The organism is Eubacterium ramulus, assembly GCF_045002895.1.
In the GTDB taxonomy this organism is placed as follows: Bacteria; Bacillota; Clostridia; order Lachnospirales; family Lachnospiraceae; genus Eubacterium_I; species Eubacterium_I ramulus.
Genome location: NZ_CP173382.1, coordinates 420,515 through 478,185, shown reverse-complemented (window position 1 = coordinate 478,185; position 57,671 = coordinate 420,515). Strand labels below are relative to the sequence as shown.

At 42.6% G+C, this 57,671-nt stretch carries 55 protein-coding genes and 2 pseudogenes (2 of these 57 running past the window's edge); 7 read left to right on the top strand and 50 right to left on the bottom strand.

Going from position 1 to position 57,671, the window contains the following annotated elements; genetic code table 11:
• From murI to ACIRUQ_RS02175, 9 genes are all read right to left on the bottom strand, one after another.
• A protein-coding gene (gene murI / locus ACIRUQ_RS02215; RefSeq protein ID WP_055291141.1) for a glutamate racemase crosses the window boundary here: on the bottom strand, positions 1–126 show its start. Its footprint begins 720 nt before the window's first position; the window shows 126 of its 846 coding nt (coding positions 1–126); the start codon lies at positions 124–126; the stop codon falls past the left edge of the window.
• The gene (locus ACIRUQ_RS02210) at positions 116–583 is read right to left on the bottom strand and encodes a DUF1934 domain-containing protein (protein WP_404856523.1); all 468 of its coding nucleotides are present in this window, start codon (positions 581–583) and stop codon (positions 116–118) included. The genes murI and ACIRUQ_RS02210 overlap by 11 nt, the downstream gene beginning before the upstream one ends.
• A 42-nt stretch (positions 584–625) precedes the next feature.
• Positions 626–1,234 (bottom strand): stage II sporulation protein R, encoded by a 609-nt coding sequence (gene spoIIR, locus ACIRUQ_RS02205; protein ID WP_070103996.1) that lies wholly within the window; start codon positions 1,232–1,234, stop codon positions 626–628.
• Between the two features lie 183 nt (positions 1,235–1,417).
• The gene (locus ACIRUQ_RS02200; protein WP_055291139.1) at positions 1,418–2,614 is read right to left on the bottom strand and encodes a Ger(x)C family spore germination C-terminal domain-containing protein; all 1,197 of its coding nucleotides are present in this window, start codon (positions 2,612–2,614) and stop codon (positions 1,418–1,420) included.
• A 16-nt stretch (positions 2,615–2,630) separates the two neighbouring features.
• On the bottom strand, positions 2,631–3,845 hold the full coding sequence (locus tag ACIRUQ_RS02195) for a GerAB/ArcD/ProY family transporter (protein WP_172679916.1): 1,215 nt from the start codon (positions 3,843–3,845) through the stop codon (positions 2,631–2,633).
• A gap of 133 nt (positions 3,846–3,978) precedes the next feature.
• The gene (locus ACIRUQ_RS02190; RefSeq protein ID WP_022035337.1) at positions 3,979–5,475 is read right to left on the bottom strand and encodes a spore germination protein; all 1,497 of its coding nucleotides are present in this window, start codon (positions 5,473–5,475) and stop codon (positions 3,979–3,981) included.
• Positions 5,476–5,565: 90 nt separating this feature from the next.
• The gene (locus ACIRUQ_RS02185) at positions 5,566–6,240 is read right to left on the bottom strand and encodes a GntR family transcriptional regulator (RefSeq protein ID WP_055291135.1); all 675 of its coding nucleotides are present in this window, start codon (positions 6,238–6,240) and stop codon (positions 5,566–5,568) included.
• Positions 6,241–6,266: 26 nt separating this feature from the next.
• Positions 6,267–7,139 (bottom strand): 4-(cytidine 5'-diphospho)-2-C-methyl-D-erythritol kinase, encoded by an 873-nt coding sequence (ispE, locus tag ACIRUQ_RS02180; RefSeq protein ID WP_022035339.1) that lies wholly within the window; start codon positions 7,137–7,139, stop codon positions 6,267–6,269.
• 243 nt (positions 7,140–7,382) lie between these two features.
• Positions 7,383–9,419, bottom strand: coding sequence for an FAD-dependent oxidoreductase (locus ACIRUQ_RS02175; RefSeq protein WP_055291133.1), 2,037 nt, complete (start codon positions 9,417–9,419; stop codon positions 7,383–7,385).
• A 332-nt stretch (positions 9,420–9,751) separates the two neighbouring features.
• On the opposite strand from ACIRUQ_RS02175, the gene ACIRUQ_RS02170 reads away from it, so the two are divergent.
• Positions 9,752–10,339, top strand: coding sequence for a TetR/AcrR family transcriptional regulator (locus tag ACIRUQ_RS02170; protein WP_022035341.1), 588 nt, complete (start codon positions 9,752–9,754; stop codon positions 10,337–10,339).
• Between the two features lie 35 nt (positions 10,340–10,374).
• On the opposite strand, the gene ACIRUQ_RS02165 is transcribed toward ACIRUQ_RS02170, so the two are convergent.
• Positions 10,375–11,277, bottom strand: coding sequence for a LysR family transcriptional regulator (locus ACIRUQ_RS02165; protein ID WP_021737814.1), 903 nt, complete (start codon positions 11,275–11,277; stop codon positions 10,375–10,377).
• 140 nt (positions 11,278–11,417) lie between these two features.
• On the opposite strand from ACIRUQ_RS02165, the gene ACIRUQ_RS02160 reads away from it, so the two are divergent.
• The 3 genes from ACIRUQ_RS02160 (at position 11,418) to ACIRUQ_RS02150 (ending at position 13,372) form a co-directional block, all read left to right on the top strand.
• Positions 11,418–11,666: a hypothetical protein gene (locus ACIRUQ_RS02160; protein WP_147597853.1), complete on the top strand. Its 249-nt coding sequence runs from the start codon at positions 11,418–11,420 to the stop codon at positions 11,664–11,666.
• 195 nt (positions 11,667–11,861) lie between these two features.
• Entirely contained in the window at positions 11,862–12,269 is a 408-nt protein-coding gene (gene tnpA, locus ACIRUQ_RS02155) for an IS200/IS605 family transposase (protein WP_055196676.1), read from the top strand.
• Positions 12,266–13,372 (top strand): RNA-guided endonuclease TnpB family protein, encoded by a 1,107-nt coding sequence (locus ACIRUQ_RS02150; RefSeq protein WP_055290930.1) that lies wholly within the window; start codon positions 12,266–12,268, stop codon positions 13,370–13,372. The genes tnpA and ACIRUQ_RS02150 overlap by 4 nt, the downstream gene beginning before the upstream one ends.
• Positions 13,373–13,761: 389 nt before the next feature.
• On the opposite strand, the gene ACIRUQ_RS02145 is transcribed toward ACIRUQ_RS02150, so the two are convergent.
• The 9 genes from ACIRUQ_RS02145 to ACIRUQ_RS02105 form a co-directional block, all read right to left on the bottom strand.
• A complete protein-coding gene (locus ACIRUQ_RS02145; RefSeq protein ID WP_044963940.1) occupies positions 13,762–14,151 on the bottom strand; it encodes a thioesterase family protein in 390 nt (129 codons plus the stop codon).
• A gap of 54 nt (positions 14,152–14,205) precedes the next feature.
• A complete protein-coding gene (locus tag ACIRUQ_RS02140) occupies positions 14,206–15,498 on the bottom strand; it encodes an aminotransferase class I/II-fold pyridoxal phosphate-dependent enzyme (protein ID WP_022035884.1) in 1,293 nt (430 codons plus the stop codon).
• 84 nt (positions 15,499–15,582) lie between these two features.
• A complete protein-coding gene (locus ACIRUQ_RS02135; protein WP_021739655.1) occupies positions 15,583–16,902 on the bottom strand; it encodes a replication-associated recombination protein A in 1,320 nt (439 codons plus the stop codon).
• A gap of 434 nt (positions 16,903–17,336) precedes the next feature.
• Positions 17,337–18,473: an aminotransferase class V-fold PLP-dependent enzyme gene (locus ACIRUQ_RS02130; RefSeq protein ID WP_082432891.1), complete on the bottom strand. Its 1,137-nt coding sequence runs from the start codon at positions 18,471–18,473 to the stop codon at positions 17,337–17,339.
• A gap of 307 nt (positions 18,474–18,780) precedes the next feature.
• On the bottom strand, positions 18,781–20,115 hold the full coding sequence (locus ACIRUQ_RS02125) for a uracil-xanthine permease family protein (protein WP_055290935.1): 1,335 nt from the start codon (positions 20,113–20,115) through the stop codon (positions 18,781–18,783).
• A 401-nt stretch (positions 20,116–20,516) separates the two neighbouring features.
• Positions 20,517–21,137, bottom strand: a complete 621-nt coding sequence (locus ACIRUQ_RS02120) for a TetR/AcrR family transcriptional regulator (RefSeq protein WP_055290937.1) — start codon at positions 21,135–21,137, stop codon at positions 20,517–20,519.
• 132 nt (positions 21,138–21,269) lie between these two features.
• The gene (locus tag ACIRUQ_RS02115) at positions 21,270–21,647 is read right to left on the bottom strand and encodes a RidA family protein (protein WP_044963945.1); all 378 of its coding nucleotides are present in this window, start codon (positions 21,645–21,647) and stop codon (positions 21,270–21,272) included.
• 158 nt (positions 21,648–21,805) lie between these two features.
• A complete protein-coding gene (locus tag ACIRUQ_RS02110) occupies positions 21,806–22,132 on the bottom strand; it encodes a hypothetical protein (RefSeq protein WP_055290939.1) in 327 nt (108 codons plus the stop codon).
• A 15-nt stretch (positions 22,133–22,147) separates the two neighbouring features.
• Positions 22,148–22,729 carry a hypothetical protein gene (locus tag ACIRUQ_RS02105; RefSeq protein ID WP_055290941.1) on the bottom strand — a complete coding sequence of 194 codons (582 nt, stop codon included), beginning with the start codon at positions 22,727–22,729 and terminating at the stop codon, positions 22,148–22,150.
• On the opposite strand from ACIRUQ_RS02105, the pseudogene arcC reads away from it, so the two are divergent.
• Positions 22,673–23,460: pseudogene (gene arcC, locus ACIRUQ_RS02100) on the top strand (carbamate kinase); the annotation flags it as partial. The gene ACIRUQ_RS02105 and the pseudogene arcC sit on opposite strands and share 57 nt — an antisense overlap.
• A 272-nt stretch (positions 23,461–23,732) precedes the next feature.
• Here arcC and fucO read toward each other — a convergent pair.
• From fucO to rhaB, 4 genes are all read right to left on the bottom strand, one after another.
• Positions 23,733–24,878 carry a lactaldehyde reductase gene (fucO, locus tag ACIRUQ_RS02095; RefSeq protein WP_022035877.1) on the bottom strand — a complete coding sequence of 382 codons (1,146 nt, stop codon included), beginning with the start codon at positions 24,876–24,878 and terminating at the stop codon, positions 23,733–23,735.
• 97 nt (positions 24,879–24,975) lie between these two features.
• Positions 24,976–25,797 carry a rhamnulose-1-phosphate aldolase gene (gene rhaD, locus ACIRUQ_RS02090; RefSeq protein ID WP_022035876.1) on the bottom strand — a complete coding sequence of 274 codons (822 nt, stop codon included), beginning with the start codon at positions 25,795–25,797 and terminating at the stop codon, positions 24,976–24,978.
• 143 nt (positions 25,798–25,940) lie between these two features.
• Positions 25,941–27,362, bottom strand: a complete 1,422-nt coding sequence (locus ACIRUQ_RS02085) for an L-arabinose isomerase (protein ID WP_022035875.1) — start codon at positions 27,360–27,362, stop codon at positions 25,941–25,943.
• A gap of 83 nt (positions 27,363–27,445) precedes the next feature.
• On the bottom strand, positions 27,446–28,843 hold the full coding sequence (gene rhaB, locus ACIRUQ_RS02080; RefSeq protein WP_021739667.1) for a rhamnulokinase: 1,398 nt from the start codon (positions 28,841–28,843) through the stop codon (positions 27,446–27,448).
• A gap of 281 nt (positions 28,844–29,124) precedes the next feature.
• Here rhaB and ACIRUQ_RS02075 point away from each other — a divergent pair, with 281 nt between their 5' ends.
• A complete protein-coding gene (locus tag ACIRUQ_RS02075) occupies positions 29,125–30,117 on the top strand; it encodes an AraC family transcriptional regulator (protein ID WP_044963949.1) in 993 nt (330 codons plus the stop codon).
• Positions 30,118–30,400: 283 nt separating this feature from the next.
• Here the strand turns inward: ACIRUQ_RS02075 and ACIRUQ_RS02070 are convergent, their stop codons facing one another.
• The 5 genes from ACIRUQ_RS02070 to ACIRUQ_RS02050 form a co-directional block, all read right to left on the bottom strand.
• Positions 30,401–31,087: an HNH endonuclease gene (locus tag ACIRUQ_RS02070; RefSeq protein WP_055290943.1), complete on the bottom strand. Its 687-nt coding sequence runs from the start codon at positions 31,085–31,087 to the stop codon at positions 30,401–30,403.
• Positions 31,074–32,324: an AAA family ATPase gene (locus tag ACIRUQ_RS02065; RefSeq protein WP_154314131.1), complete on the bottom strand. Its 1,251-nt coding sequence runs from the start codon at positions 32,322–32,324 to the stop codon at positions 31,074–31,076. The genes ACIRUQ_RS02070 and ACIRUQ_RS02065 overlap by 14 nt, the downstream gene beginning before the upstream one ends.
• Before the next feature lie 321 nt (positions 32,325–32,645).
• Positions 32,646–33,566: an alpha/beta hydrolase gene (locus ACIRUQ_RS02060; RefSeq protein ID WP_044963951.1), complete on the bottom strand. Its 921-nt coding sequence runs from the start codon at positions 33,564–33,566 to the stop codon at positions 32,646–32,648.
• A gap of 318 nt (positions 33,567–33,884) precedes the next feature.
• Positions 33,885–36,221 (bottom strand): family 78 glycoside hydrolase catalytic domain, encoded by a 2,337-nt coding sequence (locus ACIRUQ_RS02055; protein ID WP_044963966.1) that lies wholly within the window; start codon positions 36,219–36,221, stop codon positions 33,885–33,887.
• 143 nt (positions 36,222–36,364) lie between these two features.
• Entirely contained in the window at positions 36,365–37,717 is a 1,353-nt protein-coding gene (locus tag ACIRUQ_RS02050) for an MFS transporter (protein WP_021739673.1), read from the bottom strand.
• 258 nt (positions 37,718–37,975) lie between these two features.
• On the opposite strand from ACIRUQ_RS02050, the gene ACIRUQ_RS02045 reads away from it, so the two are divergent.
• Positions 37,976–40,450: a GH39 family glycosyl hydrolase gene (locus tag ACIRUQ_RS02045; protein WP_044963953.1), complete on the top strand. Its 2,475-nt coding sequence runs from the start codon at positions 37,976–37,978 to the stop codon at positions 40,448–40,450.
• Positions 40,451–40,637: 187 nt separating this feature from the next.
• Here the strand turns inward: ACIRUQ_RS02045 and clpB are convergent, their stop codons facing one another.
• The 22 genes and pseudogenes from clpB to ACIRUQ_RS01935 all read right to left on the bottom strand — a co-directional run.
• Complete coding sequence (gene clpB, locus ACIRUQ_RS02040) at positions 40,638–43,220, bottom strand: ATP-dependent chaperone ClpB (RefSeq protein ID WP_055290945.1); 2,583 nt, start codon at positions 43,218–43,220, stop codon at positions 40,638–40,640.
• A 318-nt stretch (positions 43,221–43,538) separates the two neighbouring features.
• Positions 43,539–45,278, bottom strand: coding sequence for an ABC transporter ATP-binding protein (locus ACIRUQ_RS02035; RefSeq protein WP_021739678.1), 1,740 nt, complete (start codon positions 45,276–45,278; stop codon positions 43,539–43,541).
• 1 nt (position 45,279) lies between these two features.
• Positions 45,280–47,034, bottom strand: coding sequence for an ABC transporter ATP-binding protein (locus tag ACIRUQ_RS02030; protein WP_021739679.1), 1,755 nt, complete (start codon positions 47,032–47,034; stop codon positions 45,280–45,282).
• 179 nt (positions 47,035–47,213) lie between these two features.
• On the bottom strand, positions 47,214–47,843 hold the full coding sequence (locus ACIRUQ_RS02025) for a TetR/AcrR family transcriptional regulator (protein WP_021739680.1): 630 nt from the start codon (positions 47,841–47,843) through the stop codon (positions 47,214–47,216).
• A 169-nt stretch (positions 47,844–48,012) separates the two neighbouring features.
• Positions 48,013–48,147, bottom strand: coding sequence for a hypothetical protein (locus ACIRUQ_RS02020; RefSeq protein WP_021739681.1), 135 nt, complete (start codon positions 48,145–48,147; stop codon positions 48,013–48,015).
• Positions 48,148–48,149: 2 nt separating this feature from the next.
• Entirely contained in the window at positions 48,150–48,935 is a 786-nt protein-coding gene (locus ACIRUQ_RS02015; RefSeq protein ID WP_021739682.1) for a hypothetical protein, read from the bottom strand.
• A gap of 25 nt (positions 48,936–48,960) precedes the next feature.
• Positions 48,961–49,359 carry an acyl-CoA thioester hydrolase/BAAT C-terminal domain-containing protein gene (locus ACIRUQ_RS02010; protein ID WP_021739683.1) on the bottom strand — a complete coding sequence of 133 codons (399 nt, stop codon included), beginning with the start codon at positions 49,357–49,359 and terminating at the stop codon, positions 48,961–48,963.
• A 25-nt stretch (positions 49,360–49,384) separates the two neighbouring features.
• Positions 49,385–49,678, bottom strand: coding sequence for a hypothetical protein (locus tag ACIRUQ_RS02005; protein ID WP_336302856.1), 294 nt, complete (start codon positions 49,676–49,678; stop codon positions 49,385–49,387).
• Between the two features lie 504 nt (positions 49,679–50,182).
• Positions 50,183–50,311 (bottom strand): annotated as a pseudogene (locus ACIRUQ_RS02000) (antirestriction protein ArdA); the annotation flags it as partial.
• A 60-nt stretch (positions 50,312–50,371) separates the two neighbouring features.
• Positions 50,372–50,572 carry an antirestriction protein ArdA gene (locus ACIRUQ_RS01995; protein WP_242831206.1) on the bottom strand — a complete coding sequence of 67 codons (201 nt, stop codon included), beginning with the start codon at positions 50,570–50,572 and terminating at the stop codon, positions 50,372–50,374.
• 35 nt (positions 50,573–50,607) lie between these two features.
• Complete coding sequence (locus ACIRUQ_RS01990) at positions 50,608–50,937, bottom strand: type II toxin-antitoxin system RelE/ParE family toxin (protein ID WP_055290947.1); 330 nt, start codon at positions 50,935–50,937, stop codon at positions 50,608–50,610.
• Complete coding sequence (locus ACIRUQ_RS01985; protein ID WP_044963956.1) at positions 50,934–51,242, bottom strand: type II toxin-antitoxin system RelB/DinJ family antitoxin; 309 nt, start codon at positions 51,240–51,242, stop codon at positions 50,934–50,936. Before ACIRUQ_RS01985 ends, ACIRUQ_RS01990 begins: the two co-directional genes overlap by 4 nt.
• A 79-nt stretch (positions 51,243–51,321) precedes the next feature.
• Entirely contained in the window at positions 51,322–51,483 is a 162-nt protein-coding gene (locus ACIRUQ_RS01980; protein WP_021739690.1) for a hypothetical protein, read from the bottom strand.
• A 147-nt stretch (positions 51,484–51,630) separates the two neighbouring features.
• Positions 51,631–51,804: a hypothetical protein gene (locus ACIRUQ_RS01975; protein ID WP_021739691.1), complete on the bottom strand. Its 174-nt coding sequence runs from the start codon at positions 51,802–51,804 to the stop codon at positions 51,631–51,633.
• Positions 51,773–52,072, bottom strand: a complete 300-nt coding sequence (locus tag ACIRUQ_RS01970) for a hypothetical protein (RefSeq protein ID WP_055290949.1) — start codon at positions 52,070–52,072, stop codon at positions 51,773–51,775. The genes ACIRUQ_RS01975 and ACIRUQ_RS01970 overlap by 32 nt, the downstream gene beginning before the upstream one ends.
• 64 nt (positions 52,073–52,136) lie before the next feature.
• Entirely contained in the window at positions 52,137–52,316 is a 180-nt protein-coding gene (locus ACIRUQ_RS01965; RefSeq protein WP_021739693.1) for a hypothetical protein, read from the bottom strand.
• Positions 52,317–52,420: 104 nt separating this feature from the next.
• Positions 52,421–53,395, bottom strand: coding sequence for a carbohydrate kinase (locus ACIRUQ_RS01960; protein ID WP_044963959.1), 975 nt, complete (start codon positions 53,393–53,395; stop codon positions 52,421–52,423).
• A gap of 51 nt (positions 53,396–53,446) precedes the next feature.
• A complete protein-coding gene (locus tag ACIRUQ_RS01955; protein WP_021739695.1) occupies positions 53,447–53,686 on the bottom strand; it encodes a hypothetical protein in 240 nt (79 codons plus the stop codon).
• Between the two features lie 263 nt (positions 53,687–53,949).
• Positions 53,950–55,434, bottom strand: coding sequence for a glycoside hydrolase family 32 protein (locus ACIRUQ_RS01950; RefSeq protein WP_044963961.1), 1,485 nt, complete (start codon positions 55,432–55,434; stop codon positions 53,950–53,952).
• Between the two features lie 25 nt (positions 55,435–55,459).
• Complete coding sequence (locus tag ACIRUQ_RS01945; protein WP_341438385.1) at positions 55,460–55,675, bottom strand: hypothetical protein; 216 nt, start codon at positions 55,673–55,675, stop codon at positions 55,460–55,462.
• A 109-nt stretch (positions 55,676–55,784) separates the two neighbouring features.
• Entirely contained in the window at positions 55,785–57,137 is a 1,353-nt protein-coding gene (locus ACIRUQ_RS01940) for a cell wall metabolism sensor histidine kinase WalK (protein WP_021739698.1), read from the bottom strand.
• A protein-coding gene (locus ACIRUQ_RS01935; protein ID WP_021739699.1) for a response regulator transcription factor crosses the window boundary here: on the bottom strand, positions 57,134–57,671 show its 3' portion. 137 nt of this gene lie beyond the right edge of the window; 538 of the gene's 675 nt are visible here — the last part of the coding sequence; its start codon lies off the right edge, out of view; it ends in the stop codon at positions 57,134–57,136. Before ACIRUQ_RS01935 ends, ACIRUQ_RS01940 begins: the two co-directional genes overlap by 4 nt.

The following is a 57,671-nucleotide window of genomic DNA, read 5'->3' as shown; positions in this document are numbered from 1 at the left end:
GATGATCCGTTCCTTTGGAATCTGACGCATGATCTCTCTTGCAACCGTCAGACCTCCCACGCCGGAATCAAATACACCAATAGGTGCATAACGAAACTCTTCTTTTTCTTTTAATTTATCTGTCATTCCCCTCTATTCCTTTCGTTCCTTTGGATCTGACTTTCATAGTCAGTGTGCATTCCGCCAGATGTTCCTCTTCTACTTCCATATCATACTCCAGTTTCAAATGCAGCATATCCTCGGTCTCCATCAGCCGGATTGTCCGGGAATCAAAACCAAGCATCATGCTTCCATACGGTGTCTGATAAGAAGTACGGGTCTTTTTATCTTTCTGAAAACTCATATGTACCCCGGCATTTCCCTTTTTGGAGAGATCTACCGCATCTTCTCCGATCTTGATCATACATTTGGTCACACCCGGCACACCTTCCTGTACTTCATCATATAAAATGTAATGCTTGCCGTTGCGGAAATAATATTCTCCCGGTGTGACAGTCTCAATCGGGTCATTCACTTCGCCGTCTATCGTCTGTATGCCGCTGATGGTGATCAACACATCTTTTGTCATATTAGGTCCTCTCATCTTCTTTTATAATACCCACACATTGTAAAGGTTTTTCCTCAATTATTCAAGCACCTGATTCAGCAAATCGAGTAATTTGAAACGCACCTGATAATTTCCCTTCTGCAAAACAGAAGCATACTCCTTCGGATCCAGCACTTCCCGCAGTTTTTCCCCGGATCCTGCATCCACCTCATACATACTGTTGGCAAAGCAGAGATTCGGATACATGACGCACCACCAGTTGTGTCCCTCGCCGGATCCGATCACCACACGCAAAGCCTCATATACTCCTCCCGGAAAGGTATAGGTCCCATAAGTTTTCTCCGGAAAGGTACAATTTTCCAGTGCCGCGGATACCGGATACGCATAACCTTCCGCAGAGATGACATCCGCAGCGCAGTTCTCGATAAGATTCAGATTTGCTTTTACGATCCGTTCACTCTCCTCCAGGGAATCTGCATCCTTTAACTTTTCTGCCATCAGCGTTCCCACCTGATCACGCACTTTCAGCTTCAATGCCTGATCTTCCCGGCTGTCACTGTTTGCCAGCACATGGAAACGCAATACTTTCTGTGCCATATTCCGCTGCATACTCTTTGTCTGTATTGTTGTGGAAAGCAGTACGCAGGCTGCCGCCGCCAGGCATACCGCCAAAATTTTCTTTTTCATCGCCATACTCCTCCTGTTTTCTCCCGGATGCCTGACCGTTCCCGTTCTTACCAGATTCTGTTCACACTTGGTCAAAATCCTGTTTTCTGTATTCAGAGTATTTCCTTTTTTTCCCACATTATACAGCGATATAGATCCCTGTCTTGTAAAGCGGACATTCGAAATGCCCTAATCCTTTCTTTTTTATCTTACCTGCACTTCATAAATCAGATCTTCCACATACTGTGTTTCATCATCCCGATATTGATGCCACAGCGCCCGGTCGCTTCCCGGAAGCAATGCATAAGAATCTGTCACATCGGTCCCGGCTTTCCGCCAATGTTCGGCAAACTCCTGCAGCCGTTCTTCCAGTTCCTGCTTTGCTGCGGCTTCCAGCTGTTGTCTCTCTGTGCTCCCTTCCAGACGATTTGTGATACCAACTCTTCCATTTACAATAATCTGTACCACCGGGCGCATCTCGCCTGCTGTTTCACCTTCGTTTATGCCTTCGGACAGCACAAAACACTCTACACCATCCGACAAATAGGAGGGTTCTGACCTATTCAATCGTTCCTTCCTCTGTTCTGGCACAATACCTCGCTGCACCCGAAGCTGTTCTAACGTAACTCCGGTTCCGTCTGCCATGGAAAACGCATATTTTTTCAGATTATTTTGCAGCAAAAGTGCCTCATATCCCTCTTCCAGTGACAGATTTCCTGCAAGATGCAGCTGTTCCAGTATCGCAAATCCTCCGATCGCCAGCTTTTCTTCCTGACGGACAACCTTTGGAATACACACGGTTCCCTTCCGCTCATAAAACTGCTGCATCAGTGTACCCACTGTCACAAAAGAATTGTGCTTCACATGTTCCCACTCTTCCAGCAGATCTTCCAGATAGATTCCCATACATTCCGGCAACTGCAGTTTCTCTGTGAAAATTTCCTGCATCGGCTCCTCCGTCAGCAATACATAAGTATTCCAGGCAGCATCCGTCTTTTTTTTAAAAAAAGAAAGCAGCGCTTCCATAGCCGCATCAGATGCAAACACCTGCGGATTCAGCAGCAACACTTTCAAATGATTGAGATCCGGATTTTTGCTGCTGTTTTCCGACATCTGACGCATTCCTTCAAAGAGATCCGTCACCGTTCCCTCCCAGTAGGCATCCGAAGCCAGTGCATGTTCCGAAGCTTTTTCATTCAGCAGATCCGGATAGGCCAGGTAGAGCTGGAAGCTTTCGTTTTCCCGTGCTTCCACACCCATCACCAGCGGAAATGCCTGATTTTCCAGTTCATTGACACCGCATCCACTCAGAAAACTCAGAAAAAACACGATACAGAACGTAATTCCAATCAGCATAATATTTCGCTTTCTCCGATATAAGTTTTCTTCTTTCTCCTCCATCACACATCCCTGCCTTTCAAAAATTTCTCTGCCTGCGGCTATGATCCATTTCCGCTATCGCCTCTGACTCGCTCCTATTTTGCTTTCTGCCTCCGCAAAAGACCGGAAGAATCAACAACAACGGCAGTACACCATACAAATAAGCGTGAAATATCCGCTGGGCAGCAGCTTCCCTGTGCAGCAGAAAACTTCCGATGCATCCCGCTGCACACACCAGTACTGCCGTGAGCACGATTTTTTTCGTATTGGTTTTATTTTCCGCTGTCATTTCTACCTGTTCCGTTCTCGGTCCGATCCCGCTTTCTGCCTTTTCTTCTTTTGCCTGTATCGATCGGTTACTCTGAAAACAAAGGATTCCCGCAAAAAAATCCACCGCATAATACAGCATGGAATCCAGGAATGCAAACAAACAGAAAAACCAGATTCCCACCATCAGTGCATCCTGCCGTTCCAGAAAGTTTCCCGGCAGTTTCACCACTGCCATGAGATCGATGACCGGCCATCTGCGGTGCGCCAGCAGTTCTGTGCGGAATACGCCGAGCAGGATCAGATAGATTACCAGATTCAGACCCAGTACCACAAGCAGTGCATGCCGTGTGCCAGCATATGCCTGTTCTTTTTTCTGACAGCTTTTCAGAAACAGCACATATAAGGATGCTCCGGAGAAAAACAAAAAACTCACATAACTGCTTTTTATAAAATTCGGAAGTGTTGATGCTGCCACTGGTGTCCATGCATTTGGTTCTATGCCGGCACAGGCAATCACTAGGATCACCAGCAATGGAATCAGCAGAAACCAGTACAGCACTTCATATACTCTCACCCGGTTTTCCAGTCCGCGCACCAGTCCGAAAAATGCCGCTGCCGCCAGCGTCAGCAGAATCATTGGCTCCCAGTCATTTCCCAATAGCTGCTGTTCCATCAGCGTAGCCATGACGTAAAACACAAAGCCCGCCAGTCCCAGAAATCCCATACCATAAATCACCTGTATACATACGCGTACACAACCTGACATCTGTTCTAATCGCTGTGAAAAATCCTGCTGTCTGAAATGCTTCTGCCAGAATTTCAGCAGCAGCCATGCACCGCCACCGCCCGCTGTCAGTGCAAAAAAGCCATCCACGCCACTGTCTGTCGCCACAAGCGAAGGAAGCAGCAACGTACTGATGCCAAGCAGTTCCAGCGTCAATGTCCGTTTTACCTGCCGGGCAGATATTTTCTGATTATTCATAAAATACGGTTCCTGCATCCGCCCATTCCTTTCTATCTATATCTTCATTTTTATTACTTCTGTGCATCTGTTCCAGTCAGACGGAAAAGGATATTCGTATCATATCCCTTCCCATGCTACACTTCTCAGTTTATCATCTGTTTTTATATTTCATCCGCAACCGTACACGATTCTTTGGATTCGCATAAAAGGGTCTGTGTGTCAGTGCCTGCAGCGGAGGTCGCACCAAAGAGTCCCGTTCATCCCGGTAATCATTCAGATCAGCCCCCACAAACGGCATCAGATACGGCATGCCAAAACTTTCCAGCTGTGCCAGATGAATCAGCAGAATGAGCAGCCCGAGCAGAAATCCGTAAAAACCAAGTGCTGCCGATAATCCGATAAAGACAAACTTCAACAGGCGGAATGCCGTAGCAAAATCCTCATTTGGGATAGCAAAAGAACACAGTGCTGTAAATGCCACCACGATCACTACCATAGGACTGACGATATTGGCATCTACCGCCGCCTGTCCGATGATCAGTCCGCCCACGATTCCAATGGTATTTCCCATGGCTCCGGGCAGCCGCACCCCGGCCTCCCGCAGCAGTTCAAACGACAGCTCCATCAGCAGCACCTCCACCACTCCCGGAAAAGGTACCCCCTGTCTGGCTGCAGCAAAGGAAAGAAGTAACTTGGTTGGCAGAAGCTGCGTATGAAAATTTGTCATCGCCAGATATAACCCAGGCAGGATCATAGACAGAAATGCTGCCACATACCGCAGCGTTCTGGTAAATGTTGCAATCTCCCATCTCGTATAATAGTCATCCGTCGTCTTAATAAAAGAATTGTAATCGGTTGGAAAAATCAGCACCTCGGGAGAGTTATCCGCCAGCAGTACGGCTCTTCCCTCCAGCAATGCCATCACGGCCCGATCCGGTCTCCGCGTGGTCTGATACTGCGGAAATGGTGAAAACCACTGCGTTTCCGTCAGCTGTTCGATGACACCGCTGTCCCCGATACCATCTATCTCAAATGCTGCCAGCCGCTGCTGCATCTGCGTCACAATTTCAGGCCGGACAATTCCGTCAAGATACATAATATCCACATTCGTACCGGTGCGTCTGCCACACTTGCACTCTGCCACTTTCAGATCCACAGAGCGCAGTCGTTTCCGGATCAGTGCTGTATTCTGCTTGATGGAATCGCCAAACCCTTCATTACTGCCACGGATGGCTTTTTCCGACTCGGTCTTCTGCAAAGACATGCCGGGGTACCCCTTGTCCGGAATCTTCAGTGCCCGGTCAAATCCATCCACAAACAGAATCGAATCACCGGTCAGCATCCCGCCTGCCGCTTCCGACATCTGTGCAAAAGGTGTGACATCCGAAACTCCCAGTCCGTTTTCCTGCAGTACTGCATACACCTGCTGCGGTTCCATAACATTCAGCCGGTTCAGCATTTTGCCAAGCACCGAATCTTCCATCATGTTTTTCCCGCCGGTAACTTCAATATAACTTAAAAATGCACGGATACTCATATCCCTGCCCAGACACATAGGACGCATCTTGATATCCGCACAATCGGAAAACTGCTGTTTCCACCATGCAATATTTTCATCTAACTGTTTTGAAACTGCCTGTTCCTGCATACCACTACCTCATTTATTTTATGGATTACAAAATCAAAAGGGCAGACCCTCGTCTGCCCTTTACTATACACATATTTTTGATTTTTATTCCTACTCCTGCTCACGGATGATTTTTTTCACCGCTTCTGCCTGATTATGCAAATGGCGCTCCACATAAGATTCCGCCAGCTTGGAATCCTTGGATTTCAACGCATCATACATTTTCTGATGCTCCTCGATCAATCTTGGATAAATAGAATCATCTTTCAGATATTCCACGCGATAACGATACATCTGCTCTCTCAGATTGTTCAGCAGCTGCTGCAATTTCGGATTATTGGATGCTTTATACAAAATCTCATGAAACTTCACATCAGCTTTTGCCATCTCTACGAACTGGCCACTTCTTGTTTTTGCTTCAAAATCTTCCATGGCTACTTTCAGTTCCTGCAATGCTGCCGGTGTGATCTTTTCACAGGAAAGACGGACTGCCAGTCCTTCCAGTGAAAGACGGATCTCCAGTACGTCTTCCATATCTTTTTCTGTCATCTTAGCCACTTCCGCACCTTTTCTCGGAATGGTAACAGCCAGGCCTTCCTGCTCCAGCATGCGGATAGCCTCACGGATCGGTGTTCGGCTTACGCCCAGTTTGGATGCAAGCTGTAATTCCATCAGACGCTCGCCCGGTTTGAGATCACCTTTCAAAATCGCTCCGCGCAATGTCTGGAACACGACATCACGAAGCGGCAGATAAGCATCCATCTGTAATTCCAAATTATCTGTCATAGTCTGTTTCCCCCTCTTTCCCGTGTTTATCTTCGGTTATTATGAATGTCTGATGTATATACATTTTTTGCCAGACCGGACTGCTTTAATGCATCATATGCCCGGCGGATTTCCTTCTCATTTGGGAATAAACCGAATACGGTCGGTCCGCTTCCGCTCATCATGGCATTCAGTGCACCGTTGTCCATCATCAGTTTCTTGATATCTTTGATCACCGGATACATCGGAATGGTCACGGTCTCAAGAATATTACCCATGTGGGAAGCTACGCCCTTTAAATCTTTCTGCTGAATGCTCTCCATAACACCGTCGATGTCCGGATGCTCCATACCGTCATACAATTTCAACCCCTCATAAACAGTCTTGGTAGATACAGAGATCGCCGGTTTTGCGATCAGTACCGGGCACTTTGGCATCGGCGGCAATGCGGTCAGTTTTTCACCGATTCCTTCTGCCAGTGCCGTGCCGCGCATGATACAGAACGGTACATCTGCTCCAATCTTCAGTCCGAGCTCCATCAGTTTATTCTGCTTCAATCCCAGATTAAAAATGCGGTTCATACCTACCAGTACAGCTGCCGCATCGGAACTTCCACCGGCCAGACCGGCTGCCACCGGAATAAACTTCTGCAGTACGATGCGGACACCTTCCTTGATTTGAAATTCGTCCTTCATCAGTTTTGCCGCACGGTATACCAGGTTGTCCTCATTTACCGGAAGATAATACAGATTTGTCTCCACATGGATATGCGGAGAACGTGTCTTTTTAATCTCTACACGGTCATACAGGTGAATGGTCTGCATGATCATACGCACATCATGATATCCATCCTCACGTTTTCCAAGCACATCCAGTCCCAGGTTAATTTTGGCAAGCGCTTTCAAACTTATTTCGTCCATTTTTTATCCCTCGTTTCTCTATATATTTATAATGAACTTTTTATACCTCATATATATCGTATTTTGTATACATTCTTATGTATTATTTTATATACAATTTGTTTTTCTGTCAATGGATTTTTCATATCAAGATTTTTTTAGGGGGTGACACCCTGGTCTTATCAAAAAAACTCCCGCATTGAAAAATCCAATGCGGGAGCATCATCCCATAAAAATCAGCGTATGATTTTTTTCTTTATGTATTTAGATAATTTCCATTGCTGCGGTCCAGCCTTCTCTTACCGCATCACCGATCTGACGCGCACGGACACAGTCACCGATCTTCCATACCGGAATACCAGCTTCTTTGATAGCTGTCTCAAGTGCTTCTGTCGCATGCGCACGGCGTCCCATTGCATTGACAACAGAATCTGCTTTGATGGTAATCTCTTTCCCATCTTGTTCCGCTACCACAAAATCTTTGCCAACTTTGACAACTTTTGCATTTACTTCGTATTTGCCGCCGTTTTTGTCGATGAAATCATGTACAGCTGTACGGTACAGACCGGTTGTCTCCGGCATCAGCGCACCTTTCATTTCAACAATCGTTGTCTCTACACCGTGATCAATATAATCTGCGGCTGCCTCACAGCCAACCAGACCGCCACCGAGTACGATGGTGCTCTTTCCAAGACCTGCAAAGTCATTGCTGTATACGTCCATTGCTGTTACCGCATTTTCAATTCCCTCGATTGGAAGGATCAGATCATCGGATCCGACGGCCAGTACAACTGCTTCCGGAGCAATTTCTCTGATGAGTTCCGGTGTTACTTCACAGTTTAATCTTACTTCGATCGGACGTTTCTCCACATCGCGGATCAGCAGATCTTTGAAGTTTCTGATATCTACTTTATGATCCGTATGATCCGTAAAATTGATCAGACCGCCTAATACTCCGGATTTTTCGCACAGGATTACCTGATGACCTCTGTCTGATGCTGTGATCGCTGTCTGCAGACCGCCACAGCCGCCGCCTACTACCAATACCTTACGGCTTGCTTCCGGTTTCGGCATGCGGTCCGGAAGGACTTTATGATGAGATGCCGGCCATACATCATATGGATTGATGGTACAGGAATCCAGTGGTGGGAATTTCACCGTCCAGATCTCTGTTTCATGCTCGCCGGACGGACCCGGATAGCATCTTCCGCAGCGCAGACAGCGACGGATCTCATCTGCATGCCCTTCTTTTGCCTTGTTTGGAAATGCCGGATCTGCAAAGAACTGACGTCCCATGGATACCATATCGATTTTTCCTGACGCGATTGCCTCTTCCGCCTGTTCCGGAGAATTGATGCCGCCGACTGCCGCAACCGGAATGGATACGTTCTGTTTGATAACAGCTGCCGGTTCAATATTCGGACCATGCGGTGCATAAGCAGTTGTGAACTCCCAACTTCTGGAAGAACTCAGGTAATGACCACAGGAGACATGGATCATATCAATGTATGGCTCACACAGTTTACAATAATTTACAGCATCTTCCAGCTCTAATCCGCCCGGTAAATGCTCAGAGCTGCTGACACGGATCTCGATCACGAAGTCCGGTCCCATAGCTTCACGAACAGTTTTTAACAGATCAACAGTAAATCTTGCTCTGTTTTCAAAAGATCCACCATACTCATCGGTACGTTTATTGTATTGCGGAGACAGGAACTGTGCCGGAAGCCAGCCATGTCCGCAGTGGATCATAATGCCTTCCCAGCCTGCTGCCTGAAACCATTTACATGCAGTTACATAATCCTGATAGCAGCTTAAAATCTCTTCTTTTGTAAACGCCTCCACATGAGAGCCATCCGGAAGATCTTTCTCAGATGGTCCCTTCGGATTGATACCATCTCCGATATTTGTCTTGATTTCACCGCAGGAAAGCAGCTCGCCCATCGGAAATGCCCCATAGCTTTTGATCATCTCCGCAGTTTCCTTCATAATTTCAAACTGCTTATCTGATCTGGATGTAAAATCAAGATACGGTTCAAACGGAAACCGTTTGTCATACTCATGATTCGGGCTTAACTCACCCAGACATACAATTCCTGCCCCTCCTTTTGCCTTTGCCTCCAGCATACGGAACGCACGCTCCGGAACCGGTGTGGTATAGCCAAACGGATCCGGATTCAGTTCGATATAATGCTCGAATGCAAATAAAGCCGGCGCTGCCTCAATACGGTTCTTAATTGTCTTTGAACCAACTTTTAACGGCTCAAACAAATGTGGAAAATACTGATTTTTTTCTGCCATAATCTCTTACCTTGTCCTTTCTCAAATATCTGATGTAAGTACCAAATAATATGTCCTGCCTGTGTTCATGCTCATAACAATCTTTTCTGAGTGATTTTTTCTATGAACAGGAAGCTCTTTCTGTTATCTAAACTGTATCAGAATCCGCCCATATTCTTCAAACACCAGCTTATTTTTCACTGTTTTATATTGCGATATTTAAAGCATTTTTGTCGCATTGCATCTGGATAAATACAAAAAATCATGCTATGATTCTATTATAGCAATGTACGCCCGGCATTTTTCAAGATAAAACACTGAACGTACATGAATAAAATAATGGGGGAAACATTATGGATCATCGCGCAGAACGAATGAAATCACTGATTATCCAGACTTTTTTTGAATGTCTGAAAACAGAGGACTTCTCTCAGCTAACCGTAGGGCAGATTGCGGAACATGCACGGATCAACCGTTCTACCTTTTATCGCTATTTTTCTGACAAATACACACTGAGAGATGAAATTGTGGACGATATTGTTCAGGATTTTGCGGAACATATGGAAGTGGATTTTCTCCACATGAATATTGAGGATGAGGTGCATACACGGTCCCTGCAGGATGGACTGATCCGCCTGTCCTCACAAAAGTGCCGACTGGAAATTCTGTGGAATCAAAACCTGCTTGGAAGAAATGTCTTTGATGAAATGATGAACGCCGGTGCCCGCAAAGTAGAAGCTGAAATTCTGAATCATCCGACCATCTCAGCAGAACGAAAGCAGCTTGCCGACTGGTATGCAAAATTGCTGGTAAATAATTTTCTCGTCACCGTCCGCTGGTGGTTTTCTCACAGTGACACTGTTTCAGCAAGTCAGATCACAACCATGATGAAACGCCATATGCTGTATGGAACGATTCCGACATTAAAAGAAAGCCGCTGAGACAGTGGTTTTTCTTTTAATATTTTTTCATCTGTTCAAGAATGCCTATCTTTCACTACACTGCAATAATAATCTACAAACTGGAGCGTTCCCAGATCCACTCTGTCTTTGCGCCAGAACAATCCACTGCAAAATACCGGTGCGTTGACCAGAGGCACTGTCACAAGTCCCGTCATATGATCCATTGGCGCCAGGTCGGATAAAATCGTAATACCAAATCCGCTTTTTACCATCATCAGCACCATCCCCACATGATCAAAACATTCAACGATATTCGGTTCAAATCCACAGCGCTGGCACCATTCCCGTGTATTGTTATATTCACTGGAAGAACTGTTTTTTCCCAAAAATACAAATTTTTCACCTGCCAATTCTGACATATGTAATTCTTTTCTCTCTGCAAATGGATGATTTTCATTCATGATCACAGCTAAATGTGATTCCTCCAAAATGCGATAGTCCAGTTCAGGAATCACATCCTCCAATGTAAATAATTTCAGACCAACATCAATCTTTCCTGCCATCAGATCTGCCGTCAGCGTTGTCCGTTCAATATATGATTTTGCTTTCAGATGTACATTTGGGTACTCTTTTTCAAATCCTGAAAACACTTCCTGCATCTCATAGATTTCTTTATAAATCATATACCCAAATCGCAGCGTTTTCTGCGTATCATCCTGAAACTGCCGCATCTGATGCAGCAGATGCTCTTCCCCGGAAAAAATCCGCACACATTCCCTGCGCAATGTTTCCCCGGCAGGCGTCAACATCAAATTCCGTTTCTCACGATCAAAAAGTGAGACCCCAAAAAATGCTTCCAGATCCTTGACTGACTTACTGAGCGCAGGCTGACTGATGTATAACTGCTGCGCTGCCTGATTCATGCTGCCACGCAATGTAATAATATAAAAATAGTACAATTTATTATAATTCACCATAACTGTCTCTCCCCTTTATAACTTTAAGTTATAGATTACTTTTATGATATTCTAATATTTTCATTTGTCAAGTTATGCTATAGTAAATTTATAATGATGTCAGGGTCAAAAGCCTGAAACCACGATGTGCTTGCATAGGAGTGGTTTTATGGCTTAATACCGCTATGTCCACTGCCATCATTCGAAACAATACAAATATGTGCTGTTTCCTGATTCTGGATGAAGATAATCTTCCGATCCAGGGACTTTATGGCGCCGGTGATATGGCTGTCGGAAGTCTGTACGGAGATCCATCCAATGCAGGCGGTAATGTACACGGTTCCATGCCATCCGGTCTCTTAGCCGGTGATTCTGCTGCCGCATACGTCAAAGGAGGTTGTAAAAATTGAAAATTGAAATTGCTGATTACTGTATCCGATGTGGAATCTGCGAAGACCTCTATCCGGATCTTTTTAACAAAAGTTAGCAAGGATTCTCCTCTACAGGTGGGAGATGAATTGCAGAAAAAGAAAGCAGAACACTTGTTCTACAGTGCGAAGTGTGGTATACTATAATCAGTCGAAATGATAGAAAGGACTGATTATATGGACAAAATGGATCATAATGCACATTCAGTATATTTGATGTATTATCATCTGATCATGGTTGTAAAATACCGAAGAAACGTAATAGATGATCCGATTTCGGAACGTGCAAAAGAGATCTGGGAACGTATTGCACCTGATTATGGAATCACACTGGAAGAATGGAATCATGATGTTGATCATGTGCATGTTATGTTTCGGGCACAGCCAAAATCAGAACTCAGCAAATTTATCAATGCGTATAAAAGTGCAAGCAGCCGGTTGTTAAAAAAGGAATATCCACAGATCAGGGAAAGACTTTGGAAGGAAGCATTCTGGAGCCAGAGTTTTTGCCTGTTGACAGCGGGTGGGGCACCGATTGATGTTATCCGTAATTATATCGAGACGCAGGGAGAGAAAAAAAGATGAATATAGCTTACCGTTTTCGGATATACCCAAACAGAGAACAGGAAGTTCTGCTCGCAAAAACATTTGGCTGCTGTCGTTTTTTATATAATCAGATGTTGAATGATAAGATACGGGAATATGAAGCATCGAAAAAAATGCTGCGAAATACACCGGCGATGTATAAAAAAGCATATCCGTTTTTGAAAGAAGTGGATTCCCTGGCACTTGCAAATGTACAGCTGCATCTGGAAAAGGCATATAAGAATTTTTTCAGGGATCCGAAGATTGGCTTTCCAAAATTCAAATCAAAGCACAAAAGCAGAAAGAGCTATACGACAAATGTGGTCAATGGAAATATTCAGGCAGAGGATCATCGGATAAAACTTCCAAAATTGAAATGGATCCGTATGAAAAAACATCGGGACATTCCGGCAGAATATTGCCTGAAATCCGTAACAATAAGTATGGAACCGTCCGGAAAGTATTATGCAAGCCTATTATATGAAAAATCTGACTGTGAAAACCAAGCAGAAGAATTTGATTATGAAAATGCAAAGATACTTGGGATTGACTATGCAATGCATGGGATGGCTGTGTTTTCTGAAGATATACAGAAGGAAAATGAAGGATACTTCAGAAAAAGTGAGGAGCGGCTGGCAAGGGAACAGAGAAAGTTATCCCATTGCGTGAAAGGAAGCAATAATTATTACCGACAGAAAAAACGTGTTGCATTATGTCATGAAAAAGTCCGAAGCCAGAGGAAAGATTTCCTGCATAAACTGAGTCATGAAATAGCAGAGGCATATGATGTTGTTGCAGTAGAAGATATTGATATGAAAGCAATGAGCCAGTGTATGCATTTTGGAAAAAGTGTCATGGATAACGGTTACGGAAAGTTTCGGGAATTGCTGGAATATAAGCTGACATGGAGAGGAAAGAAATTGGTACGTGTAGACCGTTTTTTTCCTTCCAGTAAAAAATGCTGTAAATGTGGCCATATAAAGAAAGAACTGAAACTTTCGGACAGAGTATATCTTTGTACATGTGGAAATCGGATAGATCGGGATCTGAATGCGGCAATCAATATACGTGAAGAAGCACGTCGTATGTTGTTAGCAGGATAAATGGGAAGTGTCTGTATCCAGACAATGAAAATATCCCATAACTGGGTAAAATGAATCGCGGGGCACGCGAGGATAGCTTGTAGATACTTGGCTCAGTAGAGCCATTGAGCAAGAAGCCCTCACTTCAAAATCTGTGATTTAAGTGGTGGGAGCATGTCACAAGAAATTACAAGGATCACTGCATCGATATCCTGATGGATGAAATTCCCGATACAATGGCTGACCGTATCCGTCAGGCTTCTGATGACTGTGCGGTAGCTGCGATCCGGATCAAAAAATAGAATGCCTGTTCTTATGTATCTTATTGTGACATTATGAAAGCGAAATCGAAAACTCCTTCTGTGAACACTAGTCGTGCACAGAAGGAGTTCTTGATTTCGCTATTTCAGTTATTTTGCAAGTTTGTTGTTTGCTTTTGTCTGGAATTTCTCGTTCTGTACGATGAACCGCTCATGTGTGCCTTCACCGATCAGACCAGCTTCATCATAAGCCGCTACTTTAAATACAAGACGGCGACCGTCTACTTCTGTAAGCTCTGTCTCGCAACGAACAGTCATTCCAATCGGAGTTGCCGCTACATGGCTGATAGTTACCTGTGTACCAACGCTGCCGCAGCCTTCTTCCAGATAGGGAGCTACGCTCTCGCTTGCTGTTTTTTCCATTAATGCAAGCATGCATGGTGTTCCGAATACTTCCAGTACGCCGCTTCCTACTGCTGTTGCGGTATTCTCATATACAACCTCTACGCTCTGTTCCCCTTTGATTCCTGCTTTTAACATTTTATGTCCTCCTCTAAAATTCATCATTACGGAGTAAGTATATCATAACTTTTCTTATGCTTCCAGAAGTTTCTCCACGCTTGCAAGTTTTGCACAAACGATAAATACCTCGCATGCCTCTTTCAGTTCTTCCATCGGCGGAAGTGTCGGAGCAATACGGATCACGGAATCCTTCGGATCCTTTTTGTATGGGTATGGTGCGCCTGCACCTGTCAGTACAACACCGGCCTCTTTTGCTTTTGCAACAATGTTCTTTGCACATCCTTCATTTGCCTTGAAGGTGATGAAATATCCACCATTCGGACGGATCCAGCTTCCTGCGCCAAGACCTTTCAGTTCTTCCTCAAAACGATCCAGGATCATCTCAAATTTCGGACGGATGATTGCTGCATGTTTTGCCATATGTGCTTTTACGCCATCGATATCCTTTAAGAATTTCACATGACGCAGCTGATTAATCTTGTCAAATCCGATGGTCTGAATGGTCAGACGTTTCAGGATATCTGCTTTGTTCTCAAGACTTGTGATCAGGCCGGATACACCTGCACCGGAAAATGTGATCTTGGATGTGGAGCAGAACTCGATCGGAAGGTTCGGGTTTCCGGCTTTCTCGCACTCACCGAGGATCTCAAGGATCTGATCTGCTTTGTCCTCATACAAATCATGTACACAGTAAGCGTTATCCCAGTAAATACGGAAGTCTTCTGCTGCCGGTTTTAAGCGGGCCAGTCTGCGGACAGTCTCGTCAGAGTAGGAAGTTCCCATCGGATTGGAATATTTCGGCACACACCAGATACCTTTGATGCTGTCATCTTCGCTGACTAATTTTTCTACCATATCCATATCCGGACCGTCTTCGTAAAGCGGTACGTTGATCATCTCGATGCCAAAGCACTCTGTGATGGCAAAGTGACGGTCATATCCCGGAACCGGGCAGAGCCATTTTACTTTGTCAAGTTTGCACCATGGTGTGCTTCCGTTTACACCAAACATCATGGATCGAGAAATGCAGTCATACATGATATTCAGACTTGCATTTCCGTAAACAATGACATTATCATATGCTTCCGGACCGAGTCCGACTAAGCTTGCGATGAATTCCTGTCCCTCGGTGATACCATCGATCACACCATAGTTACGGATATCTGTACCGGCTCTGCTGACTAGCGGAGTCTCACTGGTCAGAACGTCCATCATCGGCATGGACAGCTCAAGCTGCTCTTTGGATGGTTTACCTCTGGACATGTCCAGTTTCAAGCCTTTTTTGCAGATTTCTTTGTACTGCTGTTCCAGGCTTTCTTTCTCTCTTAATAATTCCTCTCTGCTCATTTCCTGATAAGACTGCATTGATTTTTCCTCCTGTTGTGTATTGTTAAATCATTTTTTACAACTTCTTTTTATTTTATATTCAAAAGGAGATTTGACAAAAATTTACTCCTGTTTGATTTTTTTAAAATATTCCCGTATGGTCTGTTCGTAACCATTTTCTGTCGGCTCATAGAATTTCATATCTTTGTATGCATCCGGCAGATACTGCTGTTCCACATAATGATTCGGATAATCGTGGGCATATTTATATCCGATGCCTCGTCCAAGCTTCCCAGCACCTTTGTAATGGGCATCGCAGAGATACGTTGGAACCGGTGCGGTTCTCGACTCTCTGACAACGGAAAGTGCTTTGTCCACTGCCAGGTAGGCCGCATTGCTCTTTGGTGCGCTCGCCACATAAGTGACGGCCTGTGCCAGCACGATCCGCGCCTCCGGCATTCCAAGACGCTCCACTGCCTGGGCTGCGCTGACTGCCACGGTCAGGGCGTTCGGATCTGCATTTCCCACATCTTCCGATGCACAGATCATAATTCTCCGGGCAATAAATGTCACATCTTCCCCGGCGTACAGCATTTTTGCCAGATAGTAGACCGCTGCGTCCGGATCAGACCCCCGCATACTTTTGATAAATGCGGAAATGTTATCATAATGGCTGTCACCATTTTTATCATACTTGATCACGCGCTTCTGGATACATTCGGAAGCCACATCCAGCGTGATATGGATGAGCCCGTCTGCACTGCGTTCTGTGGTAAGGATTCCCAGTTCAATAGCATTTAATGCGCTGCGGGCATCCCCGTTTGATACATCAGCAAGAAACTCCAGTGCCTCTTCATCCGCCACTGCACGATAGGCTCCCATACCTTTTTCCATATCCTCTAAGGCACGATGCAGCAACGTCTTGATATCTTCTTTCTCCAACGGTTTTAATTCAAAAATAATGGATCGGGAGATCAGCGCTCCGTTTACCTCAAAATACGGATTCTCCGTAGTGGCACCGATCAGTGTCACGGTACCGTCCTCCACAAACGGAAGCAGATAATCCTGCTGGCCTTTGTTAAAACGGTGAATCTCATCGATAAACAGAATCGTACGTTTTCCGTACATCCCCTGCAGCTGTTTTGCCTTTTCAATCACTGCTTCCATGTCCTTCTTGCCGGCAGAAGTCGCATTGATCTGCATAAATTCTGCACTGGTGGTCTGTGCGATCACCTTTGCCAGTGTCGTTTTTCCGGTTCCCGGAGGTCCATAGAAAATAACTGACTGCAGCTTATCCGCTTTGATGGCACGGTATAGCAATTTATCTTTGCCGATGATGTGCTGCTGTCCCACTACTTCTTCCAGTTTCGTCGGACGAAGTCTGGATGCCAGTGGCGATTCTTTTTCCTTATTTTGTTCTCTCATGTAATCAAATAAATCCATTTTATATGCTCCATTTCACGTTTCATCCTTTAAAAATGAATCTTTTTCACGATATAAAATTCATTTTCAACTGCTTTCATCCTGTAAAATGCATGGATTTTAAATATTTTTGCATGATACCAATACGATATCTTTCATATCCATGCTATACAATACCTTAATTTTACCGCTCTGACAAGTTATTTTTTTGACAAAGTTCCATTTTCTCCGATTTTCCCATAATTAGGAAGATTCCCAACTATGTTTTCTACATTGTGCCGAAAACAGTTCTCTTATCACATGTATTCTGGATAACGATCATGCTTGCATGAGGAGTTATCCAAATACATTGTGATAAAGGAAGCGCCATATCATGAGCCAAAATAGCAGCATCGCTACGGAGAAGCCCTGAAAGGGCGTTTGGCGAATGGCGCGAGTGAACTGTTCATAATTGCTCACTCTTCTGCCAGTTCTCTCACTGCCTCGATCGCTGTCTCTACTTCCTGTTCGGTATTATAATGGGAAAAGCTGAACCGCACAGCGCCCTGTTCCACTGTCCCAAGTGCCTCATGCATCAACGGTGCACAATGTCCCCCCGGTCTGGTGGAAATCTCCCATCCTTCATAAAGTTCATCGCTGACCTCTGCGGAATCATAATCCCCGATATTAAAGGATACAATGGGACACCGGTTTTTCTGTGAAAAATCACCATAAATCTTTACACCTGAAATGTCTCGGATACCTTCATAAAACTGCCACATCAGCGTCTGTTCTTTTTCACGGATTTCGTCCATTCCTGTCTGCTTCAGGTAATCCAGGGCCGCATCCAGCCCTGCAATGCCATGTCCGTTTAACGTCCCTGCTTCCAGCGCCGTCGGCATCTGCTGCGGATGCTTTTTGCTGTACGTCTGCACGCCGCTGCCTCCGCTCTTTAACGGTCGAAGCTGCAGACCGGTTCTGACATAGAGCCCGCCGGTTCCCTGGGGGCCAAGCAGGCTTTTGTGCCCGGTAAAGCACAAAATATCAATATGCATCGCCTGCACATCAATAGGAAATACGCCTGCTGTCTGTGACGCATCCACCACAAAAAGAATTCCATACTTTTGCGTCATTGCTCCGATTGCCGCAATATTCACCAGATTTCCGGTGACATTCGATCCGTGCGTACAAATAATGGCTTTTGTCTCCGGTCGGATTGCTGCCTCCATATCCGCTATTGAACATCTGCCCTGCACATCCGCTTTTACAATGGTCAGATCCACTCCCTTTTCTTCCATTTCATAGAGCGGACGGAGCACGGAATTATGCTCCAGCTGTGTGGTGATCACATGGTCTCCCGGATTTAATAATCCCTTGATGGCTATATTCAGACTCTCTGTCGCGTTGCCGGTAAACACCATACGCTCCGGGCTTTCCGCATGGAAAAATTCTGCCAGTTTCCGTCTTGTATCGTAAATCGTGCGGGAAGCCTGCAATGTCGCCTCGTGTGCCCCTCTTCCTGCATTTCCAAGCAAGCAGAGTGCCTCCGTAACTGCCTGTACAACTTCATTCGGTTTCTGTCTGGTCGTTGCTGCATTATCAAAATATATCATGGAAAAATCCCCTTTTGTCATACACATTATATGATGATGCCAGGGTCAAAAGCCTGAAACCACGATGTGCTTGCACAGGAGTGGTTTTATGGCTTAATGACCCGCCCCGATATGAGCATAAAAGTGGAGCGTCAGCTTCACGATATGCGAATATTGGGTAGAATTGTGGGAGTACGAAGTACGGAACAATTCGTACGGCATCTTTTGACCCCAAATCTTGATTATACGGAATATATTTTATCATAAAAAGGAGTCCTCGCCAATCTGCGAGAACTCCTTCTTATTAGTCTGACATTCCGTCAGGCATTTATTTTTCCGTTTTTTTCTCTTTCGGCAGCACCAGATTCAAAAATACTGCAGTTACGGTTGCAATAACAACCGGTGTCTTACCAAATACGGTTGTCACCCATGCCGGAAACATTCCGAGGGATGCAGAAGCCTGGGTCACACCAACACCAAGTGCCACAGACAATCCCACGATAGAGGTATTGCGATAACTCATCGGCTGACTTGTGATCAGCTTGATACCTGTCATTGCGATAGATGCAAACACAGAAATAGTTGCTCCACCAAGGACACACTGCGGAATTGTTGTCAACAACGCGGAAAACTTCGGCACCAGACCGGCAATCAACAGAATACCTGCAGACATTCCCAGAACAGAACGGTTGATAACCTTTGTAGTTGTAACGATACCTACATTCTGACTATAGGAAGCCGTCGGAAGACCACCCAGGAAAGCTCCAATGATATTGGTGCATCCATATCCAACGATAGCACCCTTTAATTCTTTATCTGTCGGCTCACGGTCCATACCACCAGTTGTTGTTGCCGTAAAATCGCCGATGGCCTGAATCGCATTGATGGCAAATAATAATCCAATGGCAATGCAGGAGGACGGATCAAACTGAATACCAAAATGCATGATCTGCGGCATCTGAAAAACGCTTGCCTGTGCCACTGCAGTCAGATCTACCATACCAAAACATGCTGCAATGATATAACCGCAGATGATACCAATCAGAATAGACGCAAGTTTTACAAATCCTTTGGTAAAATGATTCAAAAATGTAACGATAGCCAGTGTGATAATTGCTACCAGCCAGTTGGTCCAATGTCCGTAATTTCCACTGGATGCACCGCCTGCCATATAGTTAACAGCAGTCGGATATAAAGAAAGTCCGATGGTAAATACAACAGTTCCTGTTACCAGCGGCGGAAACACCTTGCGGATTTTATCAATAAAAAATCCGATGATCATCGCGATGATACCGCCGATGATCTGTGCTCCGAATATCGCTGCAATGCCTACATCTGCCGCAATAGCCTGCATACTTGCCACATAAGCAAAACTGGTTCCCATGATGACCGGTAATCCGGCCCCCAGGCGGAATCCCTTTTTAGATCCGATTGGGAACAGCTGTAAAAATGTGGAAAGTGCAGAAACTACCAGTGCCGACTGAATCAGCATAACACGGTTTGTACCCTCTAGTTCTGCCACTCCTGCCACAATAATAGCCGGGGTCACGCATCCAACGATCATAGCCACCACATGCTGCAAAGCCAGCGGAAGTGCTTTGCTTAACTGCGGAATACCATTTAACTCGAAAATAGACGCATTTGTTCCTTTTGTCTTTTTCATGTACTAAAATCCTCCATCTTTTATGTTACAGGTAAAGCGGACATTCGCAATCCGCTTTCGCTACTTGCTCATGAACGCAGTCGCTTTGCGACCTGCGTTCACATTCCATTTTTTTCTCAGATATTATAACGCAGACAATTTACGTTTTACAACCGCTCCACTTATGAATTGTATTTATGGTATTCGTTAGCACTGCTAATAAAAAGTTTTCTTTTTTCGGGATTCCTTTTCCTTCCCACTTGATTTTTGCGGCCACCTCTACCGCATCCATGATTTTTTTATATCCGGTACAGCGACAGATATGATATAGTAAGACATAGTTTTGACTGATTATTCAATCAAACAGAAGTGTACAGAAAAGCTTTTCGTATCCACATAGTAAAGTTCCTGTAAAAATTGGATTAAAATTCCCCTTCTTTTTTCTCCATTGCAATTCTGATCTGCTCAAGCACCATTTCTTCTGCATATGCAAAATAACTATCTGCGTCAAAACCTTTTCCATCCACCAGCACCTGGATCGAAGCCCCCTCAAGCAACGATACTGCCATGTACGGAATCAGTTCTTTGTCTGTCTCGTCCATATTCGGGCAAAAACGAATAATGATCTCCCGGATATTATCTCTCCAAACCGCATATGCTTCCTGAAAACGTGCTCTGATGTCTGCGTCAATCCTTGTCTGAACAAGAAAATCAATTTCTGCAAAATCATATTCTTTCTTCTTTGTCAGCAGTATTTTTTTCTGCTGAAAGAAAATATGTAACTGATCTTCCAGTGTATCTTTGCTTGATTTCTTGCTCACTTGCTGCATATCGTAGCATTCTTCTAAAATCCACTCCTGCAGCCCCTTTAACAGTTCCTGCTTTGTTTTATAATAATAGTGAACATTTGACTGGACCATGTCTGCCTTTTCTGCAATCAGATGCATTCTGGTTCCACTGATCGTAACATCATTTACAACTTTCAGTGCCGCATTCAGAATCCTTTCTTCTGTTTCTGTAACATGTAATGTTTCTGTTTTCAAATTCTTGCCTCCTGCCTATAAGATTACCCTAACATTCGGTTTTTATTTTATTTTTTCTTACAGGCAGTGTCAAGAATTAGCTAAAACTTATTTTGGTTTAACCCGTCGTCCTTGTATACATTCCTGTATTTCTTACTTTTCAACAGCAATTGCTTCAATCTCTACCAGAGCTGCTTTCGGGAGGTTTGCTACCTCTACGCAGGAGCGGGCCGGTACTTCATTTGCAAAATATTTTGCATAGATCTCATTTACTTTACCGAAATCAGCGATGTCAGCTAAAAAGATTGTTGTTTTTACAACGTGATCAAAATCAGATCCTGTGCCTTCCAGAATTGTTTTCACATTCTCAAGACTCTGAATTGTCTGTGCCTCAATACCTTCCGGAAGTGTACCGTCTGCCGGATTTAACCCTAACTGACCGGAGATGAAGATCATGTTTCCTGTTTTTACAGCATGTACATATGGACCTACTGCTGCCGGTGCTCCGTTTACGTTGATTGACTGTTTCATAATCATATCCTTCTTTCTTTTTAAATTGTGAAATAAACTATTTCATCTTTTTTATTATAATGCAGTACATTACTGCTTTACAAGCAAACTTTTGAATACAGATTTTCAGTATCCGTTTGTTACAGCTGACGCGCTGTTCTGTGAATGTATTTTCCTTTTTACTCGGTATGAACCTTGCCATACTCTGCCACCGGGCATCCTCTTAAGCCGTCCGGAATTCTGGTAAAATCATCTTTACCACGCGTCTTCTGATCTTTCATATTGAAACTGCAGTGGTCAGTGCCAAGCATATCAACTTCGCCCTTTGCAACAGCTTCCCGGAGTGCCTCCCGGTCTTCTTTTTTTCGAAGCGGCGGTGCACATACGAAAGCAGCTCCTGAAAATCCCGGACGGTTGTATTCTTTCTCATCCAGTATCAGATACTGCGGACAGGTCTCTACAAATACCTGCTGACCTTCTTTTCTGGCTCTCTGAACTACTTTCAATCCCTGTCTGGAACTTCAATGTACGATATTCACTGGTGTACCTGCCAGTTTTGCAATCGTCAGCAACCGGTTGACGGCCTCGGCTTCCGCCTCTGCCAGACGGCTCTTCGGATGCAGGCGTATGCTGTTGCGTTCCTCTGCTTTGAGTTTTTCTGTCACCGCCTTGATGATGTCACCGTTTTCACAATGGACACCTGCGATGCCGTGTTCTTCCTCGATTGCTGACAAAATCTCAAATAATTCTTTGTCATTTACTCTGAGATTATCATACGCCATATATAATTTATAAGAAGTGACCCCCTGACGGGTCATTTCTTTGATTTCCTTTTTTGCCTCATCATTCCAGTCTGTGATCGACATATGAAAACCGTAATCACAGGAGCTTTTTCCATCTGCCATTTTGTGCCAGACATCCAGTACTTCGGTTAAGGTCTGCCCTTTTTCCTGCGTGGTAAAATCAAGGATTGATGTGGTTCCTCCTGCTATCGCAGCTTTTGTTCCTGTATAAAAATCATCTGCGGTATGAAAATCTCCCGCATCCAGATCGAAATGATCAACAATGCAATGGCAGCATATTCCAAAACAGAACTTTCTCATCCGGCAATCACACCGCTCTCCGTCTGTGTTGCCATGAGTCAGGCATATATTGGTTACGATCTTCAGAATGCATTAAAAGAGGAATTATTAAACCGCGGCATCAAGAAAAATGTTGCCACCGTGATCACACAGGTTCGTGTGGACGAAAATGATCCTGCATTCGAGCATCCAACCAAACCAATCGGTCAGTTTATGACCAAAGAAGAAGCCGATGCTGCTGTAGCCAGCAGCGGTATTCAGGTCATGGAAGATGCAGGACGCGGCTATCGTCGTGTCGTTGCTTCTCCGAAACCGGCAGAAATCATTGAAATCGACACAAAGATCTCTTAGAAGCAGGCGAAGTCGTCATCGCCAGCGGTGGCGGTGGTATTCCTGTAATCCGCCGCGGAAACCATTTAAAAGGTGTTGGAGCAGTTATCGACAAAGACTTTGCAAGCTGTCTCCTTGCACAGCAGTTAAATGCAGATTTCCTGATCATTCTGACTGCAGTTGAGAAAGTAGCACTCCGCTTCGGTACTCCGGAAGAGACATGGCTCAATGACATCTCTGTCGAAGAGGCAAAACAGTACATGGAAGAAGGACATTTTGCTCCAGGTTCCATGCTTCCGAAAGTACAGGCAGCTGTAGAATTTGCCGAATCAGGCGAGGGACGTACCGCCCTCATCACCCTTTTACAGAAAGCAAAAGACGGTGTAAACGGTACAACAGGAACACGAATCATCAAAAAATAATTATTTTATCTTGTTTTTTGATTGATTATTCGATAAAACTTTTTTAACATTTTCCCTCTATTTTACAATATACAAAGCAAAGAAAGAGCCCCGATCCTAACCAAATCGGGGCTCTTTCATGTGGTGCATCTTTTATATTACGGAAATTTATGAAAGCGGGCACAGATTATTTTGTCTTTCGAGCTAACAATCGCTTCTCAAGAAAAAATAATCTGTGCCCGCTATTTACAATGTGTATCTTTTCGCACTAAGTAAGAAAAGATGTTTGTAAATTACATGATCTTGCGGAAAAGTTCTTTCAGATCTTCTACACTTGCATCTTTCGGATTGCCCGGTGCACATGCATCTGCATGAGCAGATTCAGCTAAGAACTGAAGATTTTCTTCTTTGATCGCATCCAGTTTTGTCGGGATTCCAACATCAGCAGAAAGTTTCTTAACCGCCTCAATAGCTGCTTTTCTGTACTCTTCCTGAGACATTGCATCTACACTCTGTACACCCATTGCTCTTGCAATTTCACGATATTTTTCACCGGTGCACTCCTGGTTATACTCCATAACGATCGGAAGCATCATTGCACATGCTACACCGTGCGGTGTGTCATAAACAGCGCCAAGTGTATGAGCCATGGAATGTGCGATTCCAAGTCCTACATTGGAAAATCCCATACCGGCAATATACTGACCGAGGGCCATTCCTTCACGTCCCTCTTTTGTATTATCAACGGCTCCGCGAAGAGATTTGGAAATCAGTTCAATAGCTTTCAGATGGAACATATCTGTCATTTCCCATGCAGCTTTTGTCGTATATCCCTCAATTGCATGTGTCAATGCATCCATACCGGTAGATGCAGTCAGTCCTTTTGGCATGGAAGACATCATTTCCGGATCGATAATCGCAATGATCGGCATATCATGCGGATCTACGCATACAAATTTACGTTTTCTCTCTACGTCTGTGATAACGTAATTGATCGTAACCTCCGCCGCTGTACCTGCTGTCGTCGGAACTGCGATGATCGGTACACAAGGGTTCTTTGTCGGTGCCACACCTTCGAGACTTCTCACATCCTCAAATTCCGGATTTGCGATAATAATGCCGATCGCTTTGGAAGTATCCATAGAAGAACCGCCTCCAATTGCGATCAGATAATCTGCGCCGGAATTTTTAAACGCCTGAACACCATGCTGTACATTTTCGATGGTCGGATTTGGTTTAATATCTGAGTATACCTCATATTCCAGACCATTTTTATCAAGAATATCAGTAACTTTGCTTGTTACATGAAATTTGATAAGATCCGGATCTGAGCAGACAAATGCCTTGTTAAATCCATGTGCTTTTGCTTCATTTGCAATCTCTTCGATTGCTCCTGCTCCATGATAAGATGTCTGGTTCAAGTTGATTCGGTTTGCCATAGTGTTTCTCATCCTTTCTCTTTCTAAAATAATTGCCATTTTTATAGGCATTTTTCCAACACGTTTTCTGATTCCAAACCAGTTTTTTATAAGTATCTTATTTCTCGTATAAGAATTCTTCCGGAAGCGTTACGTTAAAATCTTTTGCAAGATGGCGGAAATCATCCGGTGTGATAGTCTGAAGCTTATCCGGTCTCATGGATAACATTTTCACCAGGATTTCTGCTGATTTCTCTGCTGTGTGCATCAGTCCGAATGTCAGGTCAAAATCAAATCCTGCTGCAAACATTCCATGATGTGCCCAGATCGCCAGATCATATTTTTTCATTAATTCACTTGTGGCAACGGCGATTTCTCTTCCGCCCGGAACCATCCACGGAACGACACCGATACCATCCGGGAATACAACCGGACACTCGGTAGCCATTTCCCACAACTCTCTTGTAAATACACGATCCTCTAACGGAAGCACGAATGTCAGAGCAATAATATTTGTTGTATGTGCATGATATACCACACGATATCTCTCATCCTGCAGTTTCTTTACTTCCAGGTTCATCAGATGGCTTGGAAGCTCAGAAGTCGGTCTGCCGCCGTTTACAAGTCCCCAGACGATGCGGTAATTCTCACCTTTTTCATCCAGTTCGATCATGCAGATGCTGTCTTCCGGTTTGATGCTGACGTTACGGAAATATTTTCCACTGCCGGTTACAAGAAAATACTCGCCTGCGAGGTTTGGTACGCTTGTGCCGATCGGCTGCCACTCTTTTGCTTCAAAGTTTTCTTTTACATTCTCTACTTCTTCCGGTTTCACACGGTAGGAAAGGTTTCCGCCGTTTCTCTCATGCCAACCCTGATTCCAGCCGTCATCTGCCATTCTGATAAATCCCTGTACAAATTCTGCATCTAAAAATTTCATAATTTCTCCAATCTGCTGCACACACAGCCACTTCTTTTTTTATCTATTGCTATCCTTGTTTATTTCATTCAAGAATGCCCTCTCCATTCTTGCTGCGAGATGCACATCATGCAATGCATGACATATTTTTCTGTGTATCTCTGTTATCTGCAAATGATATCAACAGGTACATTCAATATTTTTGCAACTTTCAGAATCGTATCAATATGTCTTCCCACTGCTGCTGCCATATGATGAGTCGGACCTGCCTCGCTCCATCTGTTGCAAAATTCTCTTGCACCGATGGAAAATCTGGTTCTCATATTGGTATCACCGAAAGTAAAGATCGGTCCGTCCTCGTTTACGCCTTCTGCCACAACAAATTTGAAATGTCCGTCTTTATCCTGTGTGATTCCGAGGTAAGTCACATCTCCTGTCGGCGGATAGAACTGGGTCAGATAACCGCCGCCTGTTTTTCCATGAAAGACATCAACAATCTTCATCGACGGTTTGCGTGCCTGTGAAATATCCGCATCGCCGGATCCGGAATGTCCGATAATGCAGATGTCTTTGTTGAAATCGATGGAGTACATCTCAGAGAGCTGACCGGTTCCGGAAATTGTTTTCAGGATGCTCATGGCCATAGCTACTTTCATATCTCCTTCTACGGCACAGGCGGTACCCTGTTTGATCAGCATGGAAAATGCCGGAATCAGCATACTGTCCAATTTTCCTGCAATACCTTGTGCAAATCCATCATAATGGGATGCTACAAGTGCAATGTCTTCTGTTTTTACCCATTCTTCGAAAGCAACCACGTATCTTGCCATATCCCAGACAGTCTCGACAGTGGCTCCGCCTTCGATATCAAAAGTATCAAGAATTTCTTCTGCTTTTGCACGGATGGCTGCCTCATCAGTGATATGATCTGCGATGGCCCACATTTTCTCCCAGTCAAACTGCTTGGTATACAGACCCATACGGTTGTAAAGATTGGTCTCATCAATGTAGAGATCCATCATGCCCGGATACGGTCTGCCGATCTGTGCAATATTGGTATAACGGAATCTTCTTCTTACCTGCGCTGCACGACACCACTCATCAATCTCCTGTGCCACATATGCATCGCCGCCTTCTACCACGCCTGTAATAACAGCATGTCTCTTTCCGGCACGCTCCAGATCTGCTACCATCTCACCAACTGCACCACATGCATATAATTCGCCCAGCCAGGTAGCTGTATCTGTATGTTCATAATCCGGCGCTTTTTTCTTCTGTACATTTACCAGAACCACCGGCACGTTCAGATCACGGATCGCTGGAAGCATGTTATAACTTGTTGCGTAAGTAAGCAGCTGTAAAATAACCAAATCTACATCTGCCGCACGGAATTTATCACCTGCTGCCATAGATAACTCTTTTGTTGTAACAATTCCTCCGTCCACAATTTCTACCGTGTCCGGAATTGTCTTTTTGAACGCTTCATACTGCTGCTCAAATTCCGGCACCAGAGACGGGAACTGTGGCAGATATGCGCCCAGTGCGATAGAAAAAACACCAATTTTTGCCTTTGTTTCTACTAACATATGACTCCTCTCCATACTTCGTAGTATATTTATTGTTTCCATATTTCTTATTTCTCTTCTATAAAAACAGATTGATATCTGCTCTATGCTTCATATTCAGCGATGTCAAAAGAATGATAAATACATTCTCTCGCAGTTTTTAAATTTTCCAGTTCACCGGCAGCGATCATCTGCGCGGAAATATTTCCGATAGCGGTTGCCTCGATCGGTCCCGCACAGACTTTTTTCTGACATGCTTTTGCAGTCAGCCGGTTCAGATAATCCGCATTTGCTCCTCCGCCAATGATATAGATGCAGTCATACGATACACCTGTCATTTTTTCAACTTCATGAGCTGTCTGCGCATAACATTCTGCCAGACTGTTGTAAATCACTGCCGCTGTTTCCCAGATGCCCTTCGGAACCTGTTGACCACTCTCAGCGCAGGCGTTCTGTACTTCCTTCGTCATGCTCTCCGGTGCAAGGAAGCAGTCAGAGTTCGCATCTACGATGGAAGAAATGCTCTGCTTTGCCGCACCTTCGCAAATGTCAGAAAAGCTCATATCCGGTGCCAGCTCTTTTCGTGCGGAATTGATCATCCACATTCCCATAATATTTTTCAGATAACGGAACCGGTAATCATATCCACCCTCATTGGTAAAATTGTACCTCTGGCTCTCTGCGGTACAGATAGCCTCTTTCACTTCGGTTCCCATCAGAGACCATGTGCCGGAACTGATATACAGCACTTGATCATCTGCTGCCGGGACAGCCATAACTGCTGCTCCTGTATCATGTGTTGCCGGAACGACTACCGCACAGTTAAATCCAACCTCTGCGGCGATCCCCGGTGTCAGACTTCCAAGATTTGTACCCGGAAGACAAATTTTCCGGAACAGTTCTCTCTTATAGCCCAACCGATCAATGAGATCCCAGTCCCAGTCCTTTGTCTGCGGATCCAAAAGCTGTGTGGTGGAAGCGTTGGTATATTCCGTCACTTTCTGTCCACTCAGCAGGAAATGCAGATAATCCGGTATCATCAGAAGCGTTTCTGCCTGCTCCATCTGTTCCGGTGTCTGCTCTTTTACAGCCATCAGCTGATAAATCGTATTGAATGGCTGCTTCTGAATGCCGGTGCGCAGATAAAGTTTCTCCTCACCGATCACTTCATAAACTTTCTGATCCATCCCCTGTGTTCTGTGATCACGGTATCCGACTGCATCACCAATCCGCTGATCCTGTGCATCCAGAAGCACAAAATCTACCGCCCAGGTGTCTACGCCGATACTCTCCGGAAATTTTCCGAGTTCCGCACATTTTTTCATTCCGGTAATAATCTCAGCAAACAGCTGATCCACATCCCAGGTAAGATGCCCGTTTTGCATTTCCATTCCGTTTCCGAAACGGTGTACTTCTTCCAGAATCATTTTTCCCTCTTCCCGGTGTCCCAGGATCAGTCTTCCGCTGGAAGCCCCGATATCCACTGCAAGATAATATTTCATGCAATTCTCCCTTCTGCTATTTTCCTATTCTGCTAATCTATCCAAATTGATCTTCATATTTTCAATTAAAATTCAAAAAATATCCCTTAGAAAAACCATTCCATCAATTCTTCCATTGCATTTTCATGGGATTATTTTATAATGATATCAGATAGATTTTTAGGCTTTTATTTTCAAAAAAACAGGACTTTATTTGCAGATACGGAATTCCATTTTTACGATGTCTGAAAATCCGGATGCAAACTCAGTTCAGACTCACACAGATAGAAAAGGGGAAAGACATGCAGGAGGAATTACTGAACAAACTCAGACAGGTCACAGAAGAGGAAAGGCTCATTCTTCAGGGTGCTTCTCAGATTCAGTCGAATCTCTATACCACGCAGTTTGCAAAGCCATCTGATTTCACCATTGACAGCAAAAAACTGCTGGAAAAAGGATGTCTGATCGAAGTTCGTCCTCATACGAGATTTGTACATTTTCCACGACACCGGCATAACTATGTGGAACTGATTTATATGTGCAGCGGAACGACCACACACATTCTAAACGGTACAGACAAGCTGGTTTTGCAGGAAGGTGATCTTCTGTTTCTGAACCAGAATGCCTCCCATGAGATATTACCGGCCGGGGAAAACGATATTGCTGTGAATTTCATCATTCTTCCGGAATTTTTTGACCGTTCAGTCTCCATGATCGAGCAGGAAAACATTTTACGAGATTTTCTGCTGAGTGCTTTATCCGGCAGCACTTCCCTCTACAGTTATCTGCATTTTTCCGCAAAGGATATTCCTCCGGTGCTGAATCTTTTGGAAAACATGATATGGACAATTTTCTGGAATAAACAGAACACAAATACCATCAACCAGACGACCATGGGACTGGTTCTGATGAACCTCTCCGTATTTGCAGAAAAATTAAACTGCCCGGTGCCGGAACAGTACGAACAGACACAGATTTTTACGATTTTGCAATATATTGAGACGCATTATAAATCAGGGACACTTGCGGAGATTTCCGCACAGATCAGACAGCCCACCTATTATGTGAGCCGTCTGTTAAAAAAGCATTTACAGAAAAATTTCAAGCAGCTTCTACAGGAACGTAAATTGCAACAGGCTGCTTATCTGTTGAGCCAGAGTTCCCTGAGCGTAGAGCAGATCATGGAAGCCATCGGCTACAGCAACAGCAGCTATTTCTATAACAGTTTTAAGGTGAAATACAACGATACACCAAGAGATTACCGGAAAAAATGCGGCTTAAAAAAAGAGACTTAGCCCAATTATTACAACTAAGCTAAGTCTCCTACTTTTTACGCAGTATCTTTTCTCTTCATTTATTATTTGGTATCATTACATATAGGAGGTGGTTAATTTGGAAACATTTTTGACCATGCTTGTACTCAATTTTCACACTCCTCAGCAAGCCCCAAAGGTTCCTAATCCTAAATTGAGGAAGCTTACCGCAATATAAGTCTTTGTGCAATAATAAAATTGAGGCAAAATTAGGATGGTACTTGAATAATTGCACATTCAAGTACCAATTTTTATTTCTCTAAAATCAATCTTTTTTCGGAATATACTTTTCTATCTCTGAAAACATTTCGTTGTCCCAGATCAGCCATCTTTTAAATGCAGTAAATTCAGAACTATTATTGAGTTCTCTTTTCAAGAGTTCTCCTATATCGTCTTTTTCCACCGCATCTTCCGCTTCCTGATACTCTCTTACATACTCTTTGAATTTTGAGAGATTCTTTCGCAAATTTTTTCGTATGATCTGCGCCTCTATCTTTTTCTGCGGTGTCGTTCCATAATATACATCTTCAAGCAGAGAAACCGTCTGTTCCACTTCCTCATCATCAGAAACCAATGGCGTAAATTCCAGTTTTTCCTCTGCACCAAAATAGCCTTTTTTACGAAATGCAATTAATTGTTCCACTGAACGCTTTGTACAATCTAAAATCGGCTCATACTTGTCAGATTTTATATTATTACAATGCGCACACGCCCAAAACAAATTGTTCCAGTCATATTTCAACCGTGCATTGCCATGATGCGGTATTAAATGTTCAATCTGATACGATGTAGCGTGTTTATTTTCACAGATGTAACATTTTCCATAAAATACTGCTTTTAACGCACGATTTACATTTTCTGTATTATAAGAATTTCCACGCTGACTTGCTTCCTCTAAATCCTTAATTGCAAGCTGTGTCTGTGCGGTATCTTTTCTTTTAATTCTGATCATTTAATTTTCTTCTCCGCTCAATATCCTCAAACTTCTCTTTTGCTGTTCCTGAAAGTTCCGAAGACATATTTTTCAATTTGATTCTGAGTTCTGCCCGCTCTGCTCGTTCCTCCTCTGTCACTTCATCACTGAAGCAAAGGATTTCATACCTTGCCAATTGTTTTTTTAATTCATCAGAATATTCATCCGCTTCAAAATATCCTTCTGCAAGATCATCGGAAGAAAATGCCGATAAATTATCCAATGCAACATGTCTCTCCAAATCATAAGCCCTTGCATTTGAAATAGAATTCAAAATATAAGGAGAATGTGTTGTCACAATGAATTGGATTTTGGGGAAAAATTCTGTTAAAAACGGAAGGATCTTTTTCTGTAATTCAATATGAAGATGTGTCTCCAACTCATCAATCAGAACAATTCCCTGATAATTATACTGACTCAGTTCATCCCCTAACAGCCAATTCTTATCCATTCGCAGAATTAAATCCGAAACCATATAAATAATGGAAGAATATCCATCCGATAATTCATTAAAACCAAATGGTTCTCGTCCATTCTGACAAATTTTAAAATTATAGCGCTTATAGTCGTATTCTAGATGGACAGACTGCTCATCCAGTAAAATTCTCAATGCTGATTCAAATCTGTCAAACCACTTCTGAATCATTTGCGCAACAGATTCATCGCCTGCATTTTGTGCATAAGATTGCTGCGTTTTCAAATGTACCATATATTTAAGCAAAACTGCTCCTGCACTATTATCTATTCTGTATGCTTTGGACAATTCAATATTTTCTACCCCATTCGGTACATCAAATTGTGCTTTTCGTTCAGATGGAAAATATGCCATTATAAATTTTCCATCTTGGTATGCCTTTTCTATGCCATCGCATTCATTCAGGGTAATTCGAACACCATCGCTATATTTTGCAATTTCATCTGCATAAATTCTATACCGCTTTTCAGCTTCATATTTATCGTTCTCACTGGCTGCAGATTCTATATTAACCTTGGCTCTATTTAATGCATCTTTATAAAACCCTCTCAACTTAGAAAATTTTTCATCATTTATGGCCTTCAAAAATTTTTCTATCTCTAACAACAACGATGTCTTTCCTGAACCATTTTTTCCTGTCAGCAGAAGATGCTGGCGTTTCGTCGAATCCAGTTGTATTTTTATATCCGACAAATGATACAATTTGTCTATATCAATCTCACTGATAAAATATTCTTTCACGTTAAATCCTCCATTTTCCACACATCTCCTCTATTACTATTAGGTCAAACTAATTTCGTTTATTGTATTCTTCTTTAAAAATTCTATTCCAGATAAAAACAACTCCGTCACAATGATATTTTATTGTATCATGCCATGAAGTTATTGTAAATCGAACATTCGCAATCCACTTCCGTTACTTGCTCATAAACACATTCTCTTTGCGGTTTGCGTTCAAAGTGATCATTCCAAAATCTGAGAGAAAAGAGACTCAGCCCAGTCATTACACTAAGCTAAGCCTCTTAATTATTCTATTCTTGTATTATTTTACTCTTGCAGTATTTAAAAATGTTTTTTGATAAACTCCAGACACTCCTGTGAAGCCTGTGCGATTTTTCCGTTTCGGATCATCTCTTTGACATCATCCCCAAGGAAATCCATCTCTCCCTCACTGATTTTTCCAAAACCACTCTCATAAAAACCATGCGGCATTCCTATCGTCACCATATCATCCACACCGACACCTACATTTCGCAGCATCTCCGCATATTTCTGTCCTTCTGCTTTCAGATTGTCCTGATCCGCATAACAAATGATGGTTTTCGGAAGTCCTTCTAATTCTTTTTTTTCAGCAAAAACAGGGGAGACTAGCGGAACTTTGGCTTCCTCCGGTTTACGATGCAATTCATTAAATACATACTTGATCGGTCCTTCCAGGCTTCCTTTTCCTTTGCTGTCAGGATCTGTCGCAGAATCCAGAAACGGATACATAAGAATCTGTCTCTGAAAAAGATGATTCTTTTGTTGATTTGCATACAGGCAGACAGATGCTGCCAGATTTGCTCCGGCGCTGCATCCCATCACAGAGATATCATTTTTATTGATACCATATTCTTCTGCGTTATTCTGAAAATAAACAGCTGCATCATAGGCATCCGCAAGGGCCTCTCTCCACTGGTAATCCGGACTCTTTCGGTATTCAACAGATGCCACGGCAGCTCCAAGCTGTGCCCCCGTCTCGCTCCACATAGCATCATTCATAGCACATCCTCCAAACAGAAATCCACCGCCGTGGAAACCAAGAATCAACGGTGCATGTTCTTTCTCTGATGGATAAAAAACCACGTCGATCTGTCGATCCGGCTGTGTAATCTGCAGTCGTTTACCAGTCACCGGAACGATTTTGTTGATCCGGCGCATCTCTGCCGCTTCTTTGCAAACTGCTTCTTTTACCTGTTCGATCACTTCTCTTGGATATCCCATAATTTCCCCTTTCCAATAATGCAGAGCACAACTCATGCCCTACATTACTTATCCACTATTATTTACATGCTATTTTTCAATATTGTACACATAACCGATAAATTTGAATATGTTCATGACTTCATATTTACAGAAGATGCCAGGGTCAAAAGCCTGAAACCACGATGTGCTTGCACAGGAGTGGTTTTATGGCTTAATGACCCGCCCCGATATGAGCATAAAAGTGGATCGTCAGCTTCACGATATGCGAATATTGGGTAGAATTGTGGGAGTACGAAGTACGGAACAATTCGTAAGGCATCTTTTGACCCCAACATCTTACAGAATCGTATACTCAATATTTTCCGGAACATCAGCTTCCACTTTTACTTCACCATTTTCCCGTGTCACATGCACCGTAATTTTTCCTTTTACGGAGTTATAGCTGCAGGTAAATTCATTCATACTCTCCGGCAGATACGGTGCGATTTCGATTCTGCCAAATCCCGGCTCCAGCGAACGGATACCAGCCAGTCCATTGTAATACCACTCGATGATGTGTCCCATCATATCATGGCAGTGGCTTCTCGGATTCTGCTCCCAGTATTCACCCAGTGTTGTCTCACCATCCAGTACAAATGCGTAGTAGCTCGGATGCTGGGTTCTGGTGATAAACTGACAGATCAGATCGTTCATACCATATTTTCTCGCAGTCTGAATAATATATGGCAGTCCGACCTCCCCGCTGATGAACACACCTTTTTCTTCCAGTGTCTGACGGAAGGTACGTACCACATCTTCCACCTTATCTTCCGGAACCATGCCCCAATACAACGGCAATGCCTCTGCGGCCTGCGTCATGCAAATCTCATCTTTGTGATCCCATGCCTGATAATACCAGTATCCATCCTGCGGGTGCTGCACCAGTAGTTTTTCATTATAATTTGCTTTGATTTCTTCTGCCAGTTCTGTAAATTCTGCCTGCTCCTCCGTTTTTCCGAGAATGCCTGCAAAGTATGCCATTGTCTTGCTGTCTGCATACAAAAATGCAGTCTCAACATTCTCGCGCAGCAATGCGTGTTCCGGATTTCCCCAGTCACCGAGACCGTGATGGATAAATCCTTCTTCATCGCGAAGAGCCGCTTCATGACCCAGATATTTTTTTCCTGCCTCATAGTTATCACGAATGATCTGCTCATCTCCATAAAACATATAATGCCAGTAGGTTCCAAGGATGCTTGTACTGCCCCACGGAATAATATCATAAAAACTTCCCATTCCCGGTACCGGAAGTACATTCGGGATATAGCATGGACTCTGAGATGGCATCAGTCCATCCCCCGGATAAAACCGTCCGCCCTGCCCGTCAGAAAAGCTGTCCTCTGCCGTATGCTGATCCATGCGAAGATCCGTCAGAAATTTGTTCCAAAGACGATCAGAACGCTTCATATACATAATTGACGGTGCCATCAGATGGTTTGGCTCCTGCCATGCAAACCGCTCAATGGTCGGACAGTCCGTATGTACACTGAGCATATTTGCTTCCACAGCTTTCTCCACCAAGTCATAAATCTGATTGTAACGCTCATCATCACAGTGAAAACTTCCATCCCTCTGCCATGCACTGGAAATCGCATCTCCATACATATTGCGAAGTTCTGTATGTTCATCCAGTCCTTCCACCCCAAAGTAACGTCCCGCAAAATAAGTGAATTTCATACGGAATGTTTCCCAGATATCATCCTGTCCAATGACATAGGTAATACAGTTGTCGATCAGGACCCAGTTTTTCGCCATCTGATCCACATCACCGTTTTTATCCAGTTTTTCTGCCACATAAAAACGCAGTTTCGTTCCTTTTTTGCCTTTTACATCAAACTGCAGCATACCGGAAATATTTTGTCCCAGATCGTAAATATCGCGATGAATACTGCCGGTTTTCTGATCCTCTGCTGCAACATTCTCTGCATCTATATCAGATTCCTGCTGTTCTGTCATATCCAGAGATTTATCCGCTTCCACGCTGTGAATATATTTTGCCTCGTAGCGCCTGATCACTTTGATAGCCGGCTGATCCTGCTCTACAAGTGTTCCAGTCGGTGCCTGCACCTCTGCCACCTGCTGTGCAGCTGCCCAGCCACTGTCATCAAAGCCGGCAATGTCCCAGCCTGCAGGATAAGCCGCTCCATCGGCTGTCTCAGAACCATACACATTGCTCATAGTAATCTCATGCGGTTTTACCTTAAAAGAATCATCCGCATAAACTGTCTCACTGGTTCCATCCGCATATTCCACCGTCAGTTCCAGTGCCAGTACAAGGCTCTCGCCAAACGCCTCATACGGATTCGGATTTGGCGGCATAAAAGGTGGAAAATGGAAACTGTAATGCTCGTTCTGCATCAGAAACCAGCCGTTTCCGACTTCCGCTCCGATCACATTTTTCCCTTTTTTCAGATCATCCGTCACATCAAATGTTACATACTGGATTCGTTTTTTATAATTTGTCCAGCCCGGATCCAGCTCGTGATCTCCTACCTTCTGCCCGTTGATATGAAAAATGAATTGTCCCAGACCGCAGACTGCTGCCCTGGCCTTACAGATTTCCTTTGTCAGATGAATTTCTTTTCTTGCATAAAACGGTTTTCCGCTTCCATCTGTAATCCATTGATTTTTCATTGATTTTAATACACCTTTCTTTTCTACTACGCTTTCTTCAACCACCAAAAGGGCATGTACAAATGCCCCTTTGATTTGTATGTATTCACGGAATCTTATAAATGAAATTCTCCAGGAATACATTTTTTATTTGGTTTATGGTTTTAGTTAGCTTTCTCACTATTCGCAGTAAGTTCCTGCATCTTTTTCTCCGGATAGAACTGGATGAAAATAATATACAGAACGGATGCTGCCAGTGGAACGAGGAAACGAACGGAATTAATACCGATCAGAACTGCTTCCGGCTCCTGCCCGATAGCATTTGCGATATAACCGGTTGCTGCCAGAACACCTGCAAGGATCGCATTGGAAATAGCTGTTCCACATTTGTAGGAGAAACCACCAATAGCAGAAATCGTACCATTCAGCTGTTCACCGGTTGTTTTGTATACATAATCTGTCATTCCGAAAACAGTCATCGGACGAAATGCATTTGTCATGGTAGAGAACATACATGCAATAAATGTCAGGATATACAGTGCCGGAATGGATTTTCCACCAACAAAGAACAGAATCAGATAACATACGCAGGCAATAACCTGTGTAAATGTAACTGCTTTTTTCATACTTCCTTTTACTTTTCTAAGGAGAATCGGCATCAGCACCATAACACCTACCATACCACTGATGGAGATCACTAACATGTAAGTAGCGATCAGGCCAGGATTCATCAGATAGTACATGCAATAAAAAACAGAAGATGACATGATAATCTGAAACAGGATACATCCTACACACCAGAATGCGATCATCGGATACATCTCTTTTACTTTCAGAAGCTTTCCTGCACTTTTAAATACATGCTCTTCGTGTGTCATATCAACCGTATGACGTTCCTTACATTTTGCAAATGCGATCCAGCTTGTAATACACATCAAAATCGCACCGATGGCTACTAATACCATATATCCTTTTGCCGGATTATCTCCACCGATCACATTTACAAAATTTGTTGTAAAAGATGTTACAATAAGGATCATGATGGATGCGATAAACGTTGCCAGAGAAATGACATCATTTCGCTCCATCTCATTTCTGGACATCGTTGGAAGGATTGCATAATATGGAATCTCGATGGCTGTTACAAGCATTCCATAACAGATATAAAGTACCGCTGCATAAACAATTTTTCCGGTAGTGCTCAGATCCGGTGCTGCAAACAACAGAACGGATACGATGGATAATGGCAGCGGAATCAGTAACAGATACGGACGGTAAGTACCCCAGCGGCTCTTTGTACGGTCTGCCAGTCCACCCATGATTGGATCATTGATAGCATCCCAGACAGTTGCGGCTGTCATAATGACACCTGCTGCTGCGGCCGGTACTCCAAATACATCTGTCATAAAGATCAAAATGTATGTACTTACCAGCGCCGTGATAAACTGACGGCCGGTAGCCTGTCCAAGTGCCCAGCTGATTCGTTCAGACATAGACAATTCTTTTTTCTCATTCATTTACTCATACCTCTCTTTCGGTTTTTTGCTAAACCTGTGTGCTCGTTTCTATGTCCATAATCTTACGGATTTTTTCCGGTTTTGGCTTGTCCAAACAGAACTTTTTTCTGGCTTTTTTCAGTTGTTTTATTCTACTCTGTTTTTTTAACCTTATATTTCTACCCTTATTTATGCATTTTATATTATTTTTCTTCCATTTATGTTATACTATTTTCTATTATCATTTCAAAAACTTACATTATAAAAGGAGATTTTATCATGCCTGTCCTGCCTTTTTACCAGTTTGAACTGAAAGACAAACTGAATAGCAAACCACAATGTTTTGACAGTTTCAACTTTCTGTTTCTGCTGCAGGGAACCGGAACCATCCGGTGCCGCAATCAGCTGATTCATCTAAAGCCCCATGATTTTACATTTTTTAATATGTACGAAATCCATCAGTTCCTGACTTTCTCACCGGATGCCCGGGTTCTGAGTGTTCTCATCCATAAATCCTACATACAGTCTGCAGTTCCGGAGCTTACTGACATGACACTCAACACCCACACCGTCACACCGGAATCCGAACCGGAACGCTATGAATTTTTCTGTCAGGAATTCGGAAAATTTATTTATTATCATACCGTACATTCCCCGGGGGCTCAACTGCATGCACTGTCCCATCTCGGAAATTTGCTGTCCTACATCCTGAACCAGCTGTCCACTTCTTCTGCATCTGCGCTTCATGGAACTCAGACACGGGATGACCGGCTTTTCCATGCCCTGACTTACATCACAGAACACTATACAAAAGATCTGTCATTGCCGGAAGTGGCAGCGCAGATCGGACTGCATCCGCAGTATTTTTCAAAATATTTCCGGGAACATATGGGACTGACACTGACGGAATACATCAACCAGCTGCGCATTGTCAATTCCCTGCCGCTTATTATGAATACGGACCACTCTCTGCTGGATATCGCCCTTTCCTGTGGATTCAACAGTTACAAAACATATAATACTGCATTTAAAAAACTGTTTCACACTACACCTTATGCCTGGCAGAAGGAGCAGAAACTTCTGCACAGCCGTCAGCACACGCCGGAAGAAACTTCCTCCACCTTTTCCTTTTTCCGGGATTACTGGACAGAAAAAACAGAACGATCTCTGCCGGACACAGACAAAAATGACCGTATCACCCTGGAGTTAAATGGACGAAAACAAGATCCTTCCCTGGCTCACTGCAAACTTCCGGAATTATGTTATTCCATCGGTCGTGCCGCTGACCTTCTCCGGGGAGATATCCAGCAGCAGCTACGCAATGTCGCCGGGGAATTATCCATCCGTCACCTGCGGCTGCGCAATGTATTTTCCGATGATCTCTTTGTCTACTATGAGACACCGGACAAAGTTCCGGTATACAACTGGCAATATATTGATATGATCTATGATTTTCTGTGTGAACTTCATATCAAACCTTACACAGAACTTGGATTTATGCCGCGTATGCTTGCTTCCAGGCAACAGTTTGCCAACTGGCAGCACCGGCCAAATGTCAGTTTTCCCCGCTCCCTGAAAAACTGGAGCCGTCTTGTGGAACATTTTATGGAACACCTGATCCATCGTTATGGAAGAAAAGAAGTGCTGACCTGGAAGTTCAATATGTGGACCTCCCCTGATCTGGAAATGAAAGGTGGCTACTGGCACGAATCGATGGAAAACTTTTTCCTGTTTTACCGTGTTACCTACAATGCGATAAAAACGGTGGACGAAGCGCTGCAATTCGCCGGACCTGACTTTTCCATTCCAAATGGTTTTTCCTGGTATCAGGCATTTTTTGACTATTGCCGGACTTACGAACTGCACCCGGACTTTCTGACCGTGCATCTGTATGCCTCCAATTTCAATACTTCCGACCGGATGATACAGAACCGCTATCTCGCTGATACGACAGAACATTCCTATCGAAGTGCTTCCGGACTCTACCAGAGTTTCTTTGATTTTCTGCATCTGGTTCACCAGGATCCGACCTTTACTGACTATCCCGTGATCATTTCTGACTGGAACAATACCTACCATCCAAAAGATTATGCCCGGGATACCTGCTTTATGAGTTCCTTTATTGCATATACTGTGCAGATGTTGATCGGCACTCAGGTACAGATGCTGGGATTTCGTTCCCTTTGTGATGTAAATGAAGATTTCTTTCCGGAAAACCGGTTGTTCGGTGGTGGTCCCGGTCTGCTGGATATCCACGGATTGAAAAAGGCATCTTACTATACATTTGTGCAATTAAATCAGTTGAGTAACTCGATTCTATCCAAAGGCGAACATTATATTCTCACAAAAAATGGCTCACATTACCAGCTTCTGCTGTTTCACACTGCATTTCCGCTGGATTATGATGAACACCTGCCCTCCATTCTGTCCTATGAACAGCGTTATGATTGCTATGGTAATATCCCCACCCTTTCCATGTGCATCATATTAAATCTCCCCTCCGGACATTACCTTATGCGCCAGACAGAAGTCAGCCGCACTTCCGGCTCCGCTTATGATCTCTGGCTGAAAATGGGAGCCCCCCAGTACGATTCTGTTGAAATTTTAGATCATATCCAGCAGAAATCAAGCCCGGATACCATCTACCGGGAAGCAACTGTAACTGATCATCTGATCATTGATGTTACACTGCCCGTCCACAGTGTTATCCTGATTGAGATTGCGGAAGAACCAAATATCATGAACAATACCTGATATTTTCTGACTTTTACTTGTAAAAGCGGGCACCGATTATTTACATTTTGATTGATAGAAAAAGAGACTCAGCCCAGTCATTACAACTAAGCTAAGTCTCTTTTTTCTATATCTGATCTAGGTGTCAAAACACCCAAATCTTGATTACACGGATTACTCCGTGCTTTGCACTCCCATAATCCTTATATTATTTTACCCTTGCCGTCAGATGATCTCCATCCACATCAATGAGGATGACATCATTTGCATGTACTTCATCGGCAAGGATCAGTTTTGCTGATAAAGTCTCCACATGTTTCTGCAGGAATCGTTTCAGAGGTCTTGCACCGTAGATTGGGTCATACCCATGCTCTACGATAAAGTTCTCTGCTGCCGGTGTAAGTTCTACGGAAATCTCGCGGTCTTCCAGACGTTTGTTCAGCTGATTCATCAGCAGATGAATGATATTTCCGATGTTATCCTTGGTCAGCGGCTTAAACATAATGATCTCATCCAGACGGTTTAAGAACTCCGGTCTGAAGTTGCCGCGCAGCTCGTTCATAACCAGTTCTTCTGCTTCCGGATTGATATCACCGTTTTCATCAATACCTTCCAGCAGATGCGCAGATCCAAGGTTGGAGGTCATAATGATGATGGTATTTTTAAAATCTACGGTACGACCCTGGGAATCCGTAATACGACCGTCATCCAGAACCTGTAACAATACGTTAAAGACATCCGGATGTGCTTTCTCTACCTCATCAAACAGAACGACGGAATATGGTTTTCTACGAACAGCTTCGGTCAGCTGACCACCTTCATCGTAACCTACATATCCTGGAGGTGCTCCGATCAGTCTGGATACGGAGTATTTCTCCATGTATTCACTCATATCAAGTCGAACCATGTTGGATTCATCGTCAAACAGGCTTGCAGCCAGAGCTTTTGCCAGCTCGGTTTTACCAACACCGGTAGGTCCAAGGAAGAGGAATGAACCAATCGGCTTACTCGGATCTTTGATTCCGGCTTTGGAACGGATGATCGCTTCGGTTACTTTTGTAACACCCTCATCCTGTCCGATGACACGTTTGTGCAGTTCTTCGTCCAGATGTAAGGTTTTGTTACGTTCACTCTCGGTCAGTTTTGCAACCGGGATTCCTGTCCAGCGGGAAATGATTCTTGCGATTTCGTCTTCGCTGACACTCTCATGCACCAGTGACATATCTTTATTTTTCACGATTTCTTCTTCGTGCGCCAGTTCTTTCTCCAGTTGTGGTTTCTTTCCATATTGCAGTTCTGCTGCCTTTTCCAAATCATAATTCTGCTGTGCGGTCTGGATTTCTTTGTTCAGTGCTTCCAGTTCCTCACGCAGCTTCTGTACACGCTCAACGGCTTTCTTCTCGTTGTCCCACTGTGCTTTCTTTGTCTGGAATTCACTGCGCAGCTCTGCCAGCTCTTTCTGAAGATTCTCCAGACGCTCTTTGCTCAGATTGTCTTCTTCTTTCTTCAAAGCGGTTTCTTCAATCTCCAGCTGCATTACTTTACGGTTCAGTTCATCCAGCTCTGTCGGCATGGAATCCAGCTCTGTCTTGATCAGTGCACAGGCCTCGTCCACAAGGTCGATGGCTTTATCCGGCAGGAAACGGTCAGAAATGTAACGGTTAGATAATACAGCTGCTGAAACCAGCGCACCATCTGTAATTTTTACACCATGGAATACTTCATAACGCTCTTTCAGACCACGCAGAATGGAAATAGTATCTTCCACCGTCGGCTCATCTACCATAACCGGCTGGAAACGACGCTCCAGTGCAGCGTCTTTTTCGATATATTCACGGTACTCATCCAGTGTAGTAGCACCGATACAATGCAATTCACCTCTTGCCAACATTGGTTTTAACATGTTGCCGGCATCCATGGCTCCGTCCGACTTTCCTGCACCAACGATCGTATGCAGCTCATCGATAAAGAGAATGATCTTGCCCTCGCTCTTCTTTACTTCATCCAAAACAGCTTTCAGACGTTCCTCAAATTCGCCTCTGTATTTTGCACCTGCAACCAGTGCACCCATATCAAGGGCAAATAATTTCTTGTCTTTTAATCCTTCCGGAACATCTCCGCGAACGATACGCTGTGCCAGTCCTTCAACAACGGCAGTCTTACCAACACCAGGCTCACCGATCAGAACCGGGTTATTCTTTGTCTTTCTGGAAAGGATACGGATAACGTTTCGGATCTCACTGTCACGTCCGATGACCGGATCCAGTTTCTGATCTCTTGCACGTTCTACCATATCGTAACCATATTTTTCCAATGTATCATAAGTAGCTTCCGGATTGTCGCTTACAACTCTCTGGTTGCCACGGACAGTGGATAATACCTGGAGGAATCTGTCTCTTGTGATTCCATATTCACGGAAAATCTCTTTGATCGCCGGGTTCGGATAACGGATCATACTCAAAAACAGATGCTCTACAGATACATACTCATCGCCCATCTGCTTTGCTTCGTCCTCGGCGCTGATCAATACTTTGTTCAGCTGCTGACCGACATAAACCTGTCCGCCGGAAACTTTCACTCTCTTTGCCAGATGATCTTCCGCATTGTTCATGAAATGCTGTTTGTTGATCTCCATCTTTTCAATCAGCATCGGGATCAGACCATCTTCCTGACGCATCAGGGCTACCAGCAGATGCTCCTGCTCGATTTCCTGATTACCATATTCATAAGCTAATTTCTCGCAATCCTGGATTGCCTGCATAGATTTCTGTGTAAATTTCTGGATATTCATAAAAACCCCTCCTTTCCGGGTGTTTCTACTATTTTCATACTTTTGTTCTATTTGTTGTATAACGCTTTTCTTTGCGTTAAGTATGTTATACCATATGTTATTAGCCGAGTCAAGAGGTGAGTGCTAATTATTTTGTGAAAAATTTGTGTCCCTCTTTTGCAAAAGAAAAAGCACTGTAAAACCAATAATTCAACAGTTTTCAGTGCTTTTTTCATGTTTTTCCTATGAAATTTTCCTCAGACACCTATATAAGCGAAACTTAAATTAAATCTCTTTCAGACAATTCAATTTGGATATTCACCAACTGTGGATTATTTCTCAGTGCACCAGTTTCCAACTTACCGCCTGCTGCCTTGCATCCACAAATCTCTTATAAATACCTTCCTGCTTCATTAGTTGCTCATGTGTTCCCTGCTGTGCAATTCTTCCTTTTTCAACAACCACAATCTGATCTGCATGTCTGACCGTTTTTAATCTGTGGGCAATCATAATAATCGTTTTTTCCTTTGTAAGTGCATCTACTGCATTCATCAGATCCTTTTCATTCTCAGGATCAACATTGGCCGTTGCCTCATCTAATATAACGATTGGTGCATCCTTCATGATTGCTCTGGCTATCGAGATCCGCTGTTTCTCACCGCCGGAAAGTGTGGCTCCGCCTTCTCCGATCACTGTGTCATATCCATTCGGAAGTTTGCTGATGAAATCGTGACAGCACGCTTTCTTTGCCGCTTCCACCACTTCCTCATGGCTTGCATCCTGACGTCCGAATTTAATATTATTCTCAATGGTATCTGCAAACAAATACACAGACTGAAATACAAATGAAAAATTACTCATTAAACTATTCATGCTATAGTCTTTTACATTCACGCCTCCAAGCATCACTTCTCCGGAATCCACATCCCAGAACCTGGCAATCAGATTGCAAAGTGTTGATTTTCCTCCACCAGATGGTCCAACGATTGCTGTCGTCGTTTTCTGCGGAATAGAGAGCGATATATCATCAATGATCTTCCGTTTGTCATAAGAAAACGAAACATTAGAAAGTCTGATATCGTAATTTTCCGGCTGTATTTCTTTACCGTCAATATCCATGGTATCCAGTTCCAGTATTGCATTTGCTTTATCTACACATACACTTACCACATGTAAAAGGGATGAATAATTTCCTGCACATTCCAGACTGGCATAAAGCATAAATGCTGAAATTGTCATACCGATCGCATAGACCGCACTCATAGTTCCATTAATATAAAAATATGCACTGCATGCTACAATCACTGCACCTGTGATTTTTGTTATCACACTTTGCAGAAAATGATAGGGAACAAACAACATCTCCATCTTTGTATTGATCTTTTCACATGCTTCATTTGCATCATTTAATCTCTTTGCCTTTTTTCCAAGCAGATTGTATGATTTTACTTCTGATATTCCCTGCAGATACTCCATGATCTGGTTTACAAGCTCTGTATCGCATACCACTTTTTGCTCTGAATCTTTTTTCCCTGTATTCTGCATCACAGAATTGACTCCAAAGAAAATAAGTACTCCTGCTACGGCGATCAATCCGATTCTCCAGTCAAAAAGAAACAACATCAGAATGATCATGGATGTTTCCAGAATTCCCTGCATGGTCAGCATGACCACTCTCGCAGCCACATCGCCAAGTATTTCCATTGTATTGGTTGTAATGGAAGAAATTTCCCCGATACTATTGGAATTGAAATACCCCATCGGCAGATATCGCAGATGTTCTGCAATCTTGATTCTCATAAAAGCACTTGCATTATATCCTCCCTCTGTCTGAAGCACTGTAGAGTATCTCTTGCAGATTACGTCGACTACAATTGCAAGAACCATAATCGCAACGGAGCCTCCAATATATTTTCCTGTCGATTTCCCACTCAGCAGACCAATCAGTATGTACATAATAGCCGGAATCTTCATTGCTGAGGCAAGAGCCTCTATGAGTCCGATCACTATCGACAGTTTAAATTTATTGCCATTTTCCCTGCCTGAAAAATGAAAGAATTTTGCCAGAATCCCAAACATATCATTCTCCCTCCTTCACCGTATCTTTTACAGAAATATGGGCATTCCACATTTCCTTATAAAGCGGGCATGACACCAGAAGTTCCTCATGTGTGCCATGTGCTGTTACATTTCCATCATTTACAACAAAGATCTGGTCACTGTCCTTAACAGTAGAAAGTCTGTGTGCGATTACGATCAGTGTCTTCCCTGCTACCAGTTTTGCGATAGAATTCTGCAGAATTGCCTCATTTTCCGGATCTGTGTAGGCAGTTGCCTCATCAAGGATCACGATCGAAGCATCCTTTAACATTGCTCTTGCAATGGAGATACGCTGCCTCTCGCCACCTGACAGATGTCCTCCTGCACCTCCTACAACCGTATCAAATCCATTCTCCAACTGCATGATAAATTCATAGCATCCACTTTTCTTTGTCACCTCGATGATCTGTTCATCTGTAGCATCCGTATTTCCCTGTCTGATATTTTCACGGACTGTTTCATTAAACAGATAATTGTCCTGTGCAACATATGCAATTTTCCGATTAAAATCTGCAAATGCCAGTTCTTTGACATCAACTCCACCGATTTTGATGCTTCCGGAATCCACATCCCACAGGGACGCAATCAGCTTTGCGATGGTCGACTTGCCGCTTCCGGAAGGTCCTACGATTGCATTTACCGTTCCTGCTTTCAGCTCCATAGTTACTCCGTGCAGGATTTCTTTGTCGTGATAACCAAATCTGACATCTTCAAGAGTAACGGAGTTATCTTTTGGAACACATTTACTTTTCTCTGGACGTTCCAGTTCCGGTTGTTCCAGAATTCCTGCCACTTCACCAACAATCACTCCGATCTTGCCAAGATCATCTGTATAGGAACCCACTGTGATCAACGGTCCAACGATTCCAAGTGATAAAATAATGCAGATGACAAAATCTGAAATCGCAAGTGTTCCATTGGCTACATAATGTGCCCCAAACGGCAATACCGTAAGAAGCGTATAAGGTGTGACCACCATCATCAGTCCATGAAAGATCGAGCACCGTTTCATCCAGGAAATAAAGGAATCTGCATAAGCCATAGCCGCCTTTGTAAATTTTGCATAAGAACTTTCTGTCTTTCCAAATGCCTTGATCACTTCGATTCCGTCAATATATTCCACTGCCGCATCATTCAGATCTTTTGTTGTCTGAACCGTTCTCTCGAAGCTTGGTTTATAATCCAGCATCATTCCAAAATAGGAAAGAAATCCCACTATAACCGGCACCAATGACCAGAGTGCCAATCTCCAGTCTGTCAGGAAGAAATAAATCAAAATCACAATCGGTGCCAGCAGATTGGACGTGAATTCCGGGACAATATGCGCCAGTGTTGTCTCGATACTGTCGATTCTTTCCACCATAATATTTTTAAATGTACCGGAAGGTGTGTCTTTCACATAGCCAAGAGGTACCCGCGCCAGCTTGTCACAGCAGGATTTTCTTATATTTGCAAGTACTGCAAACGTTGCTTTATGTGACAATGCTGTCGAAAGTGAATGAAGCAGTTCTGCAATGATAAACGATAATGCAATCAGAACCGCTTTTGCAAGATATATTTCAAACTCCTTTTCACCATTTAAAAACAGCTTTACTACATCTGCAATAATAAAATACGGCAAAATCTTAAAAATCACATTTCCTATTGCAAATAACACACTCCACACATAGGCAATTCTTTTTTGTCCGGCCCACGTCAGGATCCAGCTGACTGCCGACTTCTTTTTTTCTTTCACATCTTTTCACTCCTTACGTTCGTTTTATTATTTTACCTTCTATTAGTTCGCACTAACCAGTATATAATAAAATAGGTGGTCTACTGGCATCAACCACCTGATATTATTATCCTGTCTGAACTTTATTCAGAATTCCAGAACCTGCAACACACATAACCTATTCAGAATTCCTGCATCAGTTATACTGGAAATTCAATATTCCACAATCGTTCCCAGCCACCTGTATTAAATTCTTTCAGTTGATGTACATTTTTCTTTGCAGTCTCCCTGTCTATATCATGCTCAATGATTTGAAATACTGATGAAAAAAATCCCGTATAGATCATATGCATAAGGCTTTCCTCTACAATCGGTATTTTCACACCGTTCTCTTTCATCTTTTCCATATAATTCAAGCTGGACTTCATTTCCCGCTCTACCATATTGTGTATGAATAATTCAAATTTTCCACTGTCTCCGCATTTCAACAATAATCTGAAATTATCATAATGATCATAGATATAATCAACCATCTGCTCCATCCCATCACTGGATGTATCCGACATATTCCTTGTCTGATCACTGGCAGAAAGCTTTTCAAACTCCTCAACGATCTGGTCATAAATCTGATAAATATGTTCCATATAAGGATCCGTCAGTGCATCAAAAAGTGCCTCTTTCGTCGGATAATATTTGTAAAATGCGCCAGTAGTAAGCCCTGCATCTTTTACAATATTTCTTAAAGATGCTCCTGTCAAACCATCTTTCAGAAAATGTTTTCTGGCTGTATCTAATATGTTTTTCTGTGTATCTTCTGCTTTCGTCGACATTCTTTTCGTATCCTCTAAACTTCTTTTCAAAATATAACAGCGTTATATAACACTGTTATATTTTAACTCATTACAGGAATTTGTCAAGTCTTGGTGTTTCAATTTTTTTCCTCGTGTATTCAGTTTCCACTCCGCAGATGCTTTCTGCAGTTTTACAAGTCTGTTCTATTCAGACAGATTTTCTTTTGCAAGCTGATGTACCATATAACTCAATACTGGCAAAAGAATCTGATGATTTTAATTCTATATTCTTATCGGGTTTGGACTTCAATATATTTTCAGCAAGCTCATAAGCATTTTTCATAACTATTTTCCTCTATACCACATCGTAAATGCCAATTCCGGTAATCGGTCAGTCTCAATAATTGTTTCGAGCATTCTGGCAAATCCCTCCGGATTTTGAATTTGATACTGCATATGGTTGAATCCCTCAAAAACCGGAAAGTTACCGTATATATAAGTCTGCATCACTGCATTTCTGTATTTAAAATGTTCTTCTATACTTCCAAATTCCCAGAATGTATGTTTCTGCAATTCTTCTGATAGTTCTGAAAATGGCTTATCTTCCAAACTGTCTGTCAGCTGTCTTCTCAGATTTCCATACGTCAAGTTCTTTCCTGCCTCTATAAAATAAGGTTTAATTTTATCATCGTCACACCACATGATTCTCTTTAGTGTCTTTCCTTTTGACCAATATAAACTTTTCATTGCTATATATAAGAACGGAACCATGATTCTGCGTGTTGCCTTTCCAATCTGTGCAAACTGCCCGCCATCAAAAAAAACATGCTTTACCGGTATTTTTATCTCTGTCAGGAATGCCATGGCGAGATCTGCTCCAATCGAAGATGCAACTGCAAGTTCTATCTCTTTGATTCCATGATTTTCCAGAAATCGTACAATTTGCTGTATTTCATCTCTTTTACTTTGATATCTCTGCCCAGAGCAATACACGGTTGATGTTGGCATAATACAGTAATATTTTTCTTTCATTTTCTCTGCAACCGGCATACTACTTTCCCCAATTACTTCCATTGCATGGAAAAACAAGATAACTGGATTTGATTTATTTCCTATTGTTTTAAATACCATACTTATACCTTCTATCTATTTTAATCTATCTTTCTGTACTCTTCCATTCAGCAACAGCATTTCTCACCCGCTGGTCAATATCCATCCGTGCACTCTGACATTCTTTCGGATACTTTCTTGCCGCCTGAAATGCCAGTTTCATAAAGATTCCAGAACCAATTGGCAGCATCGTCTTTAACATACTCTCCGGAAAAACGAAATGGGTTCCATGCTCATAAATGACATAATCCAATCTGCATGTGTGTGAATGTTCTTTCATACGCTGCTTCATACGGCGCATATATTTTGCAGTATCCCACAACACATCATCTTCAGCACCAATTAACAATACTGTTCCATGGATTTTTTCAATCTTGATCATCTCGTCTTCTGTGATTGGGTGAGCCTTTTCAGAATCATCAAATAGTTTTCTTGAATTGATCATATCACCGGTTCGTTTTGTTTCTTTTTCAATCGGATGCCCCGACAATTCCTATCCTCTGATTACCATGTGTTTTTAACCAACTGATTGCTTTCTCTATACGTTCCAGTGGATAATTATGATGTCCATAATCCTTTTTTGCCGGTGACATCGTCATCACATTCACACCAAATTTATGTAACCATTTTACGGATGTTCGTGCCAGATAATCTTCCGAATCATCTCCGATCATTGCAATCATTGCACAGTCTGAATCGGTTTTACATTTCCAATATGCACCATAAAGTCCATCTGTTTCCATTTCAAAATGTCTTTTCTGCATCTGCATCATCTCCTTAATATCGGCCACGTTTCTCCAAAACTATTATTTTATTTGAGATATTCCGAACAGCCGGAATCTTACCTATTACACAATAAACAGGCATAACCAGTTTCTGCAAATAAGACCGCATACAAGGATCCAATCACACCTGCACCATAAATCAATATTTTCATAGAAATCCGTCCTCTTTTTCATTTTTAAAAAAACTGCCAGTGTTCATGTTAGCAATATCTAACTCTCATTTTCTAAAAAACCGTGTGAAAACAAAACTGTAATTCCACACGGTTTCTTTTCTTATGCATTCAGTATATCACTTTTACCTGGTTAATCAACCAAATTTTGTTTTCATAATATTTAAAATTTTATGTTCATGCGCATTATATTCACTGCACTTGGAATGCAATTTATCCCCTCATCTGGTCATTAAAATAATAATTTACATACAATCAAACTTCTTCCGAAGATATATTCTAATCAGTATGATTCCCATATTGACAAACACAAATACTCTGCATTTAAGCCGATACGTTCTGTAATCACTTCTTCGTTCAACGGAAAAGAGAACCAGTCCCCGACCAGTTCTCCCTCATTGTATTTGCCAAGATTGGCTATATAGACTTGCATATCATCAATCATAAGCGCTTCTCTTCCTTTCGGTTGTAATCATAAAATCTGCCATAAGGACTACCACCATCAGAGCTTGAACATACCGTTGTTGCAGACAGCATAACGTCCTTTTTCTTCCAGCTCATGGGCGTAGGCTTCCAGATTAAAGTATTTCTTTCTTTTTTCAGAAAGAGCAGAAAATTCAATGTTATGCTCCAAGCGGTAATGAGCAACGTCCATGATGTTGTGGCACTCTGGATAAAACAGAAATTCTTCGGATTTCTGCAATAAATCCTTTATACCGCCACAATAGGGAATATCCTTTATTGCTTTGTATGGAGATTTAACTGATTGTCTATGTCCCGTCCGGCATACATTACTCTAAGTATTGTTACAACTTTTTTATCGCTGTCTGGAATATAAAGTACCACATAATTGTCTACTGGTAATACACGAAGTCCACGGCTTTTCCACGGTTCTTTTTCATATTTTCGATAACGCTCCGGCATCGTATCCAGACTTAATATCTGTTCTTCCAGACGGTCAAGCTGTCCGCTTGCATTTTCCGGCGATTGCAATTCAAAAGCAATATATTCAAAAATCCCTCTCAAATCACTGTCAGCCTGTTCGGATAATTCTACTTCATATATCATAGGCCATAATCCTTGCGAATGTCAGCAAATGCTTTCTTCGCATTTTTTGTCCGTCCAGCCTGCATATCCGCATATCCTTTCTCCAATTCTTCATTGAACTCTACTTCTGATAATGTGCTGATATCAACAGGTCTGGCAGATGGTATTTTTACTTCAAACGGCAGTCCTCTCTGTAAGATAATCTGTTTATAAAACATATTGATAGCACTGGAAGCAGGGATACCAAGTGCAGACAGGATACTTTCTGCTTTTTCTTTGACATCTGGTTCAATCCTTGCATATAAATTTGCTGATTTTGTAGCCATATAAAACATCTCCTTTCGTGAGTAGTATTTCCATCTATCTTTATTATATGCAAATGTCCGCACAATAGCAATACTAATTTTATGTTCCAATAATCTTATTGAATAACTGTAACAATACATCTTTTACGCCGGACGCATTGAATACAAGACCAACGGCTACTAAGGCAACTACCAAGAATCCGATGCGTTTGGAAAACTCACGCTTGAATCCCAAGTAGATACCGATAACAACAATCGCCATCAGGCCGAGAAATATTTCTCATTCCGCCTACTGCTATTTCATGTTCACATATAATAATGAGGTCGCATTCCACGACCTCATCACCTTCCTTTAAATATAAATAACTCCCTTTCGTTTTACTGTTATTTTTCTTCAGAATTAAACAGTTCACTTAAGGTTTCCGCATCTTCCTGGACCTGCATTTTGTCCGGATTCTCCTTTTGCATATCGTCCTTCCAGAAATGCCTGAGCTTTCTCTTCTGTTGTCATCTGTGACACATTCTCATCACTCAGTACATTTCCATCACTGTCAAACCATGTCCAACCATCTGCATAATCCATCTGAAATTTCAGTATCCTCTGATCCTATGGTCCCTGAATAAGTTCCATCTTCATTTTGATAGATTCCTACTGCCCCTGCTTCTACTTCATATGGGAAATAATCTGTATTGTCAGAAGTTGCTGCTACCATTGCCGCATTGCCAGAAGAGGCCTTTTGATTTTCCTGTGCACCGTACCCTGCTGCTCCTGGATTTATAATAACCGGTGCTGTAGATGCAGTATAGGTCTGTCCGTTTGCATTCGTAATTTTGGCACTATCGTCAATCACGAGCTGTCCATTTACTTCTTGTCCAAAATTGGACTATCCGCTCTTAGGCACTTCTATTCTCCACTTAATCATTTTCTTCTCCTAATGGAACTTCCCGGATAATATATTCGGTATCGCCATAAAAGCCATACTCATTACGCAATCTATGACGTTCCACATATCCATGATGCTCTAATTCCTTAATTGCAGAACGAACAGAATCAATCCCATGAGTGCTAATTATTTTGTGAACACTACAAGCCATGCAAAATGGTGAAAAAAGACACCCTGCAAATTACTTGCAAAGGCGTCCATTTTCATTAGTTATCTGCCAGATCGTTTACTGAAATTCTGACTACTCTATCACTGTTATTCTGGAAAAAGGCGGATTGCCAACAGATTCTCAATTTCATCTCTGGTTGGCATTACACGCAGTGCCCCTTTTCTTGTTGTAATCACAGATGCAGCCGCATTTGCAAAAGTCAGCATTTCCCTCAGGTTTTCTTCTTCTAAACTTTCCATTCCGTGTTCACAGATATAATGTAATACACAACCACAAAATGTATCTCCTGCTCCTGTCGTCTCAATTGTATTTTTCTGAAGGAACGATTTTACTTCTACCATCATTTCGTTATAATATGCACGGCTTCCTTCTTTACCCATAGATACAAGGATCAGCGGAATCTGATATCTTTCTCTGATCCAGTTTACCCCCGCAGTATAGTCTTCTTCTCCTGTCAGCCACTGGATTTCATTGTCTGAAATTTTCAGGATCTGACAATGTGCTAATCCATATAATACCTGTTCCTTCGCCTCATCCAAAGAATTCCACAGTGGAGGTCGTAAATTAGGATCGAAAGAAACAATCGCACCGGATTCTTCTGCAATACGGATTGCTTCTTTTGTTGCTTCGCGCACTTCTTCATGAGTCATAGACAATGTTCCGAAATGGAAGATTTTCGTTTCTTTAATAATGTCTTCACAAATTTCTTCTTTGTTCAGCTTCATATCCGCTCCCGGGTTACGATAAAACGAAAAATCTCTGTCTCCATCCGGATAAGTATGTACCATAGCAAGTGTCGTATGGATTTCCTTATCTGTACATAATCCATCTGCATTAATCCCTACTTCTGTTATCGCATCTTTCAGCTGTTCTCCGAAAAAATCTTCTCCTACTTTTCCGATAAATGCCGTTTTATGTCCGAGTTTCGTCAGCATTGCAAGTACATTGCATGGTGCTCCTCCCGGATTTGCCTCAAAAAGCGGATTTCCCTGATTACTTTTTCCATTTTCTGTGAAATCAATTAACAATTCTCCAAGTGCCACTACATCATATTTTTTCATAAAATTCTCCATTCTGCCTTCAAAAATGACATTGATTTTTTCATAAAATTCCTATTTTTTCACACACCATCTATACTGATAAGGATTCATCCATACCGAATTCATCTCCAGTTTTTCTCCTGTAAATAAATCCTCATATTCACCTTCCAGACAATTCAGCCATGCATTTTGTCCATATTCTGAAAAATTAGCCAGACAGATTAATTCTTCATAACATTGTTCATTATAATATAACTGCAAATATTTTTCATGCAGTTCCTTCTCATATCTTTTTCTTCTTTCCTCTATCATCAATACCCTATGCCCCTATACTGCAAAGAGGGATTCCCGTTTTAGGAATCCCCCTATCTTTATCCATGCGTCGTAAAGCGGACATTCGCAATCCGCTTTCGCTACTTGTTCATGAACGCAGTCGCTTTGCGACCTGTCAGTGGGCGCTTTTAACTCCCACTGACATAAGCATCCCATTACCCACCGCTTAATGCTCTATGCACTTGAAGCGGGGAAATGCTTATTCTGCGTTCAAACTCCATGCAAGTTTTATCATGTATTTCCTAAACCAGATCGTATTTCACTACATCTATTTTAGCTGCACCTTCAGCAGAAAATGAAATTCCTTTTGCCTCTTGTTCTGTAAATAAAACAGCCGACATAACCTGCTCGCCATCATTAATAAATATCTCTACGCTAAATCTATCCAAAATTACACGAAGCTTTAATTCATTGGCATCTCCATGTATCAGACATCTTCTCTGATGAACCAATGCTCGTTCAGTTCCTGAAAATTTTCTGTCAATTTTCAGGACAGACTCATCCGGGCGGAAGCACAATTCTGTATGAAACCTCTGATTCTGTGCAAAACGTAATGCGAATTTCTTATAGGCATTTTCCTTATCCTTCGGACGTATCACAAGTTCCATATCTATGGTTCGTCCTTCGATTTTGTCTAATGTGATCACATCATTATCTATTACTATATCATTGTACTCAACTCTGTCTTTACGCATTGCATCGAGTTCTCTAATCGGAGTCTGATAAAGTCTTCCGTTTTTCACAGACAATTCTCTCGGCAGGCTCATTTGTGCAAACCATTTTGAATCGCTACAACGATGAGCAATCGTATCCCAGTTCTGCATCCAGGCAATCATAATTCTACGGCCATCCGGTGCAAGCAACGTCTGCATTGCATAATAATCTATTCCATAATCGACACTTTGTACTGTTTCTTCTTTTAAGGTATATGTCTCCGGATCCATCTCTCCGATGATACATAATGTCCCATTTCCATTATGGAACTCCAGTCCTTCCGGCAACATGTCCTGTGGACTTGTCAGAAGAACATGTTTTCCACCTAATTCGAAAAAGTCCGGGCACTCCCACATCTTTCCATAACGTTTTTTATTTTCTGCCAGAACACTGACAAATTCCCATTCGAATCCATCTGCACTTCTGTAAAGAAGAATCTGTCCGCTTCCATCTGCCGGACGGCTTCCAATTACGCAATAAAAATACCCATCTTTTTCTTTCCAGATCTTGGGATCCCGGAAATCCACTTTACTTGCACCTTCCGGAAGATCTTTGGCTGTCAGAACCGGATTCTTCTCATATTTCTTATAATCTTTTCCATCGCCAACAGCCACTGCCTGTGTCTGAATATCCCTTACAGTTCCATCTTCCATTTTCTCCTGATCCACTGCAGTATAGATGAGCAACTGTCTGCCGTCTCCTAACTCTGTTGCACTTCCCGAAAAGCATCCAATTTTATCATAATCTTCATCCGGTGCCAAAGCTGCCGGAAGATATTTCCAGTGAAGCAGATCTTTACTAACCACATGACCCCAATGCATACTGTTCCAGTGTGTATCGTATGGATAATACTGATAAAAAAGATGGTACTCTCCCTGATAGTATGAAAAACCATTCGGATCATTCATCCATCCGACATATGGGCTCACATGAAAAGCCGGTCTGTCTTCTGCTTTTATCTGCTTTCCCTGTTCATCTTCATATTTTCTAGCCTTTTCTAACATTTCACTCATGCAAATTCTCCTGTTGTTCGTATCGTTATTTTTCTTCACTCAATGACTCCTGATACTGATCAAAGTATTTCTGTTTAATTGAAAGATAATTAGAAAGTCCATACTGTTCCATTTTCTTCAAATAGGAATCCCACTCTTTTTCAATTCCGCCATGCAGAATCCCGTCTGCTTTCTTCTGCTCTGCATATTTTTTAATATCTGTATCATACTGAGATACTTTATTGGTATCATCAATGCTCATAAAAACGTTTGGATAAACATACTTGCTGTTCATATCCTGTAGATAAGTTTCATGCATATTGTCTAAACGCCATTTTGCATCTTCTGGCTGTATATACAGTGATAACTCCTTATATTTTCGGAAATCGGAAAATAAAACTCGTTCCGATACCTTCGATACTTTCGACGTGAATGGTTCCATTGTGGAGGTTTACAATCCAGCGCACCATAGAAAGGCCGAGACCGGTACCGCCATTTTCTCTGGAACGGCTTTTGTCTATGCGATAGAAACGCTCCCAGATTTTGTCCAGGTGTTCCACACTTATTCCAATACCATCATCTTTCACTTCACCGACAATCTGGTCATTTTCGACCTTCAGGATAACATGAATATGTCCATTTGTTTTTCCGTAATTGATGGCATTGGTTATTAAATTCATCATCATACGCAAAATCAATGTCTGGTCGCCGTTCATAAATAAGTCGTCCTGCTTTTGCAGGATAATCTCAATATTTTTTTCCTGTGCTTTTGTCTGCAGTTCTTCTATTACAAGTTCGCTTAATAATCCAAAATCCAGTTTTTCCATCAGATGCTGCTCACCCTGTTCGTTTCTGGCGATCATTAACATTTCGCTTGTCAGCTTTGACATTCGTTTTGCCTGCCTTAAGATAACTGCAATCTCTTCCTTATCTTCCGCAGATAAGTTTTCATTTTCCAATAAGTACTCACACTGGGAAATGATAACAGCAACGGGAGTACGCAGTTCATGGGATACGTCTGATGTGAATTGACGCTCCTTCTCAAACGAAAGTTCCAATCGCTCGAACATTTCGTTAAATTTCTCCGACAATTCGTATAATTCATCTTTTGCTTTTGGCAGAGACAATCGTTTGGAAAGATCTTTTCCATTGCTGATGTTTTCAACTTCATCGCAGATAAGATCCACCTGTCTCAATGCCCGCTTGATCATAAAATATCCGATGACCCCGATCAGAATAATAAGTACTGGAAATACAATCAACAGCATTTTCTTGGATGTCTGCATGAAAAGTTCTATAGAATGTACAGAGGTAATTCCTCGTACCCATATTTCGTCATCATCACCGTAAGTGTAAACGCTGTCATATATCATCCATTTTCGATTTGATTCGCTTATCGTTCGCGGTGTATTCGACATGAGGATAGTTTCTTCTGGAAATTGGGCTGGAATCGTTCCATAAAGTAATCGTCCGTTTTTGTCATAAATACAAAACATAATACCGTTATCGTAAAATTTAGTATCCACGTCAAGATAAAAGGAATCATCCTGAAAATTAATATTTGAAGAGAATCCGGTCACTGCGGCACTGATTTCTTCTTCTGTTGCAGAAATTCCAACCCTATCCACAAAAAGAAGGATGAGAACTAGAATAGTCCCAAGAACTACGACGATGATTCCGGTGTACCATAGCGTAATTTTTTTCTTGATCGTCATCTGTTTCATTCGTTTTCCCTCATTACATATCCGACACCGCGAACAGTGTGGATGAGTTTTTGTTCATATTGTGCATCGATTTTTTTTCGCAAATAGCGAATGTATACGTCGATCACATTGGAACCGCCTTCAAAATCAAAGTTCCACGCATTCTGTTCAATCTGCAGTCTTGTCATTACGATATTTTTGTTACGCATAAGACATTCCAGAACCATAAATTCTTTTGCAGAAAGATCAATTTCATTTCCGGCTCTTGTAACCTTTCTTGTATCACGATCCAGAATAAGATCTGCTATTTTTAGTTGATTTGATGTAAATTGTGGCTTTCTACGCATCATGACACGGATTCTTGCAAGCAGTTCTTCAAATGCAAATGGTTTGATCAGGTAATCATCGGCACCAAGATCCAGTCCTTTGACGCGGTCTTCAATGCTGTCTTTTGCTGTCAGTAACAGAACCGGTGTATCATCTTCTCGTCGCCTTAATTCTCTTAAGATTTCATATCCATCCTTTCCCGGCAACATGATATCAAGAATAATACCA

Bases quoted from the DNA above. Each gene is read 5' to 3' on its own strand.
- ACIRUQ_RS02210 (WP_404856523.1), bottom strand. From the start codon at position 583: ATGAGAGGACCTAATATGACAAAAGATGTGTTGATCACCATCAGCGGC.
- spoIIR (WP_070103996.1), bottom strand. From the start codon at position 1,234: ATGAAAAAGAAAATTTTGGCGGTATGCCTGGCGGCGGCAGCCTGCGTA.
- ACIRUQ_RS02200 (WP_055291139.1), bottom strand. From the start codon at position 2,614: ATGGAGGAGAAAGAAGAAAACTTATATCGGAGAAAGCGAAATATTATG.
- ACIRUQ_RS02195 (WP_172679916.1), bottom strand. From the start codon at position 3,845: ATGAATAATCAGAAAATATCTGCCCGGCAGGTAAAACGGACATTGACG.
- ACIRUQ_RS02190 (WP_022035337.1), bottom strand. From the start codon at position 5,475: ATGCAGGAACAGGCAGTTTCAAAACAGTTAGATGAAAATATTGCATGG.
- ACIRUQ_RS02185 (WP_055291135.1), bottom strand. From the start codon at position 6,240: ATGACAGATAATTTGGAATTACAGATGGATGCTTATCTGCCGCTTCGT.
- ispE (WP_022035339.1), bottom strand. From the start codon at position 7,139: ATGGACGAAATAAGTTTGAAAGCGCTTGCCAAAATTAACCTGGGACTG.
- ACIRUQ_RS02175 (WP_055291133.1), bottom strand. From the start codon at position 9,419: ATGGCAGAAAAAAATCAGTATTTTCCACATTTGTTTGAGCCGTTAAAA.
- ACIRUQ_RS02170 (WP_022035341.1), top strand. From the start codon at position 9,752: ATGGATCATCGCGCAGAACGAATGAAATCACTGATTATCCAGACTTTT.
- ACIRUQ_RS02165 (WP_021737814.1), bottom strand. From the start codon at position 11,277: ATGGTGAATTATAATAAATTGTACTATTTTTATATTATTACATTGCGT.
- tnpA (WP_055196676.1), top strand. From the start codon at position 11,862: ATGGACAAAATGGATCATAATGCACATTCAGTATATTTGATGTATTAT.
- ACIRUQ_RS02150 (WP_055290930.1), top strand. From the start codon at position 12,266: ATGAATATAGCTTACCGTTTTCGGATATACCCAAACAGAGAACAGGAA.
- ACIRUQ_RS02145 (WP_044963940.1), bottom strand. From the start codon at position 14,151: ATGTTAAAAGCAGGAATCAAAGGGGAACAGAGCGTAGAGGTTGTATAT.
- ACIRUQ_RS02140 (WP_022035884.1), bottom strand. From the start codon at position 15,498: ATGCAGTCTTATCAGGAAATGAGCAGAGAGGAATTATTAAGAGAGAAA.
- ACIRUQ_RS02135 (WP_021739655.1), bottom strand. From the start codon at position 16,902: ATGGATTTATTTGATTACATGAGAGAACAAAATAAGGAAAAAGAATCG.
- ACIRUQ_RS02130 (WP_082432891.1), bottom strand. From the start codon at position 18,473: ATGATATATTTTGATAATGCAGCAACGACCAGACAGAAACCGAATGAA.
- ACIRUQ_RS02125 (WP_055290935.1), bottom strand. From the start codon at position 20,115: ATGAAAAAGACAAAAGGAACAAATGCGTCTATTTTCGAGTTAAATGGT.
- ACIRUQ_RS02115 (WP_044963945.1), bottom strand. From the start codon at position 21,647: ATGAAACAGTCAATCAACGTAAACGGAGCACCGGCAGCAGTAGGTCCA.
- ACIRUQ_RS02105 (WP_055290941.1), bottom strand. From the start codon at position 22,729: ATGAGAAAGTTCTGTTTTGGAATATGCTGCCATTGCATTGTTGATCAT.
- fucO (WP_022035877.1), bottom strand. From the start codon at position 24,878: ATGGCAAACCGAATCAACTTGAACCAGACATCTTATCATGGAGCAGGA.
- rhaD (WP_022035876.1), bottom strand. From the start codon at position 25,797: ATGAAATTTTTAGATGCAGAATTTGTACAGGGATTTATCAGAATGGCA.
- ACIRUQ_RS02085 (WP_022035875.1), bottom strand. From the start codon at position 27,362: ATGTTAGTAGAAACAAAGGCAAAAATTGGTGTTTTTTCTATCGCACTG.
- rhaB (WP_021739667.1), bottom strand. From the start codon at position 28,843: ATGAAATATTATCTTGCAGTGGATATCGGGGCTTCCAGCGGAAGACTG.
- ACIRUQ_RS02075 (WP_044963949.1), top strand. From the start codon at position 29,125: ATGCAGGAGGAATTACTGAACAAACTCAGACAGGTCACAGAAGAGGAA.
- ACIRUQ_RS02070 (WP_055290943.1), bottom strand. From the start codon at position 31,087: ATGATCAGAATTAAAAGAAAAGATACCGCACAGACACAGCTTGCAATT.
- ACIRUQ_RS02060 (WP_044963951.1), bottom strand. From the start codon at position 33,566: ATGGGATATCCAAGAGAAGTGATCGAACAGGTAAAAGAAGCAGTTTGC.
- ACIRUQ_RS02055 (WP_044963966.1), bottom strand. From the start codon at position 36,221: ATGAAAAATCAATGGATTACAGATGGAAGCGGAAAACCGTTTTATGCA.
- ACIRUQ_RS02050 (WP_021739673.1), bottom strand. From the start codon at position 37,717: ATGAATGAGAAAAAAGAATTGTCTATGTCTGAACGAATCAGCTGGGCA.
- ACIRUQ_RS02045 (WP_044963953.1), top strand. From the start codon at position 37,976: ATGCCTGTCCTGCCTTTTTACCAGTTTGAACTGAAAGACAAACTGAAT.
- clpB (WP_055290945.1), bottom strand. From the start codon at position 43,220: ATGAATATCCAGAAATTTACACAGAAATCTATGCAGGCAATCCAGGAT.
- ACIRUQ_RS02035 (WP_021739678.1), bottom strand. From the start codon at position 45,278: ATGTTTGGGATTCTGGCAAAATTCTTTCATTTTTCAGGCAGGGAAAAT.
- ACIRUQ_RS02025 (WP_021739680.1), bottom strand. From the start codon at position 47,843: ATGTCGACGAAAGCAGAAGATACACAGAAAAACATATTAGATACAGCC.
- ACIRUQ_RS02020 (WP_021739681.1), bottom strand. From the start codon at position 48,147: ATGAAAAATGCTTATGAGCTTGCTGAAAATATATTGAAGTCCAAACCC.
- ACIRUQ_RS02015 (WP_021739682.1), bottom strand. From the start codon at position 48,935: ATGGTATTTAAAACAATAGGAAATAAATCAAATCCAGTTATCTTGTTT.
- ACIRUQ_RS02010 (WP_021739683.1), bottom strand. From the start codon at position 49,359: ATGATCAATTCAAGAAAACTATTTGATGATTCTGAAAAGGCTCACCCA.
- ACIRUQ_RS02005 (WP_336302856.1), bottom strand. From the start codon at position 49,678: ATGCAGAAAAGACATTTTGAAATGGAAACAGATGGACTTTATGGTGCA.
- ACIRUQ_RS01990 (WP_055290947.1), bottom strand. From the start codon at position 50,937: ATGATATATGAAGTAGAATTATCCGAACAGGCTGACAGTGATTTGAGA.
- ACIRUQ_RS01985 (WP_044963956.1), bottom strand. From the start codon at position 51,242: ATGGCTACAAAATCAGCAAATTTATATGCAAGGATTGAACCAGATGTC.
- ACIRUQ_RS01980 (WP_021739690.1), bottom strand. From the start codon at position 51,483: ATGGCGATTGTTGTTATCGGTATCTACTTGGGATTCAAGCGTGAGTTT.
- ACIRUQ_RS01975 (WP_021739691.1), bottom strand. From the start codon at position 51,804: ATGGATTATGCAGATGGTTGGACATGGTTTGACAGTGATGGAAATGTA.
- ACIRUQ_RS01965 (WP_021739693.1), bottom strand. From the start codon at position 52,316: ATGGCTTGTAGTGTTCACAAAATAATTAGCACTCATGGGATTGATTCT.
- ACIRUQ_RS01960 (WP_044963959.1), bottom strand. From the start codon at position 53,395: ATGAAAAAATATGATGTAGTGGCACTTGGAGAATTGTTAATTGATTTC.
- ACIRUQ_RS01955 (WP_021739695.1), bottom strand. From the start codon at position 53,686: ATGATAGAGGAAAGAAGAAAAAGATATGAGAAGGAACTGCATGAAAAA.
- ACIRUQ_RS01950 (WP_044963961.1), bottom strand. From the start codon at position 55,434: ATGAGTGAAATGTTAGAAAAGGCTAGAAAATATGAAGATGAACAGGGA.
- ACIRUQ_RS01945 (WP_341438385.1), bottom strand. From the start codon at position 55,675: ATGAGCATTGATGATACCAATAAAGTATCTCAGTATGATACAGATATT.
- ACIRUQ_RS01940 (WP_021739698.1), bottom strand. From the start codon at position 57,137: ATGAAACAGATGACGATCAAGAAAAAAATTACGCTATGGTACACCGGA.